Genomic DNA, 57,107 nt, shown 5'->3' with positions numbered 1-57,107 from the left:
ATGTCATCCGTCCGCATCGCCCCCTCGATCCTTTCCGCCGATTTCGCCCGGCTGGGCGAGGAGGTCCGCGCCATCGACGAGGCGGGGGCCGACTGGATCCATGTCGACGTCATGGACAATCATTTCGTCCCCAACCTCACCATCGGCCCGATGGTGGTAAAGGCGCTGCGCCCCCACTCCGCCAAGCCGTTCGACGTCCACCTGATGGTGACGCCGGTCGACCCTCTGATCGAGGCCTTTGCCGAGGCCGGGGCCGACATCCTCTCGGTCCATCCCGAATCCGGCCCGCACCTCCACCGCACGCTCCAGCGGATCAAGGCATTGGGCAAGCGCGCCGGCGTCGTGCTGAACCCCGCGACTCCGGTCGAGGTGGTCGATCAGGTCATCGACCTGGTCGATCTGCTGCTGGTCATGAGCGTCAATCCGGGCTTTGGCGGACAGAAGTTCATCGACAGCCAGTTGACCAAGATCGAAGCCCTGCGCCGCCGCATCGACGCGACCGGCCGGGCGATCGACCTGCAGGTCGACGGCGGCGTCGACCGCGTGACCGCGCCGCGCGCGATCGCCGCCGGGGCCGACTGCCTCGTCGCCGGCACCGCGACCTTCACCGGCGGCCCCACCGCCTATGCCGCGAACATCGCCGCCCTGCGCGGCGCATGACCGAACCGCCCCCGATCGACGAACCACGCGACGGGATCGACGTCGGCAAGCGGCTGGTGCGGCAGGGCGGCGGCACCGGGCTGTCGCTGTCCGAACGGGTGCGCGACAAGCTGCAACGCCTCGCGTGGCGCACCCCGCTGCACGGGCTGCGGCTGAAGGGCCGCCATCCGCTCAAGCTGATCGCGGTCGCCGACGATCCGTTCCTCGGCGATCTGGATCGCGGCGCGGCGCTGCTCGCGGGCAAGCTGATGGTGCGCGGCGAGGCGCTGCCGCTCGACCGGCTGGAACTGGCCCGCCCCAAATTCTCCGCCGCCTTCGCCGAACATCTCCACGGCTTCGCATGGCTGCGCGACCTCTCCAGCGTCGCGCCGCGCGTAACGGCGGTGCCGATCGCCGAGACGATCATGCTGCAATGGCTGGCCGATCATGGCGAGCGCATTACCGAGCCGGCATGGAACGCCGCCACCTGCGGCCGGCGGATGCTGTCATGGATCGCGCATGCGCCGTTGATCCTGTCGTCGACCGACCTCCTCTATCGCTCGCAGGTGCTGCACGCCTTTGCCCGCACCGCGCGCCATCTCGACGGCGAAGCGGGCAAGGCCCCGGCGGGGATCGCCGCGATCGTCGCATGGACCGGGGTGGTCGCCGCCGGCCTCGTCATTCCCGGCGGCGATGCCCGGCGCGCGTTCGGCGAAACCGGCCTGATCCGCGCGCTGACGACCAGCGTGTTCGAGACCGGCGGCCTCGTCGGCCGCTCGCCCGCCGATCAGCTCGACGCGGTGATGACGCTCGCGGCGTTGCGCGAAATCTATGCCGCGCGGCGGATGACCATGCCCGAACCGGTCGCCGCGCATCTGACGATCATGGTGTCGGCGCTGCTCGGCGTGTGTCACGGCGACGGTGGCCTGTCGTGCTGGCAGGGCGCGGGGCCGGTGCCGGGCGAGCGTATCGCCGACGTCGTCGCCGCCACCGGAGTCCGCACCCGTCCCTTACGCCATGCCGGCGACTGGGGCTATCAGCGGCTCGCCGCCGGGCGCACCATCGCGATCGTCGACGCCGCCCCGCCCCCGGTCGCCCGCGCCGCGCACGAGGGCTGCGCCTCGACGCTCGCGTTCGAACTGTCCGATGGTGGGCAGCGGATCGTCGTCAACTGCGGCGGGGCGAACATCGCCGCGCTGACCCTGTCGGCCGATCTGCGCCGCGCGCTGCGCTCCACCGCCGCGCATTCGACGCTAGTGCTGTCCGACACCAATTCGACCGCGATCCAGCCCGACGGCTCGCTCGGCAAGGGGGTCGGCGTGGTCGACATGGCCCGGCAGGAAAGCGACGCGATCAGCCGGATCGAGGGGAGCCACGACGGCTATGCCAAGCGCCTCGGCTTCCAGCACCGCCGCGTCCTGACCTTGAGCGCCGACGGCCGCGACGTGCAGGGCGAGGACATGCTGATCCCGACCGGCCGCCGCGCGCGGCGTGGCGACACGCCGTTCGTCGTCCGCTTCCACCTCGCCCCTGGCATCGCGATCGAAGCCGGCCCCGACGACCAGACCGCCTTCCTCCGTCTGCCCAGCGGCCCGGTCTGGCAATTCCGCGCGAAGGGCGCGCTGCTCTCGGTCGAGGAAAGCCTGTGGATCGGCCCCGACGGCCTGCCCGTCGAGACGTTCCAGTTGGTGCTGGCGGGCACCACCCCGCCCGGCGGCCACGACCTGTCGTGGCGGTTCCACAAGACGCGGTAGCGACCGGATCGCGATCGTCCGCCTCCCGCCCCCTTGCCCTCCCCCGCCATTCGCGCGAAAGGGCGCGCCCATGGAAAACGTCCCCGCGAAACGCGCCCTGCTCTCGGTCTCCGACAAGACCGGTATCGTCGATCTCGCCACCGCCCTTGTGGGCCACGGCGTCGAGCTCGTCTCGACCGGCGGCACTGCCGCCGCGCTGCGCGACGCCGGGCTCGCCGTCCGCGACATTGCCGACCTGACCGGTTTCCCCGAAATGATGGACGGCCGCGTCAAGACGCTGCACCCGATCGTCCATGGCGGGCTGCTCGCGGTGCGCGACAATCCCGAGCATGTCGCGTCGATGGACGAACACGCCATCGGCGCGATCGATATTGTCGTCGTGAACCTCTATCCGTTCGAGGCGACGGTGGCCAAGGGCGCCGACCGCGACACGATCATCGAGAATATCGACATCGGCGGCCCGTCGATGGTGCGCTCGGCGGCCAAGAACCATGATGCGGTGGCGATCGTCACCGACCCGGCCGATTACGCCGCGCTGATCGCCGAACTGGCCGAGACGGGCGGTGCGACCACGCTCGCCACCCGCCGCCGCTTCGCCGCCAAGGCCTATGCCGCCACCGCCGCGTATGATTCGGCGATCGCCCAGTGGTTCGCCTTCGCCGATCAAGGACAGGCATTCCCCGACACGCTCCCGCTCGCCTTCACCCGCGGTGCCGAGCTGCGCTACGGCGAGAACCCGCACCAGTCGGCCTCGCTCTATATCCCGCGCGGACCCAGCGCACGGGGCATCGCGCAGAGCCAGCAGGTGCAGGGCAAGGCGCTGAGCTACAACAACTACAACGACGCCGATGCCGCGCTGGAACTGGTCAGCGAATTCCGCGACGGTCCGCCGACCGTCGTCATCGTCAAACACGCCAACCCCTGCGGCGTCGCCAGCGGGACCACGCTGATCGAAGCGTACAAGGCCGCGCTGGCGTGCGACAGCGTGTCGGCGTTCGGCGGGATCATCGCGGTCAACCGGCCGCTGGACGGCGAAACGGCGCGCGCGATCAGCGGCATCTTCACCGAAGTCGTCGCCGCGCCCGATGCCGATGACGAAGCCAAGGCAGTGTTCGCCGCAAAAAAGAACCTGCGCCTGCTCCTGACCGGCGACCTGCCCGATCCGGCGCGCGGCGGCCTGACCGTCAAGAGCATCGCCGGCGGCCTTCTCGTCCAGTCGCGCGACGCCGGCAATCTGGCGCAGGTCGAATTGAAGGTCGTGACCAGGCGCCAGCCGACGGACCAGGAACTCGCCGACTGCCGCTTCGCATGGACCGTCGCCAAGCACGTCAAGTCGAACGCGATCGTCTATGCCAAGGACGGCAGCACGGCGGGCATCGGTGCGGGGCAGATGAACCGCCTCGAATCCGCCCGCATCGCCGCGTGGAAGGCGAAGGACGCCGCCGACAAAGCCGGCTGGGATGCCCCGCGCACCCTCGGCTCGGCGGTTGCGTCGGATGCCTTCTTCCCCTTCGCCGACGGCCTGCTCGCCGCGGTCGAGGCCGGGGCTACGGCGGTGATCCAGCCCGGCGGCTCGATCCGTGACGACGAGGTGATCGCGGCGGCCGACGAGGCCGGTCTGGCGATGGTCTTCACCGGCATGCGCCACTTCCGCCACTGAGGGTTCGGCGACGTCGCCCCGGCGAAGGCTGGGCGGCGTCGCCAATCCCCCCTCACCACAACCATCATCCCAGCGAAGGCTGGGATCTCTCGCGGTCAAGGCGCGACAAGCACCGCGAGAGGCCCCAGCCTTCGCTGGGATGACGTCCCTTGGGTAAGGTCTTGAGTAAGCGCTGACTTGCAAACGCTCCCCCCGACAGAGGAGGGAGGCAGCGAGAAAGAGCCACCCCCGTCACACCCCGCCGCAATTGCCTCCCCCGCCCGCCCCGGCTACCGGCATTCCATGCCGATGTTCCGCGATACGCCCTACGCCGCCTTCCTGTTCGACATGGACGGCACGCTCCTCAATTCCAGCGCGGCGGTCGAGCGCGTGTGGAGGCGCTGGTGCGAGCGCCACGGCATCGACGCCGACGCGCTGATCGCGGTCTGCCACGGCGTCCGCGGCGAGGACACGGTGCGCCGCTTCGCCACGCCGGGCATGGATGTCGACGCCGAGGCGGCATGGCTCAACGCCGCCGAGCTGGCGGATGTCGACGGCGTCGTCGCGATCGATGGCATCCGGGAACTGATCGCCACCCTCGCCCCGACCGACTGGGCGATCGTCACCTCCGCGCCGCGCAACCTCGCCGAAGTGCGTCTCCGCGCGATCGGTCTGCCCGTGCCACCGGTGTTCGTCACCGCCGAGGATGTGAGCGACGGCAAGCCCGACCCACAGGGCTTCCGCCTCGCCGCGCAGCGACTGGGCGTCGCGCCCGAAGACTGTCTGGTGTTCGAGGACTCGCCGGCCGGCGTCGCGGCGGGCAAGGCGGCGGGCGCCGCCGTCGCCATCGTCGGCCCGCGCGTCCCTGCCGACGAAGGCACCTACGCCATCACCGACTATCGCTGATCGGATCGAACGGCGGCACCCGGACGGCGACCGCCATGGACCGAAATACCGCTTGCGTTCGGCAGCAATCAATATCATGTTGGCTTCGTCATGGGCCGCCACACGCCCTTTTCGGAGGGGTGCAACAGGGCGGCCCTTCACTTTTTGTGCATGACCCTACGTCCCTATACCAAACCGCATATTTCGTCGGCAGCGCGCGTCGCGCATCTGCGCGCCCGGGGGCTGATCGTACCTCGTCCGGCGATCGCCGCGCGCAAGATCGACCTGATCGGGTACGAACGACTGCGCATCTACTTCATCAGTCGGCGTGACCAGACTGCGCCGGGACGCCCGTTCCGGCCGGGTACGCGGTATCATGACATCCTGCGCCTGTATCAGTGCGACATGGCATTACGCGACGCCTGTTTCGTCGCGGTCGGGCAATTCGAGTTGCTGTTTCGCAACGCCTTGTCCGAAACGCTGAGCGCTTCGTTCGGAGGACATCCCTATGATGATCCGGCCGCCTATCGCGACACGGCGACCAGGATCGAGGCGGTTCAGGCGTTCATGAGCGCCTATGCCGGATCGAAGGACCAGCGCGCGCTTCACTACCGGCAATCCTACGACCGGCCGACCTTACCGCCGATCTGGACGCTCAAGGAATTGCTGACCTTCGGCAAGACGGTATGGATCTACAAGCGGTTGAGCAACACCGTTCGCGGTGGCATCGCCGCGCAATTCGGGGTCGTGTCGGAGCCGGTATTCGCGAACTGGCTCGATTGCCTTGTCGATCTGCGCAACATCTGCGCCCATCATGATCGGCTGTTCAATCGCAGCTTCCAGAAACAGCCAAGCGTGTTGCGACGGGCGACCATACCATCAGCCCCCATCAAGAAGCTGAAAGCCCTGCTGCAATGTCTCGACCATCTGCTCGATCAGCGGGGCGCACCTTCGGCCATCACCGACAAGGTCGCAGCCATCATCCGCCGCTTCCCCGAGATGGACCCCACCGAAGCGGGGTACTGATCTTGCGGTCGACATTCAGGCATTCCGATGCAGCGCCTGATCGAAAGCGCGGCCTTCCTTCGTCACCCTGGACGTGTTCCGGGGTCCACCCCGCCGCGCACGCTGTCGATAGTGCATCGAGCGGTATCGATCGCCGCACCATGAACCCCGGAACACGCCGGCGGTGACGATGCGCGCGTGACGTCGTTTCCGGCTTGGCCCCTACCCGTGGACCGCCACGATCGACGACACCACCGTCTGGATCAACTGCTGGCGTTCGGGCACCGGCCGCGCGGTGTCGCCGATCATCACCGCGATCGCATAGGCCTTGCCGTCCGGGGCGGTGATGATGCCGATGTCGTTGAACCCGGCGGTGCGCCCGGCCAGATCCTGTCCGGTCCCGGTCTTGTGCGCGACGCTCCACCCGGGCGGCAGCGCGGCACGGATGCGCGCGCGACCGGTGCGGGTATGCGCCATCGTGTCGAGCAGCCACGCGGTCGATTGCTGCGACAGCAACATCCTGTGATGCAGCCGTGCCAGCGCATCGGCAATCGCCCCTGCCCCCGCGCCATCGGGCGGATCGGCGACATAGGCCTGATACGCCGCGCGCCGCACGTTGGGGTCGAGCCGCGAGCGCGCCAGCGCGAACGCATTGCCCTGCGAATATTCTTGGCGCCACGGCAGGCCGGCGGTCCTGGCCTGCAACAACCGCTCACCCGGACCGAAGCGGATATTGCCCAGCCCCCGGCTGGCGATGAAGTCGCGCACCGCCACCGGCCCGCCGACGAGGTTAAGCAGCTTGTCGTTGGCGGTATTGTCGCTCATCGTCAGCGCCCGGCGCAGCAGGTCGCCGACCGTCGTGTTGAACACGCCGTCCTTCATCAGATAGGCTATCGGCTGGTGGAACAGCGTCAAGTCGCTGCGCGTGATCGCGACCGGGGTGGTCAGCGCCAGCCGGCCCTCGTCGATCGCGCTCATGGTGGTCATCGCCACCCACAGCTTGCTGACCGATTGCTGCGGCATCCGCCGGTCCATCGCATGACCGACGACCCAGCCGTCATCGATGCTGCGCACCGCGATGCCGACATGGCCCTGAAACCCGCCGCCCAGCGCATTGATCGCCTGCACCAGTGCCGCTGGCGCGGGCCGGGTCTGCGCGGGCAGCGGCACTGCCACCGAATAGCGTTCGGCGCTGGCATGCGCCTGTGGCGGCATCGTCCGTGTCGCCACGCCGATCGCGCCGACGCTCACCAGTCCCACCGCCAGCATCGCTCCACGCGACCGGACCAACTTCTTCATACCTACGCCCATCACACCCCGCTACCCGCACCATGGTTGGTATCGGGTGAACGGCAAAGCGCGCGACCGAGTGGTTGCGACGAAATACCCGGTACGAACGACGAACCGCGAAACCGCTTTCAGGGCACCAGAATCGTGTCCACCGCCGCTGCCGCCGTCTCGGGGTAATCCAGCGTATAGTGCAGCCCCCGGCTTTCCTTGCGGTGCAGCGCCGATCGCACGATCAGGTCGGCCGACTGCAACAGGTTGCGCAGTTCGATCAGGTCGGGCGTCACCCGGAAATGCCCGTAATAATCGGCCACTTCCTCGTTCAGCATCGCGATGCGGTGGCGCGCGCGTTCCAGCCGCTTGGTGGTGCGCACGATGCCGACGTAATTCCACATGAAGCGGCGGATTTCGGTCCAGTTCTGCTTGATGACGACTTCCTCGTCCGAATCGGCCACGCGGCTTTCGTCCCACGGCCGGATCGCGGGCGGCGGCGGCAGGTCGCCCCAGCGCGCGGCGATGTCCGCCGCCGCCGCCTCGCCGAACACGAAACATTCGAGCAGCGAGTTGGACGCGAGGCGATTGGCCCCGTGCAGTCCCGATTGCGACACCTCGCCCACCGCATACAACCCGGGCAGGTCGGCGCGCCCCGCGCGGTCGATCACCACCCCACCGCAGGTATAATGCTGCGCCGGCACCACCGGGATGCCCTGCCGCGTCATGTCGATGCCCAGCCCCAGCAGCTTCTCATGGATGTTGGGAAAGTGCCCGCGCACGAACTCCGGGTCCATGTGGCTGATGTCGAGATGGACATAATCGAGGCCGAAGCGCTTGATCTCGGCATCGATCGCCCGCGCGACGATGTCGCGCGGCGCCAGTTCGGCACGGGGATCATAATAGGGCATGAAATTCTTGCCCGTCGTGGGATTGAGGAGCTTGCCGCCCTCGCCGCGCACTGCCTCGGTAATCAGGAAGTTCTTGACCTCCAGATTGTAGAGGCAGGTCGGGTGGAACTGCATGAATTCCATGTTCGACACGCGGCACCCCGCACGCCACGCCATTGCGATGCCGTCGCCGGTCGCGCCCCTCGGCGCGGTGCTGAACAGATAGGTCCGCCCCGCCCCCCCGGTGGCGAGGATCGTCGCCCGCGCGGTGTACAGCTCGACCCGGTCGGTCGCGCGGTTGAAGGCATAGGCCCCCCACACATTGCCCGCCCCCGAATAGCGCTGCTCGTGCCGGCTGGTCGCGAGGTCCACCGCGACCATGTCGGGCAGCAGCGTGATGTTGGGATGCGCCTTCGCCGCGCGGATCAGCGCTTCCTGCACCGCCCATCCGGTGGCGTCGTCGACATGGACGATGCGGCGGTGCGAATGGCCGCCCTCGCGCGTCAGGTGCAGTGCGTCGCCGTTCATGTTGAACGGCACGCCCAGCTTCGCCAGCCGCTCGATCGCCGCCGGCGCGCCCTCGACGACGAACTCCACCGCCGAGCGGTCGTTGAGGCCGGCGCCCGCGACCATCGTGTCCTCGACATGGTTCTCGAACGTGTCGCCGGGTTCGAGCACGGCGGCGATCCCGCCCTGCGCCCACGCGGTCGACCCTTCGTTCAGCGCGCCCTTGGCCAGCACCGTCACCCGGAACCGCTCGGCAAGGTTCAGCGCGGCGGTAAGCCCCGCCGCACCCGATCCGATGATGAGGACGTCGGACTGGCACGCATCGTTGGGCAAGGGGCTCTCCGCGGTTCGTTTCACCCCCGCCTACGCGGGTTTGCCGGCGGGTTACAAGGCGGTAGGGGGAGCCAGGCGTTCACGCGAAGGCGCGGAGACACGAAGGGGGTCCGGCGTCCCACAAGCGCCGCCGTTACCACAACCCGTTCACGACAACCACGCCAGCCACCACGAGCGAGCGCCCCTCTGCGCCTCCGCGCCTCCGCGCGAACCTCTTATCCACGCCAGCGATGACCCCTGGACACCCGCCACACCCATTTCGTCATCCCGGCGAAGGCCGGGATCCACCGCGCCGCGCACCCGCCGGCGTCGGCGCTCGCGGAACCATGGATCCCGGCCTTCGCCGGGATGACGGAGGTGATCGGATTGGGCGATGGTCCCGAAAACCCGGCAAGGCTGAAAGAAGGTTGTTCGCGCGGAGGCGCGGAGGCGCAGAGCGGTCCCGCCTGCCGATCACGTCCGCCACCATCACCGCCGGGGAAGAAACGAGGGCGCATCCGGCCACGCACCCCCTCCGCGTCTCCGCGCCTCCGCGTGAACCGGCCTTCTCAACCCCTCAAACGTTGGTCAGATTGAGGAACACATCCTCCAGATCGGCCTCGCGCGTCACTACGTCGACGATGCCGTATCCCTGCCCCGCGACCGCCGCCAGCACCTCGCCCGCGTTTGCCACGTCCTTGCGATACGTCACCGCCAGCACCCGCTCGCCCTTGCGCTCGACCTTCTCGAAACAGCCCGCATCGGGCAGCGCAGCCACGTCGCGGTCCAGCGTCAGTTCGACGACCTTCTCCTGCGCCAGCCCGATCAGCGCCCGCGTCGGCTCGTTCGCTACCACCCGGCCGTGGTTGATGATCGCGATCCGGTCGCACAACTGCTCGGCTTCCTCAAGGTAATGGGTGGTCAGCACCACCGTCACCCCAGCCACGTTCAACTCGCGGACGTAATCCCACAATTGCTGGCGAAGCTGGATGTCGACCCCGGCGGTCGGCTCGTCGAGCACCAGCACCGGCGGCGAATGGACCATCGCCTTGGCGACCATCAACCGCCGCTTCATGCCGCCCGACAGCGTGCGCGCATAGGCATTGGCCTTGTCCTCCAGATGCACCGCGCGCAACAGGTCCATCGTCCGCCGCTGCGTCTTGGGCACGCCGTACAGCCCGGCCTGGATCTCCAGTGTCTCGGACGGCGTGAAGAACGGATCGAACAGGATTTCCTGGTTCACGATCCCGATTGACGCCTTGGCGTTGCGCGGGTGCTTGTCGATGTCGAAGCCCCAGATCGACGCCGTGCCCGATGTCTTGTTCACGAGGCCCGCCAGCGTGTTGATGAGCGTCGACTTGCCCGCGCCGTTCGGCCCCAGCAGCCCGAAAATCTGCCCGCGCGGCACATCGAACGACACCCCGTCGAGCGCGCGCTTGGGTTCCGCCCCGCCCTTGCCCCCCGCATAGGTCTTGCACAGGTCGCGGATCGAAATGGCGGCGTCGGTGTGGGGGCTGGTCATGGCTGTGGCGATTACGCGCATGGGCGTGCGCCGCCAAGTGCCGATCCAACTTGTCGCGCGGCGGCCACGTTGCTATTCGCGCTATCCATGTTGCCACCGCCCGAAACCTTCCGCGTCACCTCCCCTCGCGTCGCCTGCGACGGTGGCGGCGAGATCGCGCCCGCACTCGGCCATCCGCGCGTCTGGCTCCAGATCGACGAGACCGGCTATGTCGACTGCGGCTATTGCGACCGCCGCTTCATCCTGGCGGGCAGCCCGGCCGACGGCGCGGACCAGTCGGCGTTGAAGGATCATGGGGACGGCGCGGGCCGCTAAGCCGGGCCGCCAAGACCGAACGCAGTTCGGGCGCGACCAGCGCCCGGCCGGCCGGCGCAGGGCAAGCTCGCCCTTGCCCTGCGACCGACGACGCGGCTTCGCCGCGGCGCGTCCGAACCCCCTGTCCTACACGCCTGCAACCTGACAGGCTCACGCACGTTCCTTGAATCGTGCAGCCCCCGACCGGCGACGATCAAGCCCTTGCTGCGCAAAGTCCAAGCCTGCGCATCCAGCCCGATCCGCCTGAACGAAAAGGTCACCCCAGCGAAGGCTGGGGTCTCAAGCGGCTCCTGCCCGTGCCATCACCAAGAGATCCCAGCCTCCGCTGGGATGACGCTTATGGCCGGATCGACTGCGAATACCGACAGACGGGCGGGAAATCGTTCGTGCCGGTAGGCCCGGTGTAAACTTGTACCCCCGAAAGTAGAAACTTCGGCCCCCCAAAGTGTAAACTTCCACCCCCATTCCCCCACGCCCGCCCCACCCTATATTGGTCAAATGACCCCAACCGATCCCCGCTCGTACCTCTATTCCGGCGACCTCGACCCCGCCGCCGCGCTGCGCGCCACGCAGGCGACGCTCGCAAATGCCGAGGACGGCGAACTCTACCTCCAGTACCGCCGCTCCGAAGCATTCGGCTTCGACGACGGCCGCCTCAAGACCGCGTCCTACGACACCAATGCCGGCTTCGGTCTGCGTGCCGTGTCGGGCGAGACGACCGCCTTCGCCCATGCCAACGAACTGTCCGAAGCCGCCATCCGCCGTGCCGGCGAAACGATGGCGCTGATCGATCCGGCGAAGGGTGCCAAGGCCCCGCCGCCGCGCGGGAACAACCGTCATCTCTACACCGCCGCCGATCCGCTCGACCTCGTGCCCTTCGCCGAGAAGGTCGCGCTGTGCCAGGCGATCGACGCGACCGCCCGCGCCCGCGACCCGCGCGTCTGCCAGGTTTCGGCCAGCCTGCTCGGATCGTGGAGCGTCGTCGAGATCGTGCGCCCCGACGGCTTCATCGCCACCGACGTCCGCCCGCTGGTCCGCCTCAACGTGTCGATCGTGGTCGAACAGAACGGCCGCCGCGAAACCGGCAGCTTCGGCATCGGCGGCCGCTATCTCTACGATTCGCTGATGGACCCGGCGACTTGGGCTCGCGCGATCGACGTGGCGCTCGCCCAGGCGCTGGTGAACCTCGACGCGGTCGCCGCCCCTGCGGGCGAGATGACCGTGCTGCTCAGCCCGGGCTGGCCCGGCATCCTGCTCCACGAGGCGATCGGCCATGGCCTCGAAGGCGACTTCAACCGCAAGGGCACCAGCGCCTTTTCGGGCCGGATCGGCGAGCGCGTCGCCGCCCCCGGCGTCACCGTGATCGACGACGGATCGATCGCCGACCGGCGCGGCTCGCTCTCGATCGACGACGAGGGCACGCCGACGCAGGAGAACGTGCTGATCAAGGACGGCATCCTCAAAGGCTATATCCACGACCGGCTGAACGCGCGGCTGATGGGCGTCGCCCCTACCGGCAACGGCCGGCGTCAGGACTTCGCCCATGCGCCGATGCCGCGCATGACCAACACCTTCATGACCGCCGGCAACGACGATCCGGCCGAACTGCTCTCGCGCGTCAAGAACGGCATCTTCGCCAAGTCGTTCGGCGGCGGGCAGGTCGACATCGTCTCGGGCAAGTTCGTGTTCTCCTGCACCGAGGCGTACCGGGTCGAGAACGGCCGGATCGGCGCCCCGATCAAGGGCGCGACGCTGATCGGTGACGGCCCCAGCGTGCTGACCAAGGTGCTGGGCGTCGGCAACGACTTCGCGCTCGACGAAGGCATCGGCATGTGCGGCAAGGCCGGGCAATCGGTCCCCGCCGGCGTCGGACAGCCGACATTGCTGGTCGGCGGGCTGACCGTCGGCGGCACTGCCTGATGGCGCTGGTCGAGCTCGGCCGCTTCCCGCGCGTCGAGGCGCAGATCATCGTCGGCCGGCTAACAAGCGAAGGATTGCCCGCGATCGCCTTCGACAGCGAAACCAGTTTCGCCGAGGGGAGTTGGTTGCTGGTCCCGGTGCGCGTCATGGTCGACGAGGATGACCTCGCTGCTGCCCGCGCGTTGCTTGCCGATCCTGCCTGAAAAATAGGCAACTCTGCCGCGTTGCACAATTTTACCGCTTGGTAACGATTGAGGCAGCGGCAGAACCGCCCGAAACGCGCCGTTCTCGCGATTGGCACGCCTCTTGCGATGGTGTCGCCCAAGGGAAACAAGCGACGAGGGGGCGACATGAAACTAGTCATCGCCATCATCAAGCCGTTCAAGCTGGATGAGGTACGCGAAGCGCTGACCGAGATCGGGGTCGCGGGCATGACCGTGACCGAGGTCAAGGGATTCGGCCGGCAGAAGGGCCAGACCGAAATCTATCGCGGCGCGGAATACAGCACCAACATGGTGCCCAAGATCAAGATCGAGGTCGTCTGCGATAGCGACATCGCAGGCCGCGTCGTGGAGGCGGTGCAGGTCGCCGCCAACACCGGCGCGATCGGCGACGGCAAGATCTTCGTGCTCGATGTCGGCCAGGCGGTGCGCATCCGCACCGGCGAAACCGATCTGACCGCTTTGTGATGGGGGGCATCATGAAACATCCAATGAAATTGCTGGCCGGTGCCGGCCTCGGCCTGTTCGCCGCGCTGCCCGCATGGGCGCAGGACGCCGCGCTTCAGGCACCCGCCGCCGCGCCGGCGGCAACCGTCGACAAGGGCGATACCGCCTGGATGATGGTGTCGACCATCCTCGTGCTGATGATGATCCTGCCCGGCCTCGCGCTGTTCTACGGCGGGCTTACCCGCACCAAGAACATGCTGTCGGTCATGACGCAGATCGGCGCGGTCAGCGCGCTCGCGATGCTGCTCTGGGTAATGTACGGCTATTCGCTCGCCTTCGGTCCCGACGTGTCGAGCGCGACGCTGGCCAATTTCATCGCCAGCCCGGCCAAGGCGTTCCTCGCCGGGGTCACGCCCGCGTCGCAGGCGGCGACCTTCACCGCCGGGGTCGAAATCCCCGAATATGTCTTCATCTGTTTCCAGATGACCTTTGCCGCGATCACCATCTCGCTGGTGCTCGGCTCGGTCGTGGAGCGGATCAAGTTCGCGGCGGTCATGGTCTTTGCGATCGTGTGGCTGACGATCACCTATCTGCCGATCGCGCACATGGTATGGGCGGCAAGCGGCTATTTCTTCAAGGCAGGCGCGCTCGACTTCGCCGGCGGCACTGTAGTCCACATCAACGCCGGCGTCTCGTCGCTGGTGCTGGCGGTACTGCTCGGCAAGCGCTTGGGCTTCCCGACCGAGCGCATGGCACCGCACTCGCTGACGCTCACCATGGTCGGCACCGGGCTGCTGTGGGTGGGCTGGTTCGGCTTCAATGCCGGCTCGGCGCTCGAAGCCAACGGCACCGCCGGCCTCGCCATGATCAACACCTTCGTCGCCACTGCATCGGCCGGCCTGTTCTGGATGCTCGCCGAGAAGTTCTCGGGGCATAAGGGTTCGGCACTGGGCTTCTGCTCGGGGATCATCGCCGGCCTCGTCGCGGTCACCCCGGCAGCGGGTAACTCGGGTCCGTTCGGCGCGATCGTGCTCGGTGCCGTCGCCTCGGTCGTCTGCTTCTTCGCCGTCACCGTTGTGAAGCCCAAGCTTGGCTATGACGACTCGCTCGACGCCTTCGGCATCCACGGGATCGGCGGCATCATCGGCGCGATCGGCACGGCGGTGGTCTATGCCCCGTCGCTCGGCGGCCCGGGTGCGGCGGACTATGCAATGGGCGAAAAGCTCGGCGTGCAGGTCTTCGCGGTGCTCGTCACCATCGTCTGGGCCGCCGTCGGCACCACCATCGCGTGGTTCGTGGCCAAGGCGCTCACCGGTGGCCGCGTCTCGAAGGAAGTCGAACTGGAAGGTCTCGACCTCGGCGAACACGGCGAACGCGCCTACAACATCTGATCTTTCTTTCAGGTGGCGGGGCGACCTTCCCCCACCCGACCAACAGTTTCCTCCTGCGGAAAAACACTGGGCCGGTGCGGCGACGCACCGGCCCTCTTTTTTATTGGCGGCCGCTGGCCTAGGCCGACGCAACCCTACGCCGTGAAGCGAAAGACCCCGACGATGCGCCACCCCGAACACCAGTATCTCGATCTGCTGGGGCAGGTGCTGGACCATGGCGACGAACGGATCGACCGCACCGGGGTCGGCACCCGCTCGATCTTCGGCGCGATGCTCCGCTTCGATCTGAGCCGGGGGCAGGTGCCGATCCTGACGACCAAGCGCGTCTACTGGAAAACGGCGGTCCGCGAGATGCTGTGGTTCCTGACCGGCAACACCAACATTCAGCCGCTGCTGCGCGACAACGTCCGCATCTGGACCGACTGGCCGCTCGCCGCCTATCGCCGCGACACCGGCGAGACGATCACGCAGGAAGCGTTCGAACAACGCATCGTCGAGGACGACGCCTTCGCCGCGCGCTGGGGCGATCTGGGGCCGGTGTACGGCAAGCAATGGCGCCGCTGGCTGGGCAGCGACGGCCGCGAGCACGACCAGATCGCCGATCTGGTCCACACGCTGCGCACCAATCCGTCGAGCCGGCGGATGCTGTTCCACGGCTGGAATGTCGGCGAACTGGGCCAGATGGCGCTACCGCCGTGCCACATGGTGTACCAGTATCACGTCACTTCGGACGGCCGCCTCAACTGCCTGCTGTTCCAGCGCTCGGTCGACCTGCTGCTAGGTGCCCCGTTCAACTTCGTCGGCGCGACCGCGCTGCAACTGATGCTCGCCGATCAGGCGGACCTGCGACCGGGGGAGCTGGTGTGGGTGGCGGGCGACGCGCACCTGTACCGCAACCATCTGGAGCAAGCGCACGAGCAGCGTGGGCGGGAGCCGAGGCCGTTGCCGACGATGCGGCTGGTGCGGAAGGCGGCGGCGATCGATGGCTATGCGATCGAGGATTTCGTTGTCGAGGGATATGCTCCCCATGCCGTGATCCGGGGCGAGGTGGCGGTTTGAGCAACTTTCTCATCCGGTTAGACTCTGTGGTGCGGTGATCGCGACGAGTACCACGCCCAGACCACCGCACTTGTTCTGCCGTCCCTTTGGGGACCGCCGCCGGTCGAGCGAGGTCTGATAATCGACCGCATCGGTGCCGTCGTTGCCGATCTCCAGTTGCTGCTGGCCGTCGAAGCGATAGGTAACGGCGCGCGGATCGCCCTTGCCCGTGTTCCCGTCCTGCTCGCGCCGCTCCAGCACCTGTCCGGCGAGATCGTTGCGATAGGATACGGTACGCGAACGCGCATCGGTGATCGCCACCGACGTCAGCGTACCGGAGACGTCGTAGCCATAGCTGCTGGTGCGGTCAGTCTTGTCCTTCTGCTTCGTGACCGTCGAGGTCGTCACCGCACCGCCGTACCACCCGACATAGCTCTGCGTCGTCGCCTCATACTCGAACTTGCCCTCCTCGGTGATCTCGCTCGACGAGGCGTTCGCGGTGTTCGAGGCGATGGTGTAGGTTTTCACCAACTGCGTCAGGACCGTGCCCAGCGCATATTCGCTGCCGCGCGTGTAGCTGTTGAAGCTGTTCGTCCGGCGGATGACATTGCTGACGTCGCGCGTGACGCTGCTTTCCCAGGCGAAACGGCCGAACGCATCGTAATGCGTCTGCCGGTCGTGGATTACCTGCGAGCCGTCGCCGGACCATTCGATCTGACGCCGCATGCGACCCAGTGCGTCATAGGTATAGCGTGCGGTCAGACGTCCCGGAGCGGTGGGATCGATGCCGGTCGCCGTGCCGTCGCCATTGTCGGAATAGCCGGATTCGGCGATCCGAACTTCGGACAAGGTTCCCTGCGCAGTATAGGTATAGTCTTCCCGACGCTTCCCCTCGAACGAAGTCTCGATGCTCGACTGACGATCATCATAATCCCATGGATTGTTGACCGTCGCCGGCAACCAGATCGCATAGGTTGCCGTCACCCGTTGCCCGGCGTCGTTGTACAGCGTGTCGACGCTTTTCCCCTGGATCGTCGTGCCGTCGGGATTGCGTTTGCTGCTGTGAACTACCCGGTTACGATGATCGTAGCGGAACCACTCGTTCGTTTCGAAGCTCGCATATTCATTTCCCTGATCGTTGAGCCCCTTCGACGCCGTTTTCGTGCTGCGGATGTTGCCGACCGCGTCGTAGCGATGCGTTATCGATGCCGCCGGAGCATCACGGCCGCTGCCGGCCTCGATCCAGCTCGTCCGGCGTCCCAGCGCATCATAGGCCGAGGTCGCGTTCTGCGTCTGGATCTTCGTTCCCGCTTCCCACCGCCACGATTTCTCACTGGTCTTGCGACCGTTCAGGTCGTAGCCGGCCGTCGTCTCCATCGAGTCCGACCGGTCGCCGTAGATGTTAACCTCTTGGCGAAGCACGCGGCTGACGACGCCGGTGTTGAGCGTTTCGTAGATGGTTTCGCGCAGCACCGCCCCGCTGGAACTCGCCTTGCGGAGTTCACTCGTGAGCCGGCCACCATAGTCATAGCCATACAAGTTCGCCCCCCCGCCCATGTCGACCGTCTCGAGCGTGCGATCGAAGCGGTCGGTCCGGGTGATGGTCGTCTTGCCGTTGGCGTAGGTCGCCGTCTCCGCCCATCCGCCTTGCTGCGCGAAATGGCTGAGGCCGATCGAGTCCGCCCATGCCCGCGTCGTGGAAACGGTATCGGCCCCCGCCCCGCCAATCGCGCGGGTCCAGATCGTGCGCCCCTGCATATCATACTGGGTAAGGGCGGCCTTGTCCTCGCCATAGCCGACGTTCCAGTGCTTGATGCGCTGGCCAAGCTGGTCGTAGCGGTAATATTCGCGTATGTTGCCCGGACGATAGACGGCGGTGAGCCGGCCCATGGCGTCATAGTCCATGGCGGTTTCGTTGTTCAGTTCGTCGATGCTTTTGCGCAGGTCGCCGAACCCGTCGTAACGCTGGACGAGCACGCCCCGGCCGGGGCCGTTCGCCCATGTCCGCGTCGCGATCGCCTCGCTGCCGGCATAGCCGGTCCCCGCCAGCAATTCGCGGCTCTGCCATCGGCCCAGCGCATCCTCGCTGCCGATCAGCCGGCCCGAGCGGTCGTGGAAGTTGCGTTCCTGCGGGCGCACCAGCGCCATCGTTCCGTCTTCGCCGTACGCTTCGACCTGCGCCCGCCGCACGGTCGCGACGCGACCCATCGTATTGTAGCCGTAGTCGGTCCGGTTGCCGAGGAAGTCGGTTTCGAACGCGACCTCGCCAAACGCGGTATAGCCGAGCGAACGTGACCGCCCGCTCGTTGCCCCCCCGGTCTGGGCGAAGGGCTCGCTGCTTCCGAGCAACAGGCCACGCGCGTCGTGGAACTGGAACGTCAGGTGCAGCCCGCCGACGTTCTGCGCGCCGATCGTGCTGCTGCCGCCCCGCGCGACCTCCATCGCCTGGTCCTGCGTCTTGTCGAGCAGGTCCTCGCGCGTCAGATTGGCGATCGTCAGCGTCTGACGTCCGGCAGCGTCATAGACATAGTAACGCCAGACGCCGTCGCCGGTGTTGCTCGCCGCCAGTCGCCCGGCGCCATCGTAGCGGAAGCTTTCCTGAAACTTGGTGCTTGCCGCCGTACCGACGCCGCGTGCCGCAACCTCGCCAAAGCCGTTGTAGCGCGAGCGGACGGTATCGCCGCGCGCCCATTGCGTTCCGTCCCAGCTCCCCTTGGCCTCGCTGGTCACGCGGCCGAGGATGTCGCGGGTGTAGAAAATGCCCTCGGCCTTGTCGCTGCTGCCCGCAGCGTCGATCGTCGTCCGGGTATAGGCTTGCCGCAGCAGGTCGCCCGCGACGTTGTAGTAATAGCTGGTGGTGGCCCCCGCCGCATCGGTCATCGATGACAGCAGCGATCCGGGACCATAGGCATAGGTCGTGACGCGGGCGCTGATGCCCGCGCTGCCGTGCTGCTCGGTCCGCACGAGATTGCCGACCGCGTCGTAGAAATAGCTTACCGCCGGATTGACCGTCTGCCCCGTGGCGTCGGCATAGGCCGCGCGCGATTCATACCGCAGCCGCCCCGACATATCATGGGCGTAGCGGGTTTCCTCGCCGGTCGCCTCGGTCTTGGCATAGACCTGTCCCAGCGCGGTATAGTCGTAGCGGATGCTCTGGTCGCGCGCGCTCACCTCGACGATGCCACCATTGCCATTGGTCGCATAGGCGACGACGCCGTGGCGCGTTTCCTTCGTACGCCGGCCGTTGCGGTCATAGATGAAGCTGGTGACCCGGTCGTCGCCCGACTGGGCGGCGGGGGTGATGACGCCCGGCGCGACCTGCGTGGCGGCAGTGGCATAGCGCCGCTCCTGCACCACGTTCGATTCCGCATCATATTGCCATTCGGTGACGAACCGCTCGCCATCGGCCTGGCGGAGCTTGCGGTTCGCCCGGTCATAAGTCGAATGGAGCGTGATCCCCGCGCCGTCGGTCGACGACAGGACGTTGCCGTTCGCGTCGTACACATAGGTCGTGCGGAGATTGCCGATGGCCGTCTGATACGCCCCCGGACCACCCGCGCCCCAACGGACCCCGACCATTTCCTGCCATTGCAGCCGGTTCAGCGGGTCGTATTCGAACCGCGTCTCGCGCACGTCCGATCCCGATACCGGTGTCGGCGGCACCCCGCGCGCATCGGCGGGCAGCGCGATCGGCTTTTCATACACCTTGGCCGACATGACGTTGCCCATCTTGTCGTAGGTCCAGGTCGACAGCGTGCCGACCGGGTTCGCCTCGGCGATCTTGCGGTTCAGCGCGTCGTACCACGCCAGCGTACGCCCGCCGCGCGCGTCGATCCGTTCGATCGCATTGCCGCGTCGGTCATAGATCGTGCGCTCGACCGGTGCCGTCGCCGGCTGGAAATGATAGGTGGTCGGATCGACCGTGCTGAACGTATCGCCGCGCGTCTCGATCAGGCGATCGGCCTTGTCGTAGACGAGGGTGGTGAAGCGCTGCTCGGGAAGTCCCGCCGCCTCGATCCGCCGGGTCAGATTGCCGCGGGCGTCATATTGCAGCCAGCTTACCGTGCCACCGGTCGACTGGAGCGGCATGGTGGAGGCAGCGGCGGCACCGCGCCGCGCTTCGTACGCCATGCCGTATTCGCGATAGTGCTTCAGCGGGTCGATCTGTGCGGCGGCGACGTCGGAATAGGTGCTGAGATAATAGGCCGGATCGAAGAAGGCGTTGGGGCGGCGTCCTTCCTTCCAGCCGTGGTTCGTCCAGTGCGCGCGAAGACCATTGTCGTCCACGCCCGCCAGATCGGGATAGGTCGTGCGATAGAACGCTACATCCAGTTCGGCGATCGACACATCGGCGGCATGGCGCGTCCCGTCCGGGGCGCTCGATCCATGCGCCGTCGTTTCCCCGACCATCAGTCCGCGACGGTCATAGGAACGCCGGACGATACCGCCGACCTTGTTCTGCACTTGCACGACATTGCCGAAACCGTCGTACCAGCGATGTTCGGAAAAACCCTCGGCATCGGTGGTGACGATCACCTGCCCGCGCTTGTCGTAGCGGAAGCGGGTCGTCGCATCGCGCGCGTCGCTGGCGACGGTCGGCCGATCGGCCGGCGAGGCGGCGTTGGTCGCCCGGCTGGCGCGGCGCGTGACCTGCGCGATTTCGCCAAAGGCGGTGTAGCTGGTTTCGGTGACGTAATTCTCGGCGTCGCGTACCGCGACGACCCGGTCGAGCTTGTCGTAATAGCGCAGCGTCGCATTGCCCCGCGCATCGGTCGCGCGGACGACATTGTCGAAGGCGTCATATTCGAAGACGCTTCGCCCGTTCAGCGCATCGACCGTCGCGGTGCGCCGCCCGGCGCGGTCATATTCGTGGCGGGTCGTCCGGCCGAGCGGGTCGGTTTCGGCGGTCAGATTGCCCAGACCGTCATATTCGAACTGCGTCGTCGCCGCATCGCTACTGCCGGCGGCATCGATCCGTTGCCGCACGCGACCGGCACCGTCGTAATCATACCATGTCGTGACCTGACCGGCCGACGCGAAGGGCGTGATCTCATATTGCAGCACGCCGGTCGCGCCATAGAAGCGGCGGGTGCGGTTGCCTTCGCCATCGGCCTGCTCGACCAGCCGGCCGAGCGCGTCATAGACGAAGTGGTTCGCCGTGGCCGGATTGCCGAGCGTCGCGGCAAGGGTGGCGACGGTTGCGGCGTCATCGATCGATACCTGCGTATCCCAGCGCATCGTGCGCAGCACGCGGCCATCGGCGTCATAATCATTGCCGGTGACATAGCCTTCGCCATCGACGGTGAAGCGCACCTGCCCCGCCGCATTGCGCAACGTGCGGACGGTCCGGTCGCCGCCATTGGCATTGCCGCGCGCCCACTGGTCCATCTCGGCCTTGGACGGTAACGATCCGGTCGGGCGACGCTGTGCATACACCGTCGATCGCACCTGCTGTCCGGCCGCGTCATAGCCGATGCCGGCAACGGTGCCGTCGGCATCGATGGTATAGGCGAGCCGTCCGGCACGATCGTACACGGCATGGCTCGTCCGATTGCCCGGCAAGGTGCCTAGACCCTGCTGCGCGATCGCATCGCGCACCGTCACGAAATCATAGGCGTTCAGCGCACCGACCGACCGTTCGTACACGATGGTCTGGACCGGACCGCTGGGCGAAGTAACGCTCTGGCCGCTGTCGTAGCGATATTCGGTGAGCCGGCCCGCGCCATCCGTCCTGAAGCGGAGCAGTCCCTGATTGTCGTAGATGTAGCGTTCGTCGTGATCGAGGCCATCGGGGCCGACGCTCGCCGCCAGTTCGGCATAGCTTCCCGACTGGCGCAGGTTGGCCGCCGTCACCTTCGACGGACGCAATTCGCGCGTCTTGCGCCCGGCGGCATCATATTCGTACCGGGTCAGATACCCCTCGCCGTCGAGCGCGCCGATCAGCCGCCCCGCCCGGTTATAGAAGTTGCGCGAAACCGAATCGGTGGCACTGACCGGCGGCCGGACCAAACCGGTCGGAGGATTGTTGCGAAACGGCCAGACCGTATCCACGCTCAGCCGGTTGCGATACGCGCGGGTCCACGCGATCTGCTGGTTGGCGGCATAACCATATTCGACGACCGTGCCGGCCCCGTCGACCCGTCCGGTCAACCGACCGGTGGAGTCATAGACATTCCAGACGATGACATCCTGGCTATGATGATCCGGCCGCAGCGTGCCGACGTCGATCGCGGCACCGCTCGCCAGCGTATTCAGGTGATTGGCACCGACCGTGAAGGCATGCTGGATCGTCGCGGTCAGTTGCCCGGCGATATTGTAGCGGTATTCGGTCATCTGCCCGCCGTGGCCGATGTCGGCGACCTTGCGGCCGGCGGCATCGTACAGCCAGTAGCTGGCGTTGCCCGACGCATCGACGCGCATGCGCGGGCGGCCGAGCGTGTCGTACACGAACGTCTCGGCGCCGCTCGTCATGAAGCTGCCCGACCGGTTGCTGGCGATCAGTTCGCCGGCACGGTTGTAGGTCGACACGGTGGTCAGCCCGGTCGCCACCGCCATGATCGTGCGCGAATTGCGATCGTCGAACACGATCCGCGTCGTCGCCCCGCTCGCGTCGGTCGAGGCGATCAACCGCCCCAGACCGTCGTACACGAAGCTTTCCTGCGCCGGCAGGACGGTCGGATCGCCCGCCCCGCTGCCGACCAGGATCGGCGCACCGCTGGGCGAACCCCAGCCTGACAGGCTGTCGCCGGTGAAGGTGTCGACCTGCGCGGGCTGGCCCACGCGGACGCTGTCGATCGTATAGGCTTCGTTCGACACCGCCTCGTCGAGCGTCGCGCCGAAGCCGACCCGCAACGAACCGCCGGTCCCCTCGACCTCGATCTGGACGTGGTAGCTCAGTTCCTCCCAGTCGGGCGCGGTGGTGACGAAACGCTCCTCGCCCAGCGGCGTGATGCGATAGGTGCCGCGCAGGCCGCCGACATCAAAGCTGCCGTTCGCCATGTTGGCACCCGGCCCCCAATAGGCGCGGGGCACGAAATCGAACATCCGCGTGCCGTTGAGGAATACCGACAGCTTCTCACCGTCCCAACTATCGGTCTTGGTGAAGTCGAAATCGACATTCGCCTTGGGCTGTCCGGCGTTCAGGCCATAGGTCTTGGACAGCGCTTCCGCCCCGCCGCTGCCGCCGATCAGTCCCAGCGACGCGCTCATTCCCGAGCTTTGCCCGCGCTGCACCGGCAGGATCGGCGCGGGCGATCCGTTCAGCGTCCAACCGGCGGGCGACCCGTTCTCGAAATCGTCGAACGCTCCGTCCTGCGTGACGACGATATTGTCGATACCGAAGGATTCATCCGCCCGCTCCTGATCGAGCGTCGCGCCGAGGCCCAGCGTGATCGCCGCCCCGGCTCCGCGCAGGTCAAGATGCAGACGATAGACCCGATCGCTGAAGTTCCCCGCACCGGCGACATGCAGATCCTGCCCGGGCGAAGTGATCGACCAGGTGCCAGTCACGCCGCCGACCGATAACTGCCCCGACAATGCATCGACGCCGGTTCCCAAAGCCGTTTCCGGCACGAACGAGAAGGCGGCCGTGCCGTTCAGATACACCGTCATCTGCTCGCCGTCCCAACTGTCGAGCTTGATGAGATCGGCATCTATCGCGGTCCGTGCGCTTGCCGGGTTGAGCGTGTAGCGCTTGCTCAGCGTCTGCCCGCCGGTGCGGATGCCCGCTTCCTGCAAAAAGCGTCCCAGCCGTCCTTCCTGCGCCTCCTGAAGCCAGCCGCGCCCGTTCACCCGGCCGATCAACTGGCCGGCGCGATCGTACTGGAAAGTGGTGTAGCTGTAGCCGTCCGCGCCGCTACCGTAGCCGTTCGATCCGGTCGTGCCGTACCGGACTTCCGAGTTCAGATTGCCCTGCGCATCATAGGTATAGGCGACGACCATCGCGCCGCTCCGATCCTGCGCGTTCATCCAGTTCTGCATGTCGGTCAGGCTCGGCGTACCGGTCGGCCCGAACCATCCGTTGTCGACCCACTTGTTGGTCATGGTCGCGGTCCATCCGACCTGACCGAAGCCGTTGTAGACATGCTCGGTGACGCCGCCCTCGCCGTCGATGACGTAGGCCAGCCGCTTGGCCGAATCATAGACGTAGCGGTTGACCGAAGGACCGCTGTCGGCGGCATAGGCGCCGAACGCCGGTGCCTGGGTCGTCCCGACCGGAACGCGGACGACGGTCGGCTCGACGAGCAGCATATGCCCGTCGCCGGCACCGGCCGACCAGCCATAGAGTTCGATACGCCCCTTCACGGCGTTGGCCGGTACGTCGATGAACGCCGAAACCTTGGTATCGTAATACTGCGGTCCGTTGACCGAGGCGATGTCGGTCCCACCGATCACGGCGCCGCTGCTGTCCGACCACCATACCTTCAGCGTCTGGCTGCTGATCGGCGTCCATGCCTCCAGGCCGGTGCCGACGAACAGCCGCTCGCCCCCTTGGACCGCAAAGTTGCTCGATCCGATCGAGATGACCTGTCCCGCCGCGGTGGCCTTGTAATGCCCGCGGATGAAGTTCTTGTTCTGCCAGTTGCCGGTCTGGATCGGACCGTTGGCGATCTTGTGCGGATCATAAGGATAATACCATCCCTCCGACGAGAAGGAGACGGCGGCATTGGGCACCCGATTGGCGTCGCGCGCTTCGGTCAGCACCTGATTGTCGGCGTTGAACGTCCGCACGACCACGCCGCCATCGGGTTCCAGCGTGGCGACCGCATTACCGCGCGTGTCATAGACGTGGCGCGTGGTGCGCCCCGCCGGATCGGTGACGCTCGCGACGTCGCCGCTCGCGGTATAGCTGAACCGCGTGATCTGCTGCGCCTCGCCGGCGCTGGCCGGCGGCGCGATCAGCGTGCGGAGCGATCCGTCAGCGTTATATTCGAACTTGGTCGCCTGTCCGGCGGGATCGGTAACGGTCGTCGCGCCGCTGTCATAGGCGATCGTCGTGACGCGGTTGGTCGTGCCCGTTACCGCCTGGGTAATGCGGTTGACCCGGCTCGCCGCGTCGTAATCGAACGCGGTCCACAATCCGTCCGACTGGGTGATCGCCGCCAGATTGCGGGTGTTGCCGTGATAGGCATAGGTCGTGACATAGGTATTGCCGTCGCCGGTCAGCTTATCGTCGGGGCTGAGATCGACCTCGACCGTCTGCAACCGGTTGAGCGAATCATATCCATAACGGGTGCGTACGGCGGAGGCAGTCAGGCCGGTCGCCACGTCGCGGTAGCCGGTCGTGATCTTGACGATGTTGTTGCCCGACCACTCGTAATCGATCGTCCCGCCATCCTCGGTCCTAGTCCGCGTCAGCTTGAGGCCAGAATAGGAGAAGGTGATCCTGTTGCCGCTGGGATCGGCGATCTCGCTGATCTGGTTGTCGGGACCGGCATAGGTTTCGACGATCCGGGTATCGCCATCGGTCCAGCGCCACTGCTGATCGAAGCGGATCTGGTCGAATGCCCCGCTCCCCTCGGTCGAGACATAGGCGCTCTCGGCGGTGCTCCATGTGAAGGTCGTGACCGACCCGTCGGCACCGGTGCGCTTCACCGTGCTGCCGGCGGTGTTCACGCTACCGGTCAGCGTATGGATCCGGCGCTGGTTGCTCATCCGCCAGTTGTCGCTGTTGTCGTCGACCCAGTCGCCATGGCTGTTGTAGGTGCGTAGGATCGCCGCGTCGGGACCGCGCCCGACGAGGAATTCGTCGCGCTGGCTGACCACCAGATTGCCGTTGGCGGCGTTGAGCATCACCTGCTCGCCATTCCGCCCCGTGCCGGCATTGCCGGCGGTGCCGCCCGCCCCCAGCACATTGCCCGAACCGCGCTCGAAACCCGTGCCCGCCCCGGTAAAGATCGCAACCATCGCCCTTGTCCCCGCCCAAGTCGACACCGCTCCCATGCCGGTGTCGCCATTCCCCAGTCGCGGGCAAAGCGGAGAAGTTTAGCGGCCGTTCGATCGAAAATGGTGGCAGTTGGCAATGCCCCGCCTCCCGCCTGCGCCTATGGCCGCCGACGGGAATGACGGGGACTGGGATGGAAGCCGACCGGGCGCTCAATCTGCTGGACGACATGCTGTGGCAGGGACTGATCGTCACCGCGCCCATCCTGCTCGCCACCCTCGCGATCGGGCTCGTCATCAGCGTGTTTCAGGTCGCGACGCAGATTCAGGAAGCGACGCTCAGCTACGTGCCCAAGCTGCTGGTCGCGGCGGGGCTCGTCATCGTGCTCGGTCCGTGGATGATGACCCGCGTGACCGATTTCGCGCGCGGCCTCTATCTCGCCATTCCGGCACTGGTCGGATGAACGGCTTCGTGCTTCAGGCGGTGGCGACGCTGCTGGTGTCGCTGCGCATCGCGCCGACGCTCGCCTTTGCCCAGCCGTTCACGCTGATCCGTATTCCCGCGATCGTGCGCGTGCTGCTGGCCGTGGCGCTCGCGACATGGCTGGTCGCGGGCAACCCGCAGGCAACGTGGCGCGCGCCCGGCTGGCAAGCCGCGCTTCCGGCAGTGGCGGCGGGCGAACTGCTGCTCGGCATCGCGCTGGCGCTTGCGCTGCAACTGGCGTTTGCAGCACTACTCGTGGCCGGACGGACGATCGATATACAGGCGGGCTATGGCCTTGCCGTGCTGGTCGATCCGTCGCTGCGCAGCCAGTTGCCGCTGATCGGCACCGTCCTCGCCTATGCCGGGGGGGCGGTATTCTTCGCCACCGATGGCCCGGCGCGGCTGCTGGCGATCTGGGCGGCGTCGCTCGAACGCGCGCCGCTCGGCAGCGCGTTCGACATGGCGCGCAGCGACGTGCTGATCGGCTATGTCTCGGCGGTGTTCCTGCTCGCCTTCGGGCTGGCGGGGCTGGTGTTGCTGGTGCTGTTCCTGCTCGACCTCGCCATCGCGCTGATGTCGCGCACCCTGCCACAGATGAACGTCCTGCTGCTCGGCTTTCAGGTCAAGACGCTGGCGACCCTCATCATGCTGCCGATCGCGCTGGCCTTGTCGGGATCGCTGTTCGCGACGCTGATCGCCTATGCGCTCGACACGATGGCGGCGATCGCCTGATGGCCGAGGGGTCCGAACAGAATCGCAGCGAGGCGCCCACCCCGTTCAAACTGCAAAAGGCGCGCGAGAAGGGACAGGTCGCGCGCAGCATCGAGCTGGGCTATCTCGCGACGCTGGTCACGCTCGCCGCTTTCGTCCTCATCGCCGGCCCTGCGCTGATCGCGACGCTGGCGCAGGCGATGCGGACCGCCTTGTCGAGCGGGTTCGCGATCGCCGACGAACCCACCGGGGCGGCCGGACTGCTCGGCCAGCTCTATGGCACGATCCTGTCGCCGCTGATGCTGCTCGGCGGCACGCTGGTCGCGATCGTCGTGCTGCTCGAACTGATCCAGTTGCGCGGGTTCCTGTTCACGCTCCATCCGCTCAAACCCGACTGGTCGCGGCTGAACCCGGCAAAGGGTCTGAAACGGCTGTTTTCGCTCCGCCTGTTGAAAGAGACGCTGAAGAGCATCGCCAAGTTCGCCGCCTATGCCACCGTCACCTGGCTGGTGGTGCGTGGCGCGGTCGCAACGCAGGCCGAGGCGGCGGGGGACGGCGAACGGATCGCCGGGTTGCTGCGCGCGGCCGGGCTGCGACTGGTCTTTTTCTTCCTGCTGGTCGGGGTCGGCTTCGCGATCCTCGACCAGTTGCTCGTCCGCCGGGAGTTCACCAAGCAGATGCGGATGAGCCGCCGCGACGTGACGCGCGAATCGCGCGAACGCGAGGGCGAACCCCGCATCAAGCAACGCCGCAAGCAACTGCACCGCGAAATGACCCAAGCGGGCAAGGGCACGCTGGTCGGGGCCGACCTGCTGGTCGTGAACCCCGAGCATTTCGCGGTCGCGCTACGCTATGATCCCGCCGGCATGATCGCACCGCAGGTCAGCGCCAAGGGCCGCAACGCCTATGCGCTGCGGCTGCGCGAGGAAGCGGGGTGGCGGGGGTTGCGCATCTTTCCCGATCCGCCGCTCGCCCGCGCGCTGTTCCGCGACTGCGCGATCGGCGCGACCATCCCGCCCGACCGGTTCGAAGCCGTCGCCGCCCTCTATATCGCGCTACAACGGACCTGACCCCCATGCCCACCGCCACTCCGGCGTTGCCCACGCTGCCCAAGGGCAACAAGGACCTGACCCTCGTCGTCGCGACGATCGGCATCCTCGTCATCCTGTTCGCGCCGATCCCGCCCGCGCTGCTCGATCTGGCGATCATCGCCAATTTCGGGCTGGGGCTGACGATCATGCTGCTGACCTTCTACGTCGCCAAGCCGGTGGAATTCTCCACCTTCCCCTCGCTGCTGCTGGTCGCGACGCTGTATCGCCTGTCGCTCAACGTCGCGGCGACGCGGCTGATCCTGACCGGCGGCGACGCGGGGGAGGTGATCGGATCGATCGGCGCATTCGCGGTGCGTGGCAATTTCGTCATTGGGCTGGTCGTCTTCTCGATCCTCGTCGTCGTCCAGTACGTCGTCGTCACCAGCGGCGCGCAGCGCGTGTCCGAAGTCGCCGCGCGCTTCACGCTCGATTCGATGCCGGGGCAACAGATGAGCATCGACGCCGACCTCAACATGGGCCTGATCGACCGCGACGAGGCGGTGGCGCGGCGCAAGGGGCTGGAGAAGGAAGCCTCTTTCTATGGCGCGATGGACGGCGCCAGCAAGTTCGTGAAGGGCGACGCGATCGCCGGGATCATCATCCTGCTCATCAACATCATTGCCGGCTGGATCGTCGGCGTGACGCAGATGGACATGCCATGGTCCGAAGCGCTCCAGCATTTCACGCTGCTGACCATCGGCGACGGCATCGCCACGCAGTTGCCCGCCCTCATCATCTCGATCGCGACCGGCATCATCGTCACCCGCTCCGCGTCGGACCGCGAACTGTCGACCGAAGTGTTCCGCCAGTTGGGATCGGTGCCGCGCATCCCGGTAATCGTCGCGATCGTCCTGCTGGCGCTGCTCCTGCTGCCCGGCATGCCCAAATGGCCGATCGTGGTCATCGCCCTCCTCGCCGGCAGCGCATGGTGGCGCATCCGCCGCGCCCGCCGGCAAGCGGTCGGCACACCGCTCGACGAGGAGGTCGCCGCCGACACCGGCAACATGCCACCGATCGAAATCCGGCTGGGCAGCCGCCTGTCCGCCACTTGGACCGGCGACGCCGCGCTGCTGATGGACCGGATCGCCGGATTGCGTCGGGTGCAGGAGGACCAGTTCGGCATCGCCTTCCCCGCCGTCCGGCTGGAGGATGGCGAGGGGCTGGGCGACGATCAGTATGAAATCCGCCTGTTCGGCGCGCGCCACGGCGCCGCCGACATCCATCCCGATCGCGTGCTGGCGGTTCCCGCCAACGGCCAGCGTCCCGCGCTCGACGGGATCGAGACGGTCGACCCCGCCTTCGGTCTGCCCGCATGGTGGATCGCCCCCGCCGCCGCCGATGCCGCCCGCGCCAGCGGCTGCACGATCATAGATCCGCTGACGGTGCTCACCACCCATTTCGGCGAGATCGTCCGGGGGGAAGTCGCGACGCTGCTGACCCGCGCCACCGTCGTCGCACTGCTCGACGGCGTGCGCAAACGGCAGCCCGGACTGGTCGAGGAACTGGTGCCGCAGATCCTCTCCGTCTCCGACATCCAGCGGGTGTTGCAGAATTTGCTGTCCGAAGGGGTGTCGATCGCCAATCTCGACCTGATCGTCGAGCATCTGGTCGATCTGGCGCGAACGCAGAAAGACCCGATCGAGCTGACCGAAGCGGTGCGCCAGCGCCTCGCCTATGCGATCTGCCACAAGCTGCGCGGCCGCCACGCCGATCTGGCGGTGCTGAGCCTCGATCCCCGGCTGGAAAACCAATTGTCCGCCAACCTCGGCTCGGCCGGCGGCGGCACGGCGATGGCGTTCGATCCGCGCCTCGCCGAGCAACTGCTGCGCAAGCTGGTGCCGCTGACCGAAGCGATGTTCCGCGAAGGCCGCGCGCCGGTGCTGCTGTGCGGCGCGGAACTGCGCCGCCATCTGCGCACGCTCACCCGGCGGAGCCTGCCCAATCTGTCGATCCTGTCGGTGGGGGAGATCCCGATGCGGATCACGCTCAAATCCTTCGACATCGTCCGCCTCGAACCGCAGGGTTGATCCCATGACCACGCCCGCCGAAGCCCATGCGCGGCTCGCCGCCTATCTCGCGACCGATCCCGACAATATCGCGCTGCTCGCCGACACCGCGCAGGCCGCCCTCGCCGCCGGCGAATGGGACATGGCCGAAACGCTCGCCGACCGGCACGACGCGCTGGCTGGCCCCGGCCCGACGATGACCCATTTGCGCGGGTTGCTGGCGATGACGCGGCAAGACTGGGACGCGGCGTGCGACACGTTCGCCCGGTTGCTCGACCTCGGCGTCGACGCACCGGCGATCCGCTTCAATTTGGCATGGTCGCACGCGATGGCCGGGCGTCCCGACGCCGCGCTGTCGTTGCTCGACGACGCGGTGGTCGCGGAGATCCCGCAGGCGGCGCAATTGCACGTCGGCCTGCTCCACCAGCACGGCGACCTCGACGCCGCCGAGGCCGCCGCCCGCGCCGCGATCGATCGTTTTCCCGATCATATCGGGCTGAACGCCGATGTTTCGACGCTGGCGATCGACCTTGAGGACATGGCGCTGGCTCGCGCGACGGCGCAGCGTGCCGGATCGCATCCCGCCGCGCTGGTCACGCAGGGCGTGCTCGCGCTCGATGCGGCGGACGCCGATACCGCCGCGCACCGGTTCGATGCCGCGCTGGCGAGCGATCCGGACAACGGCCGCGCGTGGATCGGCCGGGGCCTCGTCGCACTCCACCGCCAGGATTTCGCCGCCGCCGCCGCCGATCTGGATCGCGGCGCGACGATCTTCGGCGAGCATCTCGGGTCATGGATCGCGGCCGGCTGGGCATGGCTGCTGGCCGGCGACCGGGCGGCGGCACGCGAACGCTTCGCGCGGGCGCTGACGATCGACGACAATTTTGCCGAGGCGCATGGCTCGATGGCGGTGCTCGACCTGCTGGCGGGCGATACCGCCGCCGCCCGGTCGGGCATCGCAGTGGCGGTCCGGCTCGACCGGCAATCCTTTTCCGCCGCGCTCGCCGCGGCGATGCTGGCGGCGAGCGACGGCGACGCTGCGCAGGCCGAGCGGATCGTGGCGCTCGCGCTGGCGACGCCGATCGATGCCGGGGGCCGGACGATCGCCGACGCGCTCGGGCGGATCAGCCGCCAGCAATAGCTACCGGCCGCGCAGCGCCGTCGCCGCGCGGTCGATCAGGTCCGGGCCGCCGGGCATCTCACCGATGATCCGCATCACGTCGCCGAGAATCGCCTGAAACCCCGCATCATTGGCCACCGCCTCGCCCAGTTCCTCGATCAGCAGCCCCTGCACCACCGCCCGGCGGCGCTCGTCGGGGTCGAGCGCGTCGAAGCCGGCCATCGCCCGCAGCCGGGCGACCGGCGCACGCTCGCGCCGGGCAAGCGGCCCGCTCCTCGACGCATCTCTGGTCGCGCCGCCCCGCGCCAGTCGTTCGCGCAGCAGCAGCAGGACCTGATCGGTCCCCGTGACCCGCGTCATCAGTGCATCGTGCCATGCCCGCCCGACTGGCCGAGCAGGAACGACGTCGCCGATGCCGCCTCGCCGGGCGCCGGCGTTTCGATGGTCGGCAGAAGGGCGGCGCATTGGTCGACGATCAACTGCATGTCACGGTTGAGCGGCGGATTCTCGTCGTTGACGGCAATCCCCGCCAGCAACGCCTCGCGCGCATCGGCGAAGCGATCGTGGATCAGGTGGGTCAGCCCGGCGACGAACCGCGTCAGATAGTGCGTTTCCGGCAAAGACCCAAGCGGCTGCCATGTTGCCATCGCCCGCGCCGCCTCCCCCGACGTCAGTTCGAACAGCCCCAGTTGAAACCGGGCCAGCGCGAAGTCGGGGGCGAGCGCCACCGCCTGCGCCAGCGCCGCATGCGCCTCGATCGGGCGGTTGGCGGCGGCGAGGAACGACCCGCGCAGGAAATGCAGCCGCGCATCGCCCGGATACTCGCCGATCAGCCGGTCGGCGATCGTAAGCGCGTCACCACCGCCGTCCTGCGCGGCCGCGATCAGCCGCCCCATATCCTCGTCGCTACACTCGGTCATTGTTTCTCCTTGAAGCGGTTTTCGATCATGTTGGATCATTGGCACGGCGACGATTTCGGTTCGTGGCAAGTCGCGAGGGGGGCGCGATGCCAAAGCATCGTAACCGACGGGCAACGCCGCCACGGATCAAAAGCGGCCCGCCGCGTCAGCGGTCGCCCGCCAGGGCGATGACGATGGTGCAACATGGTCGAAAGCCGCTCTAGGTGTCGTGCAGCCGTCGCCGCAACCGGGCGAGGGCTGCGGCGTGCAGTTGCGATACCCGCCCTTTCGACAGGCCTAGCAATTGGGCGAGATGGGTGAAACTCACCCCCGCGCCATAATGCTGGCGGATGATCGTCGCCTCGCGTTCGGGCAGATCGTTGATCGCCAGCCCCAGCAGCGCGCTGCGTTCGCGCCATGCCAGCGACTGATACGCATCGGGCCGGGGGTCTACCCCCTCCCCCACCACCACGAGCGTCGTCTGTTCGAGCATCAGCCCGATCGCGAGGCCGGCCGCCAGCGCGCCGAGCGCGGCGACCGGATCGGCCGCGTCACTGTCCTCAACGAGCGATCCGCCGCGCTCCACCTCCTGCCGCCGCCGTTCGCGGTAGCAGGCGTCGGTTTCGTTCATCCGCGCTGCGCCGTCGGCGATCGATCCGACGATCCGCCGCCGGGCATAGGCCCCGAACGGCACGTCGCGCCACGGATCATAGCGGTCGATCGCCTGAAGCAGCCCGGCATAGGCGAAATGCTCCAGATCGCCGAGTTCGGTGCCGTGGCGCGGCCGGCGATGGAGCTGCCGCCGGGCGATGCCGCGCGCCAGCGCGCGGTATCGCTCGAACAGCGCCTCACGACAGCGCCATTCGCGGTTCTGCCGCAGCCGGCGCCACAGCGACGCCTCGACCCGCGGCGGCACCAGCAGCATGTCGAGACCCGAACGTGCCTTCATCGGAAACTGCCGAGCACCCCCTGCAACACCAGCCCCCAACCGTCGATCAGCACGAACATCAATATCTTGATCGGCAGCGAGATGGTGGCGGGCGGCACCATCATCATGCCCAGCGCCAGCAGGATGCTGGCGACGACCAGATCGATCAGCAGGAACGGCAACAGGATGACGAAGCCGATGGTGAACGACACGCGCAGTTCGTTGAGGATGAACGCGGGGGCGAGCTTCAGCGTCTCGACATCCTCGGCGCGCGCGGGCAGCGGCGTCTTGCTGATCGCGTAGATCGCCTCCAGATCGGCGTCGCGGGTCTGCGCCAGCATGAACCGGCGCAGCGGCGCGGTGCCGGCGGTCATCGCCTGCTCCACGCCGATCCGTTCGGCGATCAGCGGTTGCAGTGCGTCGGCGTTGATCCGCTCGAACGTCGGCGCCATCGTGAACGCGGTCAGGAACAGCGCCAGCGCGACGAGCACTGGGTTGGGCGGCGTTTCGGGCATGCCGAACGCATGGCGCACCATCGACAGCACGATGACGGTACGCACGAAACTGGTCATGCTGATGATCGCTGCCGGCACCACCGCCAGCAGCGTCAGGATGAGGGCGGTGCGCACGACATCGCTGCCGATCGCACCGTCGAGCAGCGGAGCAATGGTCATGCCGCGCCCTCGCCGACCGGCCGGGCGCGGACGATCTGTTGCCCGGTGGCCGACGACAGGATCAGATATTCGTCGCCGTCGCAGCGCAGCAGGCACAGGTCGGCATGCGGGCTGATCCGGCGACTTTCGATCACCGCGATCCGCCGTTCGCGCACCGTCCGTCGCAGCATGCCCAGCCGCGACAGGTCGATCCGTCCCCCGCCACGCTTGAGCAGGATCGCCGCCAGCGCGGCCGCCATCAGGCACAGCACCAGTGCCGCGACGATGCGGGTCAGCGAAATGTCGAGCGCGCCGCCACCCGCCAGTCGCGGTGCGCTCGCCGCCCCGGCGGCGAGCAGCATCAGGCCGGCCATGCCACAATATCCTCGATCCGCACGCCGAACCGGTCGTCGACCGCGACCAGCTCGCCGCGCGCGACGGCGACGCCGTTCAGCCGCAGTTCGACCTGCCGGTTAAGCGGCGCGTCGAGCGCGACGACGCCGCCCGCCTTCAACGCGGTCAATTCGCCGACAGTCATGCCGGCCTGGCCCAGCACCGCGTCCAGTTCGACCGCGACGGTTTCGATCAGCTTGGGGCTGATCTTGGAAGTGGAGGTTTTGTTATCGGTCAACGCGCATCTCGTTCAGCCTAGAGGTTCGACGATTTTCAGGAACGGCGCGGGATCGGCGGCGACGACCATCACCCGCCCGCGCGCGGCGGCGCGGCCGTTGAGGGTGATCGGCAGCGGATCGGCGACCCCGGTGTCCAGCACCACGACATCGCCCGGCGCGAGGGCGGCGAGATCGGCGACGGTCATCGCCACCCGCCCCGCCGCCGCGCCCACCCGCACCCGCAACGCCGCGAGTGCCGGCACCGGCGAGGCGAACGGCGACGGTGCGGCTGCGGGCAGCCCCTGCCGGATCAGCGTCGCGAAATGCCCGGCGCTCCAGCCGATGGCGAGTCCCTCGCCGATCGCCGCGCTCCATGCCGGAAGCGTCGTCACCGGCCGCCATTCGCCGCGCTCCGCGATCAGCGTGCGCAGCTCGGCAAGGCACGGCTCGGCGACCTCCGCCAGCAACTGCCGCTCGGCCTCGCTGCGATCCTCGGCGGGCACGTCGAGCATCCGCGCGCCGACGCCGATCATCACATCGACGACGGTGCCGATCATCACCCCGCCGCTGCCACGCCACTGCAACCCCGCCGGGCTGCCGCGCACCGGCGCCTGCAACGCCGGCGGCCGCACCGCGAACCAGCGGTCCGCCCAGCGCTCGACCCGCGCCGCAAGGCCGGCGTGGAGCGACGCCGGCGGCACGGCACCGGCCGGCAGCCAGGGGGTGGCGTCGCTCACCCCTGCCCCCGGATGCCGAAGAGCTGCTGGATCATGTCGTTCGACACGCTGACGATCTGCGACGACGCCTGGAACCCGCGCTGGATCAGGATCAGGTCGCCGAACTGCTGCGACAGATCGACGTTCGACGCCTCCAGCCGGCGCGAACGCACCTGCCCGACGCGCGGATCGCTGCTGGCGAGAAAGGCGTGCTCTCCCGGACTCGTCTGCGCGAACACCCCGCCCTGCCGCTGTTCGAGCGTGCCGGGATCGCGGAAATCGGCCAGCGCCACCGCGCCCAGATCGACCTTCTGGCCGTTGGAATAACTGAGTTCCAGATGGCCCGAGGCATTGGTGGCGACCCCGGTGACGGTGCCGGCGGCATAACCGTCCACCTTGCTCGCGCGCAGCGTCGACACCTCGCCGCCCGAAAACGACGTCACCCCGGCCGAGAAATCAAACTCGACGTCGAGCCCCGCCGCCGCGTCGCCGAAGCGGAGCTTCGCGCTCGCCGGATCGACGATGCCGTTGGTGAAGGTCAGCGCCTTGGTGCCGATCGTCGCGCCCTTGGCATCGGTGACGGTCACGTTCCATGCATTGCCGGTGGCCGCCGCGTCCTTGGCGAAGCGCGCCGTCCACACATGCTGCGTCCCGCTGGCATCGGTCACTTTCAGGTCGCCGACGGTAAAGTTGGCCGCGCCCGACGACAGATTGTCGGCGAAGGCGACACTGGTCGTCGCCTTGGGCGGGCTGGTGCGCTGGCGATCGATCGACAGGCTGACCGGGCGATTGTCCGCGCCCAGCGTCGCCAGCCGATAGTCGGTGCCCGCCAGCACGACATGGCCATCGCCGTTCACCTCGAAGCTGCCGGTGCGCGCGAACAGCGTCCGGTCGCCGTCGAGCAGGACGAGGAACCCGTTGCCGTCGACCGACAGGTCGAGATCGCGGTCGCTGGCGCGCAATTCGCCCTGTTTGAAGCTCAGCGTGCCCTCGCCGACCTCCACCCCGTCGCCATCGCCCTTCGCCCCGGTCAGCGCCAGCCCGCCGCCGCCGCCCGCACCGGTCAGGTTCTGGAACGTCACGCTCGCCCCCTTGAACCCGGTGGTGTTCAGATTGGCGACGTTGTTGCTGACCTGTTGCAGCCCGCGCGAATAGGCGTTGAGGCCGCTCAAACCGATATAGATCGCACCGAACATCATTTCTTCTCCCTGATCTGCGATAGGCTGGTGATGGCGATGCCGCTGACGGTTCGCTGGTCGTCGGTTTCGATGGTGACGCTGGGCGTGCCGTTCGACAGCGCGACCGCGCGCACCGTGCCGCTCAGGGTCGCGGTCCCGGCCGGCACGTCGACATATTTGCCGAGCAGGCTCGCCGCCTGCGTCGTCGCCTGCGCCGCGACCAATGCCTGGAGCCGGTCGTTGGTCGTCTGTCCCTGCTGGACCTGCGAGAATTGCGCGAGCTGCGAGACGAACTGGAAATTGTCCATCGGCTTCAACGGATCCTGATAGGTCAACTGGGTCAGGATGATCTTGAGCAGCGCGTCGAAGCCGAGCCCGAACGCACTGCTGGCGGCCGTCGCGCCATTGGTCGTGGCCGGCGCGGGATCGCTGCCGGTCGCCGGGGTAGTGGGGACGATCTGCATCAGCGTTCCTCGGGTAGCTGAAGGGGCGCGAGCACCACGATCCGGCCCGACGCATAGCCATGGCGCGACAGCAGCGCGGCAATCTCGTCCGACAGGCGGCCGGCGGCCGGATCGTGGCGATCGATCCGCGCGACGACGTCGATCCCGTGCGCTACCGCCCGCACCGCCACTGCGACGAACGCGGTCGGGGGCGGTACTATAGGGCGACGCGGTGGCGTGAGAACCGCGACCCGCGCTGGCGTGTTCTTCGCGAACGTCCGGGCGAGGACGACCGGCAGGATCGATCCGCCCGATGCGGCTTGCCCGTTGCGTGTCGGGACCGGCGGGGGCGAGGCCATCGTCCCGGCGAACGACGACCTCGCGGCTACGGTCGTCCGTTCGGCCAGCGGCGGCATGACGTCACCCTCGGACGTCTCGCCGACCAAGGGCACCGCCGCTTGCGGCAGGGCGACCGACGAAGCCTGCACGGGCGGTTCGGTTGCTTCCGCAACGATGACCCCCGTCCCGAAAAATCCGTCCTGATTGAAAACGCGCGCCCGGGCATCTGTTACATGATTCGATGCAGCCCCGATCGGCACGGTATCGACCACAGCGAACCGGGTATCGGCAGGCTGCACTCCCGCCACGGTCACGTCGTGCAGCGACGAAACGATCGTGCCGACCGCGACCGGCGCAAGGTCACGCGGCACCACCGGATGGCGTTCCAGCGACGACGGGAAGGACGGTATTTCGGCTGACAGCGCCGGCGGCCCCGCCATCGTCGGCGGCTCCGCGTCATCCGTCTGCGCCGAGGCGACGGCCAGCGCGACCGGCACCGACGACGACGGTTCGGCAACCGCTGGCGGCACGAGCAGCATCGCGAAGGTCGGCGCTCCCGCCATGCCATCCTGCGGCGGCGCGACGAGCGATCGGGCCGGACCGGCCGGTGGCTGGACCCACAGCGGCGGGATCATCGCGCGCTCCATTGGAAACACAGCCGGTCGGCCGCCGCCGTCAGCAGCGCCTCGTCGGCCCGTCGCGCTGCATCGGCCCTCGCGGCGGCGACCACGTCGTCGAGCATCCGCCAGCGACCATCCTCGCAGCGCCATGCCGCTTCGGTTTGGGCGCGGGCGGTGGCGGCATCGCGTGCCAGCCGGTCCGCCCGCACCACCTGTTCGGCCCGCTCGCGCAGCTCGCGCCCGAGCAGCACGCCCAGCAACGGATCGAACCGTGCGCGCATCTGCCCGTTCCAATCGCGCTCGGCGGCGTGCAGCATTTCGCCGGCCTGCATCCGCGCCGCCTCGGCCGCATTCAGCGCGCGGAGCGCATCGGCGTGCCGCACCTCGGCCTGCCGCCGGCGCGCGCCGATCGCGCTGCGGCATTGTGCCAGCATCGCCTGCCGCCGGTCAGCCATGCGCCGCTCCCCGCATCATCGCGAGCAGCGCGCGCTGCGTCTCGGCGATCGGGACGGCGCGGTCGTTCGGCTGGCGCAGGAACGCCAGCAGCGCCTCGCGCCCGGCAATGACCGTGTCGGTCGCGGCATCGCTGCCGCGTTGATAGATGCCGCTCTGGATCATCACCCGCGCCTCGTCGAACAGGCTCAACTGCGCGACGGCAGCGAGTGCGGCATGTGCCTGATCGGGTGCCATCAACCCGCCCGCCAGCCGGCTGACGCTGCGCGGCAGGTCGATCGCCGGAAAATGCCCCTGTTCGGCCAGCGTGCGCGACAGCACGATATGGCCGTCGAGCAGCGACTTCATCGTCTCGACGATCGGATCGTCGACCTCGTCGGTTTCGCTGAGCACCGTCATCACCGCAGTGATCGCGCCTTGCCCGCGCACCGCGCCGCAGCGCTCGACCATCCGTGGCAGCGCGGCGAAAACATTGGGGGTATAGGCGCGCGCCGTCGGCGGCTCGCCCGCCGCCAGCCCGATCTCGCGCAGCGCCATCGCCAGCCGCGTGACCGAATCGATCACCAGCAGCACATGCTCGCCCTGCCCGCGCCAATGATCGGCAAGGCACAGCGCGACCGATACCGACCGCGCGCGCAGCACCGCGCTTTCGTCCGACGTCGCCGCGACGATCGTGAAGCGATCCCGGTCGCGCCGCGCCGCGATATTGGCCCAGAACTGTTCGACCTCGCGCCCGCGCTCGCCGACGAGGCAGAGGATACAGCGCGTCGCATCGCTCTGCGCGACCAATTGTTCGACCAGGCTGGTCTTGCCCACTCCGCTCGCCGCGAAGATGCCGATGCGCTGGCCGATGCCGAGCGTCAGCAGCCCGTCGATCGCGCGGATGCCGGTTTCCAGCACGCGGTGCGGCGCGACGCGATCGAGCGTCGGCGGCAGCGTGCCGCGCGGGTTCTGGAACCGCGTCGCGGCAATCGGCCCGCCACCGTCGATCGGCCGCCCCAGCGCATCGATCGCCCGCCCGGCATAACCGTCGCCGACGCCGACCGATTCCGCCGCGCGCCACCGTTCGACCCGCGCGCCGACGCCGATGTCGCCGGCTTCGGCGACGGGAACGAGGATCAGCCCGTCCTCCCCCGCCGACGCGACCTCGGCGAGCAGCATGGCCTCGCCGATCGCGCACAGATCGCCGACCGTCGCGGCAGGGCCGCTCGCCTCGATCCGGCCGGGGGCGACCCGGCGGACCTCGCCATAGGGCACGACCGCCGCATGGGCGGCGATGGCGTCGAGGAAGCGGTGCGACGTCATGCGTCCGCCATCGCATCGATCAGCCGTAGCAGCCGCGTGGCCTGTGCCGGCACGTCGAGATCGACCGCCCCCAGCCGCAACGATGCACGGCATGCGCCCGACGGCAGGGCGGGATCGATCGATAGCACGACCGGCACCGCGCCATCGCCCAGCGCTGCTTCGATCGCCATGGTATCGGCGAAATCGCGACCGCTCACCCGCAGCGACAGCAACGCGCCGTCGCGCAGCACCGCGGCGTGCCGCGCGACGGTGGCAACCACCATTGCCGCCATCGCATCGGGTTCGGCGAACAGCTTCGCCAGCGCGGCGTGAACCAGTGCCGCCGCCAGCCGGTCGATATTCGCCAGCCGCGCGTCGATCCGTGCGCCCGCCTCTCCTACACCTTTGGCCAACAGCGCGATCCGGTCCGCCACACGGTCGTCTGCGTCAGCGAGGCCGGCCGCATGGCCTTCGGCGTGACCGGCCTTCCTCGCCTCGACGACGGCGGTGCGGGTCGCGGTGGCGGCGTCCGCCAGTTGCCGGCGCAACCGCTCGCTCTCGGTCCGCAGTCGAGTGATTTCAGCCTGTGCCGCCGCCAGCGCTTCCGCGTGGCGATCGATCGGCGGCGGCACCGGGACGGCGGGCACCGTCGCACTCAGCCGACGGACGGTGCCGCCCTGTCCGGCGGCATCTTTCAGGACCATGGTCATGACCGGCGCGCTCCGGTTCGTCCGACCATCCGGTCGAACAGCGTCGGGCCACGCGCCACCACCGCGACGGTATCGGGACGCCGCGCTGCCCGTGCCAGCGCCTCACGCGCGGCGGGAGTCATGGCGTCATCGTCCGTACAGGCGGCGATCCGCGCGGCGATCGCCGGACCATAGGGTGACGGGGCCGCGTCATCGATCCGCGCCGCGATCCGGCGGCGTTCGGCCGGCGGCAGCGTGTCGAGGATCGCCCGCCGATCGTCGGCGGCGAGCGTGCGCAACCGCTCGACCAGCGCGGCAAGCGTCAATTCAGCGGAGGCCATCATCGCCCCCTTCCCGCGCCAACTGCCGGCGCAACGCATCGGCAAAGGCATCGCGTTCATGCTCGGGCATCGCCTTCGCGGTGCGGCGACGCCACGTCATCCCGGCCACGACGAGCAGCGCGACGAGTGCGAGCCACCACGCACTGGGCCAGCCGGTCGCCGGTTCGATCGGATCGGCCGTCGGCAGCGGCGTGGTCGCGATGCGCGGTGTCGCGGCGATCGGGAGTGCGGCGGCGGCGGGCGGATCGATCGATCCCGTCTCGAACAGCAGCACGTCGCCCTGCTTTTCGCTCAGGCCGACCGCCGGGGTGACGAACTCCTGCAAGCGGCGCTGGGTGTCGGCGTCGACGGCTTGCGTCGTGACCAGCGTCATTCGCAGCCGGAAATCGCGGCTGCCGCCCTGTTCCCCCGGTATCCAGCGCGCCGGATCGATCAGCGTGTCGCCCTGCGGCAGCGCGAGGACGCGCAGCAGGTAGCGCAGGTCCGGCCGCGCGCTGTCGATCGCCGCCTGCGCCCGTGCGCGGTAATATTGCTCGACCGCACCTTTCGCGCCCGTATCGGCGACCGGTGCGGTGCTGCCCGCCTGGCTGATGACGCGGCCATCGCCGTCGAGCACGACCACCCGCTCCGCCGGCAGATCGGCGACCGCCGCCGACACCAGCCGTTGGATACCCGCAACCCGCGCCGGATCGGGAGTCAGCCCGGCGCGCATCGCGACGGTGACGGCGGCGCTCGGCGCGGTCCGGTCGTCGCGGAACAACGCCCGCTCGGGCAACGCCAGATGCACCCGCGCCGTCTCGACGCCGTCCATCGCCATGATGGTCCGGACCAGTTCTCCCTGAAGCGCGCGCTGGTAATTGATTTTCTGCGCGAAATTGGTGAGTCCCATGTCCGACTTGTTGAACAGCTCAAACCCGATCTGCCCCACCATCGCCGCATCCGACCGCACGAGCGCCAGGCGGGTTGCGTCGGCTTCGTCGTCGGGGACGAGGATGGTGGTTCCGCCATCGCGCAGGTCATAGGGCGTGCCGCGCTTGTCGAGTTCGGCGACGATCGCCGCCGCCTCGCCCGGCCGGACGCCATCGGCCAACACGACATAGCCGCCGCGCAGGAACAGGAAATAGCCGAGGCCGAGCAGCAGCACGACCGCCGCGAACACCGCACCGATGACGACCCACTGCCGCCGCGAGGAGGGAAGCACCGGGTCGCTCACAACTGCATGTTCATCAGTTCGCGATAGCCCTCGACCAGCCGGGCGCGGACCTGCATCGCGAGTTCGACCGACAGCCGCGCCTGTTCGAGCGCGATCGTGACCTGATGCAGCGGCACGTCGTCGCCGACCGCGAAACGGCGGACGAGCGCGTCGGCACTGGCGAGCTTCGCATCGACGCCGCGCAGGCCGGCCATGACCATCGCGCCGAAGTCCGGCGCGGCGACGGTAGCGGGCGGCGGCGCGGACAGCACGGGTCCCAGTTGCAGCGCGAGCGGTGCCGCATCGACGCCGGACAGCGCGGGGATGGCGGCGACGCTCATGCCTGTTTCCCCAGATCAAGTGCGCGGGTCATCATCTGATGCGCGATGCCGAGCGCGGTCAGGTTCGCCTCATAGGCGCGGGCGGTGCGGATCATCAGCGCCATTTCCCCCGCCTGATCGATGTCGGGATAGGTTACGAAGCCCTCGGCATCGGCATGGGGATGGCCGGGTTCGTGGACGCGGCGCAGACTGCCGGCCATCGGGGCCAGTCCCTGCGCGACGACACCCTGCGCGCCGCGCATCGCGCCGGCGAACCCACCGGCCGGGCCGGACAGAAGGCGTTGCGCGCGATAGGGCTGACCATCGGCGGCACTGGTGTTCATATGGGCGAGGTTGGCGGCGATGACCTGCAACCGCTGCCATTCGACGTCGAGCCCGCTCCGGCTGATCGCGGCGGCGTTCATGGCTCAGCGTCCCCCGGCGATGGCGCTGCGCAGGATCGCGCCCTGCCGGCCGAGCATGTCGAGCAGCGCAGAGTAGCGCAGCGCGGTGTCCGATGCGGTGGCGAGCTCGAGGTCGACCCGCATCTCGGTGCCATAGGTCGGCGTCGCGGCGAGCAGCGTCTCGGCCCGGACCGCGGCGATGGCGGCAGGTCCCTGCGCCACCGCGCGGCGCAGCGCGTCCTCGAACGCGACCCGCACCGGGCGATAGCCGGGCGACGCGGCATTGGCGATGTTGGCGGCGGTCGCCTCAGCACGGGCGGTCAGGCCGTCGAGCGCCTTGACGATCAGTTGCGAGGTATCGGCGTTCATCACGAAAGCTCCGGTCAACGAATGACGAGGTCGGCGTGCAGCGCACCCGCCGCCTTGATCGCCTGAAGGATGCCGATCATCCGCTGAGTATCGACGCGGGCGTTGGACAGCGCCTGCACGAGATCGGCGATGGTGGTGCTCGGGAAGCGGAAGGTGCGGTCGCCCGCCCCTTGCGCGACGTTCAGCCGGGTATTGGTGACGATCAGGCTGCGCACGCCGCCGGGATCGCTGGCGAAGCCGGTGTAGAAATCGGGCTGCGACGCGACATTTTCGGCCACCACCGAAATCTTGATGTCGCCCTGCGCGATGACCACCGACGACAGCGTCACGTCGCCGCCCGCCACGACGGTGCCGGTGCGTTCGTTGATGACGACGCGCGGCGGAGCGTCGGGCCGCACCGTCACCCGTTCGATGTCGGCGAGGAACGCGGTCAGGTTCGCCGCCGGTCCGGCATAGCGGACCCGCACCTCGTCGGCATTGCGCGCCCATGCGGCCCCCGGCCCCAGCCGCCCCGAGATCCCCGCCGCGATCCGCTCGGCGGTAGAGAAGCTGGGTTCGGCGAGCAGGAACGACAATTCGCCGCCGGGCTTCAGGATCGAGCTGTCGACCGACGCCTCGATCGTCGCCCCGCCCTGAAGGATCGCCGAGGTCGGATAGTTGCGCTGCTCGCGGTTCAACTGGCTGTCGAAACGGTGGCCGCCGACCAGTAATTGTCCCTGCGCCAGCGCATAGGTGCGCCCGTCCGGCCCCAGCATCGGCGTCATGATGAGCGTGCCCCCGGCAAGGCTGCGCGCGTCGCCGATCGAGGCGATCGTCGCATCGATCCGGTCGCCGACGTTGGCCGAGGGCGGTAGCGTCGCCGTGACCATCACCACCGCGACGTTGCGGCTGCTGATCTCGGCGGATTCGACGTTGGTGCCGAGCCGGCCGAGCGCGTTGCGCAACGCCTGCCGCGTCACCACGCTCTGCCGGGTATCGCCCGATCCCGACAGGCCGATGACGAGGCCGTAGCCGACCAGCGCATTCTCGCGCCAGCCGTCGAACCGGCCGAGCGCCTTGATCGGCACCTCCTGCGCGGCGGCGGGCAGCGGGCCGGCGAGCGCCAGCAGCATGGCAAACACGCGCCGCATCAGCCGAGCCCCAGCAGGCTGAACAGCCGGTTGAGCAATCCCGGCCCCGCCCCGCGTGACACGAAGCCACGTCCGCCGTAATCGATCTCGGCATCGGCGATCCGGCTGGAGAGGATGGCGTTGTCGGGGGTGATGTCGATCGGGCGGATGCGGCCGCGCAGGCGGACTTCGGTCCGCTCGCCGTTCACCTGCATCCGCTGCGTCCCCGTCACGATCAGATCGCCGTTGGGCAGCACGTCGCTGACCGTGACGCTGAGGCGCGTGACCAGCCGTTCGCTGCGCCGGGCATCGCCGCGACCGGTGAAGCCGCCGCCGATCGTCGCCCGGCCGCCTTCGCGGAGCGATCCGGCGTCGATCGAGGCATTGAGATCGGTCGCCTTGCGCGTCGTGGTCTGTTGCGTGTTGCTCGCCTCCGCCGATTGAAAGACGATGACGGTCAGCGCGTCGCCGACCTCGCCCGCGCGCTGATCGGTCGCGAGCGCGTTCCACCGGCCCCGGCGATACAGATCGTCGGCGGGCAGCAGCAGCGTGGCGGCGAGGATGGCGGCGATCATCGCGCGTCCTCCGCGATCGTCAGCGGCGCGGCGAATACGCGGCCCGCGCCGTCGCGGACGAACACCCGATTGCCCGAACGACCCGGCTGCATCGTTACGACCGGGCGTTCGATCGCGACCGGCCCATGGACCGACCGCAGGGTCAGCGCGGTTCCCGCAGCGATCCGCGTCACCGGCGCGGGCAGAAAGCGACCGAGCGGCGTGCTGGCGGGTTGCGCGGTCGCAAGGAAGGCGGTGCCATCGCGCGCGGTGCGCATGGTAGCGGTGGGTTGTCCGGTCAGGCAGGGCACGGCGGCGACTTCGCGGCGTGTCACCGCCTCATCTGCGGCAATCGCGCGGAGCGTAGCCCAGCATTGCATGGCCGTATCGGGGTTCGGTCGCAGCGTGATCGTCGTCGTGCCATCGGACGTGATGGCGAGCGCCGGCAACCGCCGCCGCACCAGCGCCGCGACCGACGCCGCCGGCAGCACCGCGTGCCGCCGCGCGACGGGCAGGCGAAGCACCGGCAGCGCCGCACCGGCACCGGCGAAGCGCCGGCCGTCGGCGTGGCGCACCAGATCGCCGACCGTCAGCTCGCGCCGATCGACGCTCACCGTCGCGGCGATGACGAAGCTCATTCCCAGGCCCAGCATCATGTCGCTTGCTCCCCCAAGGCCCTAGCGGCGCAGGCCATTGGCGATGCCCATCATCTGATCGGCCGCCTGAAGGATCTGGGCATTCGCGGCATAGGCGCGCTGCACCAGCATCATCCGCACCATCTCCTCGGTCAGTTGCACGTTCGACCGTTCGATCGCGCCCTGCACCAGCCGTCCGGTCCCGTCCTCGCCGGGGGCGAAGGCGTCGAGCGTGCTATCGTCGGCCACGCGGTACAGCCCGCCGTCGAGCCGCTCGAGCGATGCCGGATCGTTCACCCGCACCAACTGGATCTGGCCGAGCACGACCGGTTCGGCGGCTTCGGCCAGCACCGCGCGGACGGTGCCGTCGGCGGCGATGGTCAGGTCGGACGCTTCGTCGGGCACGGTGATCGCCGATTTGAGCGCGAGCCCGGCGGGGCCGGACAATTGCCCGCTCTCGCCGATGGTCAGGCGACCGCCACGCCACAAGAGGGTGCGGCCGTCGGCGCCCATCAGTTCGATCAGGCCGGCACCTTCGATCGCCACGTCCATCGTGGTGCCGGTGCGCTGCACCTCGCCCTGGTCGTTCAGCATGAACTGCACGTCGAGCGCGACCCCGGCCAGCGTCGGCGTGGTGGAGGCGAGATCGGCGATCGGCACGCCGCCGTCCGCCGCGCTGGCGACCACATCGGCGAAGCGCACGTCGGAGCGTTTGAAGCCGGCGGTGTTGATGTTGGCGATGTTGTTGGCCAGCGCGTCGAGCGCCAGTTGCTGGGTGCGCAGGCCGACCGCGCCGACGTGATAGGCGCCGCTCATCGACCGCCCCCGGCGAAGGTCGTGACGACCCGGCCCATCAGTTCGTCGTAGAGCTGGATCAGCTTCGCGCCGTTCTCCGCCTCGCGGACCGCCGCCATGCTGCCGGTCATCTCGTCGCCGAGCGAGACGTTGGACGCTTCGATCGCGCCTTGCCGCACGATCGCGTCGGATGCCTCCTGCATCTCGCCCGCGACGAAGGTTTCGCCAACGATGCGCAGCGCGGCAGGATCGACCGGCCGTTCGATCGCGAGCCGGGCGAGCGCGCGGCCGTTCGCCATCATCGTGCCGTCGCGCTCCAGCCGCATCGTCGCGGCATCGAGGATCACGTCGCCGCCGCCCGCCTGTTGTAGTGCATAGCCCTGCGGCGTCATCAGCCGTCCGTCGGCATCGCGCCGGAACTGGCCCTGCCGGGTGAAAAGCGTGGTCTCGCCCGCGCGCAGCCGGAAATAGCCGTCGCCGCTGATCGCCAGATCGAACGGGTTGCCCGTTTCGGTGATCCTGCCCTGATCCTGTTGAAGATGGGTGGCGATCGCCGGTGCGTCGACGCTGGCGCCATCGCGCAGCGCCTGCGCGAAGCCGACCCGCCGCTTATAGCCCGGCGTCGCCAGATTGGCGACATTATGGGCGACGACATCCAACCGCCGCTCGGCCATCCGCATGATGGCGCTGGCGGACTCTACCAGTCCCGACATTGCACGTTCCCCGCCCCACCACCGTATCGAAGCGATATGGATCGTGGCCGGGGCCCCGATGCCACCGGCCGGGGGCGGGCGTCGCGTGCCGTTAGGTCCGCTATCGAGCGAACACCGGCCGATCCGGCCGGCGTTGCCATCGCCGACCGGGCCGGTGCGGCCGGACGGCGGCGCAACGACCGGCGGATCGGCGGGGGTGCGGGCCGGCGGCACGGCGGTTCCGCGATTGCTTCGTTATGGAGCCAATCGCATCGAACTTTCCGCCCGTTCCGGCGATGCGGCGTCGTATTTGACGGGACGGTGCTGTAGCGACGCCGATAACGGACGCCGCCGGGGACGCGCGGCGAGCAGAAGGGCCGAGCCACCGATGATCGATGCCATCCTTGCCCGCGCGACCAACGGCGTGATCGGGCGTGACGGGCAGTTGCCGTGGCATCTGCCGGCCGACCTGAAGCGGTTCAAGGCGCTGACCATGGGGCGGGCGATGGTGATGGGGCGCAAGACGTTCGAGAGCTTTCCCGCCCCCCTGCCCGGACGGCGGCATATCGTGCTGACCCGCGACCGCGACTGGGCGGCGGCGGGGGCCGAGGTCGCGCAGGACCCGGATGCGGCGCTGGCGCTGGCCGGGCCGGACGCGGCGGTGATCGGCGGGGCGGAGATCTTCGCGTTGCTGCTCGACCGGATCGAGCGGATCGAACTGACCGAGGTCCATGCCGCGCCGCCGGGGGATGCGGTAGTGCCCCCGTTCGCCGGCTGGCGCGAAACGTGGCGCGAGGACCACAGTGCGACAGGCGATCGGCCGGCGTACAGCTTCGTGACGCTGATCCGCTCGACTCTGCCCGACACGCGGGTCTAAGGGCCGCGCCGGTGCCGTCATGGCGCCGGGGGAACGGGCGGCGATGCGCAAGGCGATCTGGTGGGGCGTGGCGTTGCTGGCGATCGCGGCGGCGGCGTTCTTCGCGCTGGTGCCCGGCATCGTCGAGCGATCGATGAACAAGGTAGAGCCGCCCCCGGCGCTCGCCGCGCGCTTCGCCGCCGGCCAGCCCGCGACCCAGACGACCGGGCCGATCGTCGACCTCCACGCCGATACGCTGCTGTGGTCGCGCGACCTGATGACGCGGGCGCAGCGCGGTCAGGTCGACGTACCCCGGCTGGCGGCAGGCAATGTCGCCCTCCAGGTCTTTTCGTCGGTGACGAAGACGCCGCGCGGGCAGAATTACGACGCCAACGATGGCGACAGCGACAATATCACCCCGCTGGTGGTCGCGCAGTTGCAGCCGGTGCGGACATGGGGGTCGCTGCTCGAACGATCGGTGTGGCATGCGACCAAGCTGCGCCGGACCGCGCGCACCTCGAACGGGGCACTGCGGCTGGTGACGAACCCGGCCGAACTGGATGCGCTGCTGGCGGCGCGGGCGGCGGCGCAAGGGGTGCGACCGGTCGGCGCGCTGCTGTCGATCGAGGGGCTGAACGGACTGGACGGGAGCCTCGCCAATCTCGACCGGCTGTATCGCAGCGGGTTCCGCATGGCGGGCCTGACCCATTTCTACGACAACGAGGTCGCCGGATCGATGCACGGCCGCGCCAAGGGTGGCCTCACGCCGTTCGGGCGGACGGTGATGGCGCGGATGGAGGCGATCGGCATGATCGTCGATGTCGCGCATCTGAGCCATCAGGGACTGGCCGAAGTACTGGCCCGCGCGCGCCGGCCGGTGGTCTCCAGCCATGGCGGAGTGCAGGCGACCTGCCCGGTCAACCGCAACCTGACCGACGACGAGGTGCGGGGTATCGCCCGTACCGGCGGCGTTGTCGGCATCGGCTATTGGGCGGGCGCGGTGTGTTCGACCGACCCGCAGGCGATCGTCCGCGCGATCCTGCACGTCCGCAAGGTCGCGGGGATCGATCATGTCGCGTTGGGATCGGACTTCGACGGGGCGGTGACGACCGCGTTCGATGCCGCGCATCTGGCGGTGGTGCCCGAGGCGCTGCGGGCGGCAGGGCTGAACCAGCGCGAGCTGGACAAGGTAATGGGCGGCAATGCGCTCAGGGTGCTGCGCGCCGGTATACAGCCCCTTTCGCGGCGGGCGGGCGCCGGGTAAGGGGCAGCGATGGAGCGGCTGGACGGCAGCGCCCCGGTGCCGGCGCCTCTGCGTGGCGGGATCGTCGCGCTCGGCAATTTCGATGGATTTCATGCCGGGCATCAGGCGGTGGTTGCCCGCGCGGTGGCGCGGGCGCGCGACGCCGGCCGGCCGGCGATCGTCGCGACGTTCGATCCCCATCCGCGCCGCTTATTCCGGCCCGATACACCGCCGTTCCGGTTGACCAGCCTCGACCAGCGCGAGCGGTTGTTCGCCGCCGCCGGGGCGGATGCGATGCTGGTGTTCGGCTTCGACGCCGCGCTTGCCGGGCTGTCGGCCGAACGGTTCGCGCTCGACCGGCTGGTCGCGCTGATCGGGGCGGGCGGGGTCGTGACCGGCACCGACTTCACCTTCGGCCGGGGGCGCGACGGCGATGTCGCAACGCTGAAGGCGCTGGGCGAAGCGCATGGCTTCGTCGCCGAGACGGTCGCGCCGGTCGGCGACGGGCAGGCGGTCGTATCGTCGTCGCGCATCCGCGACCTGTTGCGCAGCGGCGAGCCGCGCGCGGCGGCGGCGCTGCTGACCCGGCCGTTCGCGGTCGAAGGCGTGGTGGAGCATGGCGCGAAGCTCGGGCGGACGCTCGGCTATCCGACCGCCAATCTGACGCTGGGCAGCTATCTGCGGCCCGCCTACGGCATCTATGCCGCGACCGGGCGGCTGGCCGATGGCCGGGTTGTGAATGGGGCGGCGAGCCTGGGGGTCCGCCCGACGATCGAGGGGGCGCCGATCGAATTGCTGGAGACGTATTTCCTCGATTTCTCGGGCGACCTGTACGGACAGCGGATCGAGGTGGCGCTGATCGAGTATCTGCGGCCCGAAGTGAAGTTCGATTCGCTGGAGGCGTTGACGGTGCAGATGGCGGAGGATTGCCGGAGGGCGAGGCAGGTGCTCGGCGCGCCGGGCAAGGCGTAGCGAAGCTACGCCGAGCCGCCCAAGGCGCGCTCGGCCGGCGGCGCGAGAAGCGCCGTCCGACGGCACGGGCTTTGCCCGTGGCGGGTGTTCGGGACCGGTGGAACCGTTGCCGGGCAGGAGCCGCAACGTCGGCATGTATGGATTCCGGCCTTCGCCGGAATGACGAGAGTGGGTGGTGCGCGCCGGGCAAGGCGTAGCGAAGCTACGTCCGAGCCGCCCAAGGCGCGCCCGGCCGGCGGCGCGAGAAGCGCCGTCCGACGACGCGGGCTTTGCCCGTGGCGGGGCCGACTTCCGCCCAAAGTTTACAAAGTTTACACTAACGACGCATTTGTTGCGAATGAATCGCAGGCTGTGATGACGGGGCGGGAGCCGCTGCCGACAGTGCGTGCGGGACCGTGGACCCCGGAACGGGTCCGGGGTGACGATGTGTCTGGCGCGATCGGGGTGGACGGGAACGGGCGGCATTGCCGGAGCCTGCAACGGATGATGGGGTGTAGGACAGCTTGGTGTTCAGGTGTGTCCATGTGCCGCTTGCGGAAGCCTGCCCACCCCCGACCCCTCCCTTCCAGGGAGGGGAGTGAGGCACGCTCCCCTCCCCTCCAACCTTACCGCAGCACGAAGCGGACCGAGACGCTGGCGGTGAGTTCCTGTTCGCCCGCGACGATCGGAGTCGCCTCGTCGCGCTGGACCGACATGCGCGCCATCATCGGCATCGGCGGCTGCGGGAACGAGGCGCCGCCCTCGGCGATCGTCAGGATGCGGTCGACGCGCAGGCCGGCGGCGCGGGCGTACAGCTCGGCGCGGCCGCGGGCGCGGCGGATCGCGTCGGTGCGGGCTTCGTCGAGGGCGGCGTCGGCCGCCTCGACCGAGAGGGTCGGCCCGTCGATCTGGTTCGCGCCCTGCGCGACCAGCGCGTCGAGGATCGTACCGCTCTTCGCCACGTCGCGGAAGCGGATCGCGACGCTGTTGCTCGCCTGATAGCCGGTGATCGCCGGCGGCTGGTTCTCAGCATAACGATATTGCGGCTGGAGCTGGATTTGCGCGGTCTGGAGATCGCGGTCGGCGACGCCGGCACGGCGCAGCGCGGCGACGACGCGGGTCATTCGCTGGGCATTGTCCGCCAGCGCGGCGGCGGCGGTCGGCGCCTGCGAGACGACGCCGGCGCGGATCGTCGCGATGTCGGGCTTGCGCGTCGCCTTGCCCTCGGCGGTCACGTCGAGCAGCGTCGCATCGGCGGGCCATGCCGCCATCGGTGCCGGCGGCGTCGCTTGCTGCGCGGTCGCAGGGGTGGCGGCGATCGCGGCGAGGATCAGGGCGGAACGGAGCATCGGCAGTTTCCTTCGCGTGAAATTCGGCAAGGCCGGTCGTTACGGTCGCGTCGAGTAACGCCGGCTGAACGCAATCGATGCGATCCTTGTGATCCTTATCGAAAAACGCGATGGTGCGATTGAAACTGGTGCTTTATTACGATAATACAGCGCCGATACGCAGGGGGGGCCTGCGAGCGGGATGGCCTGAATGAACTACGAATCGACGACGATCGCGGGGGAACGGCACGCATTGACCGGGCCGGGGGCACCGCGTTCGCGCCGGCGGGCGGTGATCGTGGGGGTCATCGTCGTGGTGCTGGTCATGATCGGCGCATGGTGGGCCTTTGGCAAGGGCAAGAGCGACGGCGCGGCGACCAAGGCCGCCGCCACCGCCCCGGCGAGCGCCTTGCCCAAGGTGACGGTGGTGGTGCCCGGCCGCGAGACGGTGACGCGCACCGTCACCGGCACCGGATCGCTGGCCGCGCGGCGCGAGATGCCGGTCGGCGTGGTCGGCGAAGGCGGCCTTGTCACGCGGGTGCTGGTGGAGCCGGGTAGCTGGGTGGCGGCGGGTCAGGTGCTGGCCAGCGTCGACCGGTCGGTACAGGCGCAGACCGCCGAATCGCTGGCCGCGCAGGTGCGCGTGGCGCGCGCCGACGCGCGGATCGCGCAGACCGAACTCGACCGGTCGAACCAGTTGGTCGGGCGCGGTTTCGTGTCCAAGGCCGATCTCGACCGCAAGACCGCGACGCGCGATTCGGCCAATGCCCGGGTGCGGGTGGCCGAGGCGCAACTGGCCGAGACGCAGGCGCGCAACCGCCGGCTCGACATTCGCGCGCCCGCCGCCGGCCTGGTCCTCACCCGCGCGGTCGAGCCGGGGCAGGTGGTCGGCAGTGGCAGCGGCGTGCTGTTCCGCATCGCGATGGGCGGGCAGATGGAGATGCGCGCGCAGTTGAGCGAGGCCGATCTGGCGAGCGTGCGTGCCGGCGTGCCGGCCGAGGTGGTTCCCGTAGGCGGGACCCGCGTGTTCAAGGGCGAGGTGTGGCAGGTGTCGCCGATCATCGATCCGCAGACCCGGCAGGGCATCGCCCGCATCGCGCTGAAATATGATCCGGCGCTGCGCCCCGGCGGTTTCGCCAGCGCGCGGGTGGGTGCCGGGGCGTCGACCGCGCCGCTGCTCCCGGAATCAGCGGTGCTGAGCGACGACAAGGGCAGCTATGTCTATGTCATCGACGCACAGAACAAGGCTGTGCGCCGCGACGTGCGCGTGGCCGAAGTGTCCGACGAGGGTGCGCTGATCGGATCGGGGCTGATCGGCGACGAGCGGGTGGTGGCGAGCGCGGGTGCGTTCCTGAACCCGGGGCAGCAGGTGGTGCCGGTGCGCGCCGCCGCACGCAAGGAATAGCGCTGATGGGCTTTCGCAACATCTCGGCATGGTCGATCCGCAACCCGGTGGCGCCGCTGGTGCTGTTCCTGGCGCTCACGCTGGCGGGGATCGTCAGCTTCATGCGGATGGACGTGAACCAGGACCCGGACATCGAATTCCCGGTCGCGATCGTCGTCATCAGCCAGCCGGGGGCCGCGCCCACCGAACTGGAAACGCAGGTCACGCAGCGCGTCGAGGCGGCGGTGCGGTCGTTGCAGGGCATCGACCAGATCGAATCGACGGTGAGCGAAGGCCAGTCGCAGACCGTCATCCAGCTCGACATCGGCACGCCGATCGACCGCGCGGTCAACGACGTGCGCGAGGCGGTGAACCAGATCCGCAGCGCGCTGCCCGACGGTATCCTCGAACCGCAGGTGTTCCGCGCCAACACCACCGACAAGGACCTCGCGTCGTGGACGGCGATCGCCGACGACATGACGCCCGAACAGCTTAGCTGGTACGTCGATAACACCGTCAGCAAGGAATTGCTGTCGATCGAGGGCATGGCGACCGTCGAGCGGGTCGGCGGCGTCGACCGCGAGATTCGCGTGACGCTCGATCCGGCGCGGTTGCAGGCGCAGGGGCTGACCGCGAGCCAGGTCAATCAGGCGCTGCGGCAGGTCAATCTGAACGCGGCGGGCGGCAAGGCGGAGATCGCCGGATCGCAACAGTCGGTGCGCGTGCTGGGCAACGCCGCCACCGCCTATGCGCTCAGCCAGACGCAGGTGCCGGTGGGCGGCGGGCGATCGGTGCGGCTGGCGGACATCGCCGACGTGCGCGACGCCTATGCCGAGCCGACCAGCCTTGCCGAATATAACGGCCGCCCGGTGCTGGCGTTCGACATCAAGCGCGCCAAGGGCGCGTCGGACGTGACCGTGTTCCACGAGGCGGAAAAGAAGATCGCCGACCTTCAGAAGCGCAACCCGCAGGTCCGCTTCGCGCTGCTGTCCAATTCGGTCAAGTTCACCGAAATCCAGTATCATTCGGCGATGTCGGCGATGGTCGAGGGCGCGATCCTTGCGATCGTCGTCGTGTTCCTGTTCCTGCGCGACTGGCGCGCGACGCTGATCTCGGCGCTGGCCATTCCGCTGTCGGCGATCCCCGCCTTCTGGTTCATGGACATGATGGAGTTCACGCTCAACCAGATGACGCTGCTGGCGCTCAGTCTGGTGGCGGGCGTGCTGGTGGACGATGCGATCGTCGAGATCGAGAACATCGTCCGGCACATGCGGATGGGCAAGACCGCGTATCAGGCATCGATCGACGCGGCGGACGAGATCGGCATCGCCGTGCTGGCGACGACGATGGCGATCGTCGCGGTGTTCCTGCCGGTGGGGATGATGCCGGGGATCGCGGGCCAGTTCTTCAAGAATTTCGGCTTCACCGTCGTCGTGTCGGTGCTGATGAGCCTTGCCGTCGCGCGGCTCATCACGCCGATGATCGCCGCCTATTTCCTGAAGGCCCATGGGTCGGCCGTCCACGGCGAGGGCTGGCTGATGGACCGGTACATGGACGTGCTGCGCTGGACGCTCCGCCACCGCTGGGCGCCGATCGTCGGCGGCGTCGCCGCGCTGGCGCTGACCGTGGTCATGTTCATGGTGCTGCCGCAGACGTTCCAGCCGCCGCAGGACCGCGACCGGGTGACGGCGAGCATCGAGATGGTGCCGGGCACCACGCTGGAACAGACCGCCGTGGTGGTGAAGCGGGTCGAGAATCTGCTGAACGGACAGCCGCTGGTCAAATCGGTCTATTCGTCGTCCTATGCCGGCAACGGCCGCGTCACCGCCGAACTGCTCGACAAGCCGACCTTCGGCATGCGGGTACGCCATGCGCTGGGCATGATGGACGATGCCGCCTTTGATGCGATGCGATCGGTCAAGAGCGTCGAGTTCGAGCGTGGCCTGGCGCCGCAACTGGCGGCGATCCCCGATGCGCGGGTGTCGTTCCGGTCGCAATTTGGCTGGGGCGGGTCGAGCCGCGACCTGTCGATCACGCTGGGCGGCGACGATCCGGTCAAGCTGAACCAGACCGCGAACCAGTTGGTCAAGGACATGGAAAAGCTGCCGATGGTGGTGGCCCCGCGCGTGTCGGGCGATCTGCAACGGCCGGAGATCATCATCCGCCCGCGCAGCGACCTTGCCGCCAGCCTGGGCGTGACCACCGCCGCGCTGTCGGGGGCGATCCGCATCGCCACGCTGGGCGACATCGACCAGAACAGCGCGCGCTTCTCGCTGTCCGACCGGCAGATCCCGATCCGGGTCGCGCTGTCGCGCGACGCGCGCTCGCGGTTGTCGACGATCCAGAACCTGCCGGTGCCGACCGCGAGCGGCGCATCGGTGCCGCTGTCGGTCGTCGCCGACATCGGGTTCGGCGCGGGGCCGACCAAGATCGACCGGATTAACCAGCAGCGCCGGCTGGTCGTCGGCGCCGACTTGGCACCGGGCGTCGTGTCCGGCGTGGCGATGGCCGCGATCAAGAACACGCCGACGATGAAGAACCTGCCGCTGGGCGTGTCCGAACTGAGCGTCGGTCAGGCGAAGTGGCAGGCGGAGATGATCCAGAACTTCATCGTCGCGGTGATCTCGGGCATTTTCCTCGTCTTCGGCGTGCTGGTGCTGCTCTACAAGCGGGTGATGCCGCCGTTCGTGAACATGGGGTCGCTGTTCCTTGCCCCCTTGGGCGGATTGCTGGCGCTGTGGGTGACGGGCAATCCGATCTCGATGCCGGTCTACATCGGGCTGCTGATGCTCTTGGGCATCGTCGCCAAGAATTCGATCCTGCTGATCGACTTCGCGCTGGAGGAGATGGAGAAGGGTGTCGACAAGGAAGTCGCGATCCTCGACGCCGGGCACAAGCGCGCGCAGCCGATCGTGATGACCACGGTGGCGATGATCGCGGGCATGGTGCCGACCGCGCTGGCGCTGTCGGGCGATGCGTCGTCGCGCGCGCCGATGGGCATCACCGTGATCGGCGGGCTGACGCTCTCGACCCTTCTGACGCTGCTGATCGTGCCGGGGGCGTTCAGCCTCGCGGTCGGGCTGGAGCGGTGGATCGGGCCGAAGATGGCGCGGCGGCTGCTGACCTATCGGCCCGGTGATGGCGACCCCTACGGGCCGCTGATCGATCACCAGCCGGGCGGGCGGTTGCCCAAGGATGACGGGCCGAAGGGGCTGCCGGCGGCGGAGTGACGGGGTAGCCGCGCTCGCGACCCGCTCCCCTCCCTGACAGGGAGGGGTTGGGAGTGGGTCGGTCCGCGAGGGAAGGTGCGCGTGCCACAACCGGCCTACCCACCCCCGGCCCCTCCCTTGTCAGAGAGGGGAGCAATAGCGTCTGTTGCGAAAGCGACCGTTGCCGATTGAACCAAACCGCCGCTCGACCTTTGTTACGGGGATGCCACGATCTGCGGGCGTCGTCCGCGGGGGCGATGCGGTTCCTCCTCAACTGCGCCGGATGCGGCGCGTCGCGACCGGGCTCCTGGTGGCGATGGCCGTGCTATTCCTGTTGTCGCGGCGGCTGCACGAGGTCCATTCCGGCTGGGGCTATGTCCAGGCGTTCGCGGAAGCCGCGATGGTCGGTGGCCTTGCCGACTGGTTCGCGGTCACGGCGCTGTTCCGCCATCCGCTGGGCGTGCCGATCCCGCATACCGCGATCGTGCCGCGCAACAAGGACCGGATCGGCGATACGCTCGCGGCGTTCCTGCGCGACAATTTCCTGACCGCGCATATCGTCGCGCGGCGGATGCGGCGGTTCGATCTGGCGCTGGCCGCCGGGCGCTGGCTGGCCGATCCGATGGCGCGATCGGGGCGGTTGCGCCACGGTGCTTCACGCCTCGCGGTCAACATGCTCGAGGCGCTCGACCCCGAACAGTTCGGGACGACGGTGCGCGGCGCGCTGGCCAACCGGATGCGGGCGTGGCCGGTCGCGCCGATGCTGGGGCGCACGCTCACCACGCTGGTCGAGGGTGATCGCCACCTGCCGCTGATCGACGCGGTCGTGCGGTGGACCGCAAAGACGCTCGACGCCAATGAGGACATGGTGCGCGACATGATCCGCAAGCGTGCGGGATCGGTATTGCGCTGGACGGGACTCGACGAGACGCTGGCCAATTCGGTGCTCAACGGCCTGCGCAAGATGCTCGACGAAGTGGCGGCTGATCCGGCCCACCCCTTACGCGCCAAGGCGAACGAGGGGCTGGCGCTGCTGGCGCACGATTTGCAGCATAGTCCCGAGCTTCAGGCGAAGGTCGAGCGGTTCAAGAACGAACTGCTCGACAATCCGGCGGTGGCGGCATGGTGGATGGGGGTGTGGGAGCGGATCCGCGCGGCGATGCTGGCGCATGCCCGCGACCCCGACCGGGCGCTGAACGGTCCGATCGGCGAGGCGCTGCGCCAACTGGGCGCGACGTTGCAGTCGGATGCGGTACTGCGGGCGAAGGTCAACCGCTTCGCCCGGCGCGCGGTGGTGGGCGGTATCGCCGATTATGGCGACGGGATCGTCCGGCTGGTGTCGGACACGGTGCGTGGCTGGGATGCGGCGACAATCACGCTGCGGCTGGAAAATGCGGTCGGGCGCGATCTGCAATATATCCGCATCAACGGGACGTTGGTCGGCGGGCTGGTCGGGCTGGTCATCCATGTCGTGGATGTGTGGTTGTGAGGGGGGTGCGGGCCGTCGTTCGCGCGACCTGCTCCCCTTCCTCGAAGGGAGGGGTTAGGTTGGCTCGTGAGGGAAGGTTCGCGCGTCACAACCGGCCTACCCACCCCCGGCCCCTCCCTTGTCAGGGAGAGAAGAATGCCGGGCCTGCCGTTTGGCGGAGCATTCGACGGCCATCGCCTGCGGAAGCGTGGACCCCGGAACGGGTCCGGGGTGACGCTGTGGGTGGGGTTCGGGTTTCGAGCCTCTCCCCCTCCCCCGGCCACTCCCCTTTCGGGGAGGGGAGAAGCTACGTGCGCCAGTCGAGGATCGGCCAGCCGCGCTTTTTCGCCAGTGCCTTGAGCGGCGCGTGGGCGTTGACGGGGAACG

51 protein-coding genes (1 of these 51 cut by a window edge) are annotated in these 57,107 nt (G+C 68.5%); 22 read left to right on the top strand and 29 right to left on the bottom strand.

Annotated features, from left to right (window positions below; genetic code table 11):
- The 5 genes from rpe to ASG37_RS08175 all read left to right on the top strand — a co-directional run bounded on the left by rpe (position 1) and on the right by ASG37_RS08175 (position 5,943).
- The gene (gene rpe, locus ASG37_RS08195) at positions 1–660 is read left to right on the top strand and encodes a ribulose-phosphate 3-epimerase (protein WP_055758068.1); all 660 of its coding nucleotides are present in this window, start codon (positions 1–3) and stop codon (positions 658–660) included.
- The gene (locus ASG37_RS08190; protein ID WP_055758064.1) at positions 657–2,393 is read left to right on the top strand and encodes a heparinase II/III domain-containing protein; all 1,737 of its coding nucleotides are present in this window, start codon (positions 657–659) and stop codon (positions 2,391–2,393) included. The genes rpe and ASG37_RS08190 overlap by 4 nt, the downstream gene beginning before the upstream one ends.
- 70 nt (positions 2,394–2,463) lie before the next feature.
- Entirely contained in the window at positions 2,464–4,053 is a 1,590-nt protein-coding gene (gene purH, locus ASG37_RS08185) for a bifunctional phosphoribosylaminoimidazolecarboxamide formyltransferase/IMP cyclohydrolase (RefSeq protein ID WP_055758061.1), read from the top strand.
- Between the two features lie 282 nt (positions 4,054–4,335).
- Positions 4,336–4,938, top strand: a complete 603-nt coding sequence (locus tag ASG37_RS08180) for an HAD-IA family hydrolase (RefSeq protein ID WP_200909718.1) — start codon at positions 4,336–4,338, stop codon at positions 4,936–4,938.
- Between the two features lie 150 nt (positions 4,939–5,088).
- The gene (locus tag ASG37_RS08175) at positions 5,089–5,943 is read left to right on the top strand and encodes an Abi family protein (RefSeq protein WP_055758056.1); all 855 of its coding nucleotides are present in this window, start codon (positions 5,089–5,091) and stop codon (positions 5,941–5,943) included.
- A 201-nt stretch (positions 5,944–6,144) separates the two neighbouring features.
- On the opposite strand, the gene ASG37_RS08170 is transcribed toward ASG37_RS08175, so the two are convergent.
- From ASG37_RS08170 to ASG37_RS08160, 3 genes are all read right to left on the bottom strand, one after another.
- Positions 6,145–7,221, bottom strand: a complete 1,077-nt coding sequence (locus ASG37_RS08170) for a serine hydrolase (RefSeq protein ID WP_235525149.1) — start codon at positions 7,219–7,221, stop codon at positions 6,145–6,147.
- Between the two features lie 119 nt (positions 7,222–7,340).
- Positions 7,341–8,930, bottom strand: a complete 1,590-nt coding sequence (gene nadB, locus ASG37_RS08165) for an L-aspartate oxidase (RefSeq protein WP_055758052.1) — start codon at positions 8,928–8,930, stop codon at positions 7,341–7,343.
- Positions 8,931–9,486: 556 nt separating this feature from the next.
- Complete coding sequence (locus ASG37_RS08160) at positions 9,487–10,431, bottom strand: ABC transporter ATP-binding protein (protein ID WP_055758049.1); 945 nt, start codon at positions 10,429–10,431, stop codon at positions 9,487–9,489.
- Between the two features lie 87 nt (positions 10,432–10,518).
- On the opposite strand from ASG37_RS08160, the gene ASG37_RS08155 reads away from it, so the two are divergent.
- The 6 genes from ASG37_RS08155 (at position 10,519) to thyA (ending at position 15,784) form a co-directional block, all read left to right on the top strand.
- On the top strand, positions 10,519–10,746 hold the full coding sequence (locus ASG37_RS08155; protein WP_055758046.1) for a zinc-finger domain-containing protein: 228 nt from the start codon (positions 10,519–10,521) through the stop codon (positions 10,744–10,746).
- A gap of 498 nt (positions 10,747–11,244) precedes the next feature.
- Entirely contained in the window at positions 11,245–12,666 is a 1,422-nt protein-coding gene (tldD, locus tag ASG37_RS08150) for a metalloprotease TldD (protein ID WP_055758043.1), read from the top strand.
- Complete coding sequence (locus tag ASG37_RS08145; RefSeq protein WP_055758042.1) at positions 12,666–12,869, top strand: putative signal transducing protein; 204 nt, start codon at positions 12,666–12,668, stop codon at positions 12,867–12,869. The genes tldD and ASG37_RS08145 overlap by 1 nt, the downstream gene beginning before the upstream one ends.
- Before the next feature lie 147 nt (positions 12,870–13,016).
- Positions 13,017–13,355: a P-II family nitrogen regulator gene (locus tag ASG37_RS08140; RefSeq protein ID WP_055758758.1), complete on the top strand. Its 339-nt coding sequence runs from the start codon at positions 13,017–13,019 to the stop codon at positions 13,353–13,355.
- Positions 13,356–13,366: 11 nt separating this feature from the next.
- On the top strand, positions 13,367–14,725 hold the full coding sequence (locus ASG37_RS08135) for an ammonium transporter (RefSeq protein WP_055758756.1): 1,359 nt from the start codon (positions 13,367–13,369) through the stop codon (positions 14,723–14,725).
- 162 nt (positions 14,726–14,887) lie between these two features.
- A complete protein-coding gene (thyA, locus tag ASG37_RS08130) occupies positions 14,888–15,784 on the top strand; it encodes a thymidylate synthase (protein WP_055758039.1) in 897 nt (298 codons plus the stop codon).
- 9 nt (positions 15,785–15,793) lie between these two features.
- On the opposite strand, the gene ASG37_RS08125 is transcribed toward thyA, so the two are convergent.
- On the bottom strand, positions 15,794–25,669 hold the full coding sequence (locus ASG37_RS08125) for an RHS repeat protein (RefSeq protein ID WP_055758036.1): 9,876 nt from the start codon (positions 25,667–25,669) through the stop codon (positions 15,794–15,796).
- A gap of 170 nt (positions 25,670–25,839) precedes the next feature.
- On the opposite strand from ASG37_RS08125, the gene fliQ reads away from it, so the two are divergent.
- From fliQ to ASG37_RS08100, 5 genes are read left to right on the top strand one after another with little or no spacing between them, the layout of a single operon-like run.
- Positions 25,840–26,109 carry a flagellar biosynthesis protein FliQ gene (gene fliQ, locus ASG37_RS08120; RefSeq protein WP_055758032.1) on the top strand — a complete coding sequence of 90 codons (270 nt, stop codon included), beginning with the start codon at positions 25,840–25,842 and terminating at the stop codon, positions 26,107–26,109.
- Positions 26,106–26,861 (top strand): flagellar biosynthetic protein FliR, encoded by a 756-nt coding sequence (locus ASG37_RS08115; protein ID WP_055758029.1) that lies wholly within the window; start codon positions 26,106–26,108, stop codon positions 26,859–26,861. The genes fliQ and ASG37_RS08115 overlap by 4 nt, the downstream gene beginning before the upstream one ends.
- Positions 26,861–27,910 carry a flagellar biosynthesis protein FlhB gene (locus ASG37_RS08110; RefSeq protein ID WP_055758026.1) on the top strand — a complete coding sequence of 350 codons (1,050 nt, stop codon included), beginning with the start codon at positions 26,861–26,863 and terminating at the stop codon, positions 27,908–27,910. The genes ASG37_RS08115 and ASG37_RS08110 overlap by 1 nt, the downstream gene beginning before the upstream one ends.
- A 5-nt stretch (positions 27,911–27,915) precedes the next feature.
- Positions 27,916–29,958 carry a flagellar biosynthesis protein FlhA gene (locus ASG37_RS08105; protein ID WP_055758023.1) on the top strand — a complete coding sequence of 681 codons (2,043 nt, stop codon included), beginning with the start codon at positions 27,916–27,918 and terminating at the stop codon, positions 29,956–29,958.
- Positions 29,959–29,962: 4 nt separating this feature from the next.
- Positions 29,963–31,078: a tetratricopeptide repeat protein gene (locus ASG37_RS08100; RefSeq protein ID WP_055758021.1), complete on the top strand. Its 1,116-nt coding sequence runs from the start codon at positions 29,963–29,965 to the stop codon at positions 31,076–31,078.
- On the opposite strand, the gene ASG37_RS08095 is transcribed toward ASG37_RS08100, so the two are convergent.
- From ASG37_RS08095 to ASG37_RS07985, 23 genes are all read right to left on the bottom strand, one after another.
- Positions 31,079–31,417, bottom strand: a complete 339-nt coding sequence (locus tag ASG37_RS08095) for a hypothetical protein (protein ID WP_055758018.1) — start codon at positions 31,415–31,417, stop codon at positions 31,079–31,081.
- The gene (locus ASG37_RS08090; protein WP_055758016.1) at positions 31,417–31,977 is read right to left on the bottom strand and encodes a hypothetical protein; all 561 of its coding nucleotides are present in this window, start codon (positions 31,975–31,977) and stop codon (positions 31,417–31,419) included. The genes ASG37_RS08095 and ASG37_RS08090 overlap by 1 nt, the downstream gene beginning before the upstream one ends.
- A gap of 199 nt (positions 31,978–32,176) precedes the next feature.
- Entirely contained in the window at positions 32,177–32,905 is a 729-nt protein-coding gene (locus ASG37_RS08085; protein WP_055758013.1) for a sigma-70 family RNA polymerase sigma factor, read from the bottom strand.
- Complete coding sequence (gene fliP, locus ASG37_RS08080; RefSeq protein ID WP_055758010.1) at positions 32,902–33,558, bottom strand: flagellar type III secretion system pore protein FliP; 657 nt, start codon at positions 33,556–33,558, stop codon at positions 32,902–32,904. Before fliP ends, ASG37_RS08085 begins: the two co-directional genes overlap by 4 nt.
- The gene (locus ASG37_RS08075; RefSeq protein ID WP_055758007.1) at positions 33,555–33,911 is read right to left on the bottom strand and encodes a hypothetical protein; all 357 of its coding nucleotides are present in this window, start codon (positions 33,909–33,911) and stop codon (positions 33,555–33,557) included. The genes fliP and ASG37_RS08075 overlap by 4 nt, the downstream gene beginning before the upstream one ends.
- Positions 33,899–34,168, bottom strand: coding sequence for a FliM/FliN family flagellar motor switch protein (locus ASG37_RS08070; protein WP_055758005.1), 270 nt, complete (start codon positions 34,166–34,168; stop codon positions 33,899–33,901). The genes ASG37_RS08075 and ASG37_RS08070 overlap by 13 nt, the downstream gene beginning before the upstream one ends.
- A gap of 12 nt (positions 34,169–34,180) precedes the next feature.
- The gene (locus ASG37_RS08065) at positions 34,181–34,885 is read right to left on the bottom strand and encodes a FliM/FliN family flagellar motor switch protein (protein ID WP_055758003.1); all 705 of its coding nucleotides are present in this window, start codon (positions 34,883–34,885) and stop codon (positions 34,181–34,183) included.
- Complete coding sequence (locus ASG37_RS08060) at positions 34,882–36,063, bottom strand: flagellar hook-basal body complex protein (protein ID WP_055757999.1); 1,182 nt, start codon at positions 36,061–36,063, stop codon at positions 34,882–34,884. Before ASG37_RS08060 ends, ASG37_RS08065 begins: the two co-directional genes overlap by 4 nt.
- On the bottom strand, positions 36,060–36,506 hold the full coding sequence (locus ASG37_RS08055; protein WP_082448116.1) for a flagellar hook assembly protein FlgD: 447 nt from the start codon (positions 36,504–36,506) through the stop codon (positions 36,060–36,062). Before ASG37_RS08055 ends, ASG37_RS08060 begins: the two co-directional genes overlap by 4 nt.
- Positions 36,506–37,459 carry a hypothetical protein gene (locus tag ASG37_RS08050; RefSeq protein WP_156349077.1) on the bottom strand — a complete coding sequence of 318 codons (954 nt, stop codon included), beginning with the start codon at positions 37,457–37,459 and terminating at the stop codon, positions 36,506–36,508. The genes ASG37_RS08055 and ASG37_RS08050 overlap by 1 nt, the downstream gene beginning before the upstream one ends.
- Entirely contained in the window at positions 37,456–37,899 is a 444-nt protein-coding gene (locus ASG37_RS08045; RefSeq protein WP_055757994.1) for a hypothetical protein, read from the bottom strand. Before ASG37_RS08045 ends, ASG37_RS08050 begins: the two co-directional genes overlap by 4 nt.
- A complete protein-coding gene (locus ASG37_RS08040; protein ID WP_055757991.1) occupies positions 37,892–39,202 on the bottom strand; it encodes a FliI/YscN family ATPase in 1,311 nt (436 codons plus the stop codon). The genes ASG37_RS08045 and ASG37_RS08040 overlap by 8 nt, the downstream gene beginning before the upstream one ends.
- Positions 39,199–39,891, bottom strand: coding sequence for a hypothetical protein (locus ASG37_RS08035; protein WP_156349076.1), 693 nt, complete (start codon positions 39,889–39,891; stop codon positions 39,199–39,201). The genes ASG37_RS08040 and ASG37_RS08035 overlap by 4 nt, the downstream gene beginning before the upstream one ends.
- Positions 39,888–40,214 carry a hypothetical protein gene (locus ASG37_RS08030; RefSeq protein ID WP_055757986.1) on the bottom strand — a complete coding sequence of 109 codons (327 nt, stop codon included), beginning with the start codon at positions 40,212–40,214 and terminating at the stop codon, positions 39,888–39,890. The genes ASG37_RS08035 and ASG37_RS08030 overlap by 4 nt, the downstream gene beginning before the upstream one ends.
- Positions 40,198–41,424, bottom strand: a complete 1,227-nt coding sequence (gene fliF, locus ASG37_RS08025) for a flagellar basal-body MS-ring/collar protein FliF (RefSeq protein ID WP_055757982.1) — start codon at positions 41,422–41,424, stop codon at positions 40,198–40,200. The genes ASG37_RS08030 and fliF overlap by 17 nt, the downstream gene beginning before the upstream one ends.
- Positions 41,421–41,744: a flagellar hook-basal body complex protein FliE gene (locus ASG37_RS08020; RefSeq protein ID WP_082448114.1), complete on the bottom strand. Its 324-nt coding sequence runs from the start codon at positions 41,742–41,744 to the stop codon at positions 41,421–41,423. Before ASG37_RS08020 ends, fliF begins: the two co-directional genes overlap by 4 nt.
- Positions 41,741–42,148, bottom strand: coding sequence for a flagellar basal body rod protein FlgC (locus ASG37_RS08015; protein WP_055757979.1), 408 nt, complete (start codon positions 42,146–42,148; stop codon positions 41,741–41,743). Before ASG37_RS08015 ends, ASG37_RS08020 begins: the two co-directional genes overlap by 4 nt.
- A gap of 3 nt (positions 42,149–42,151) precedes the next feature.
- Positions 42,152–42,496, bottom strand: a complete 345-nt coding sequence (locus tag ASG37_RS08010) for a flagellar basal body rod protein FlgB (RefSeq protein ID WP_055757976.1) — start codon at positions 42,494–42,496, stop codon at positions 42,152–42,154.
- A gap of 14 nt (positions 42,497–42,510) precedes the next feature.
- Complete coding sequence (flgI, locus tag ASG37_RS08005; protein WP_055757973.1) at positions 42,511–43,626, bottom strand: flagellar basal body P-ring protein FlgI; 1,116 nt, start codon at positions 43,624–43,626, stop codon at positions 42,511–42,513.
- Positions 43,626–44,180 carry a flagellar basal body L-ring protein FlgH gene (locus ASG37_RS08000; RefSeq protein ID WP_055757970.1) on the bottom strand — a complete coding sequence of 185 codons (555 nt, stop codon included), beginning with the start codon at positions 44,178–44,180 and terminating at the stop codon, positions 43,626–43,628. The genes flgI and ASG37_RS08000 overlap by 1 nt, the downstream gene beginning before the upstream one ends.
- Positions 44,177–44,815 carry a hypothetical protein gene (locus ASG37_RS07995; RefSeq protein WP_055757967.1) on the bottom strand — a complete coding sequence of 213 codons (639 nt, stop codon included), beginning with the start codon at positions 44,813–44,815 and terminating at the stop codon, positions 44,177–44,179. The genes ASG37_RS08000 and ASG37_RS07995 overlap by 4 nt, the downstream gene beginning before the upstream one ends.
- A 21-nt stretch (positions 44,816–44,836) precedes the next feature.
- Positions 44,837–45,610: a flagellar hook-basal body protein gene (locus ASG37_RS07990; protein ID WP_055757964.1), complete on the bottom strand. Its 774-nt coding sequence runs from the start codon at positions 45,608–45,610 to the stop codon at positions 44,837–44,839.
- On the bottom strand, positions 45,607–46,302 hold the full coding sequence (locus ASG37_RS07985; RefSeq protein ID WP_156349075.1) for a flagellar hook-basal body protein: 696 nt from the start codon (positions 46,300–46,302) through the stop codon (positions 45,607–45,609). The genes ASG37_RS07990 and ASG37_RS07985 overlap by 4 nt, the downstream gene beginning before the upstream one ends.
- 367 nt (positions 46,303–46,669) lie before the next feature.
- On the opposite strand from ASG37_RS07985, the gene ASG37_RS07980 reads away from it, so the two are divergent.
- The 3 genes from ASG37_RS07980 to ASG37_RS07970 are packed head-to-tail and all read left to right on the top strand — an operon-like array spanning position 46,670 to position 49,352.
- Positions 46,670–47,158: a dihydrofolate reductase gene (locus tag ASG37_RS07980; protein ID WP_055757959.1), complete on the top strand. Its 489-nt coding sequence runs from the start codon at positions 46,670–46,672 to the stop codon at positions 47,156–47,158.
- A 43-nt stretch (positions 47,159–47,201) separates the two neighbouring features.
- Positions 47,202–48,401, top strand: a complete 1,200-nt coding sequence (locus tag ASG37_RS07975) for a dipeptidase (RefSeq protein ID WP_055758745.1) — start codon at positions 47,202–47,204, stop codon at positions 48,399–48,401.
- Positions 48,402–48,410: 9 nt separating this feature from the next.
- Positions 48,411–49,352, top strand: coding sequence for a bifunctional riboflavin kinase/FAD synthetase (locus ASG37_RS07970; protein WP_055757957.1), 942 nt, complete (start codon positions 48,411–48,413; stop codon positions 49,350–49,352).
- A gap of 605 nt (positions 49,353–49,957) precedes the next feature.
- Here ASG37_RS07970 and ASG37_RS07965 read toward each other — a convergent pair.
- Positions 49,958–50,680: an SIMPL domain-containing protein gene (locus ASG37_RS07965; protein WP_055757954.1), complete on the bottom strand. Its 723-nt coding sequence runs from the start codon at positions 50,678–50,680 to the stop codon at positions 49,958–49,960.
- A gap of 190 nt (positions 50,681–50,870) precedes the next feature.
- Between ASG37_RS07965 and ASG37_RS07960 the strand changes: the two genes are divergently transcribed.
- The 3 genes from ASG37_RS07960 to ASG37_RS07950 all read left to right on the top strand — a co-directional run bounded on the left by ASG37_RS07960 (position 50,871) and on the right by ASG37_RS07950 (position 56,741).
- The gene (locus tag ASG37_RS07960; RefSeq protein ID WP_055757951.1) at positions 50,871–52,064 is read left to right on the top strand and encodes an efflux RND transporter periplasmic adaptor subunit; all 1,194 of its coding nucleotides are present in this window, start codon (positions 50,871–50,873) and stop codon (positions 52,062–52,064) included.
- 5 nt (positions 52,065–52,069) lie between these two features.
- Entirely contained in the window at positions 52,070–55,273 is a 3,204-nt protein-coding gene (locus tag ASG37_RS07955; protein ID WP_055757948.1) for an efflux RND transporter permease subunit, read from the top strand.
- Between the two features lie 202 nt (positions 55,274–55,475).
- Positions 55,476–56,741, top strand: a complete 1,266-nt coding sequence (locus ASG37_RS07950; protein WP_055757945.1) for a DUF445 domain-containing protein — start codon at positions 55,476–55,478, stop codon at positions 56,739–56,741.
- 286 nt (positions 56,742–57,027) lie between these two features.
- Here ASG37_RS07950 and ASG37_RS07945 read toward each other — a convergent pair whose 3' ends face one another.
- Positions 57,028–57,107, bottom strand: partial view of an HAD family hydrolase gene (locus tag ASG37_RS07945; RefSeq protein WP_055757942.1) — the end only. The gene runs 601 nt beyond the window's last position; the window shows 80 of its 681 coding nt (coding positions 602–681); its start codon lies off the right edge, out of view; its stop codon occupies positions 57,028–57,030.

This window comes from Sphingomonas sp. Leaf407 (assembly GCF_001425385.1).
Taxonomy (GTDB): Bacteria; Pseudomonadota; Alphaproteobacteria; order Sphingomonadales; family Sphingomonadaceae; genus Sphingomonas.
The sequence above is the reverse complement of the archived record's forward strand: the minus strand, read 5'-3'. Positions and strand labels throughout refer to the sequence as shown.

Excerpts from the sequence above, each read along its gene's own strand:
- ASG37_RS08105 (WP_055758023.1), top strand. The coding sequence starts at position 27,916 with ATGCCCACCGCCACTCCGGCGTTGCCCACGCTGCCCAAGGGCAACAAG.
- ASG37_RS08115 (WP_055758029.1), top strand. The coding sequence starts at position 26,106 with ATGAACGGCTTCGTGCTTCAGGCGGTGGCGACGCTGCTGGTGTCGCTG.
- ASG37_RS08190 (WP_055758064.1), top strand. The coding sequence starts at position 657 with ATGACCGAACCGCCCCCGATCGACGAACCACGCGACGGGATCGACGTC.
- ASG37_RS08160 (WP_055758049.1), bottom strand. The coding sequence starts at position 10,431 with ATGACCAGCCCCCACACCGACGCCGCCATTTCGATCCGCGACCTGTGC.
- ASG37_RS08090 (WP_055758016.1), bottom strand. The coding sequence starts at position 31,977 with ATGACCGAGTGTAGCGACGAGGATATGGGGCGGCTGATCGCGGCCGCG.
- ASG37_RS08100 (WP_055758021.1), top strand. The coding sequence starts at position 29,963 with ATGACCACGCCCGCCGAAGCCCATGCGCGGCTCGCCGCCTATCTCGCG.
- ASG37_RS08045 (WP_055757994.1), bottom strand. The coding sequence starts at position 37,899 with ATGGCTGACCGGCGGCAGGCGATGCTGGCACAATGCCGCAGCGCGATC.
- fliQ (WP_055758032.1), top strand. The coding sequence starts at position 25,840 with ATGGAAGCCGACCGGGCGCTCAATCTGCTGGACGACATGCTGTGGCAG.
- ASG37_RS07955 (WP_055757948.1), top strand. The coding sequence starts at position 52,070 with ATGGGCTTTCGCAACATCTCGGCATGGTCGATCCGCAACCCGGTGGCG.
- ASG37_RS08155 (WP_055758046.1), top strand. The coding sequence starts at position 10,519 with ATGTTGCCACCGCCCGAAACCTTCCGCGTCACCTCCCCTCGCGTCGCC.
- ASG37_RS08180 (WP_200909718.1), top strand. The coding sequence starts at position 4,336 with ATGCCGATGTTCCGCGATACGCCCTACGCCGCCTTCCTGTTCGACATG.
- ASG37_RS08145 (WP_055758042.1), top strand. The coding sequence starts at position 12,666 with ATGGCGCTGGTCGAGCTCGGCCGCTTCCCGCGCGTCGAGGCGCAGATC.
- ASG37_RS08170 (WP_235525149.1), bottom strand. The coding sequence starts at position 7,221 with ATGAAGAAGTTGGTCCGGTCGCGTGGAGCGATGCTGGCGGTGGGACTG.
- ASG37_RS08085 (WP_055758013.1), bottom strand. The coding sequence starts at position 32,905 with ATGAAGGCACGTTCGGGTCTCGACATGCTGCTGGTGCCGCCGCGGGTC.
- ASG37_RS08110 (WP_055758026.1), top strand. The coding sequence starts at position 26,861 with ATGGCCGAGGGGTCCGAACAGAATCGCAGCGAGGCGCCCACCCCGTTC.
- ASG37_RS08060 (WP_055757999.1), bottom strand. The coding sequence starts at position 36,063 with ATGATGTTCGGTGCGATCTATATCGGTTTGAGCGGCCTCAACGCCTAT.
- flgI (WP_055757973.1), bottom strand. The coding sequence starts at position 43,626 with ATGCGGCGCGTGTTTGCCATGCTGCTGGCGCTCGCCGGCCCGCTGCCC.
- tldD (WP_055758043.1), top strand. The coding sequence starts at position 11,245 with ATGACCCCAACCGATCCCCGCTCGTACCTCTATTCCGGCGACCTCGAC.
- ASG37_RS07980 (WP_055757959.1), top strand. The coding sequence starts at position 46,670 with ATGATCGATGCCATCCTTGCCCGCGCGACCAACGGCGTGATCGGGCGT.
- ASG37_RS08050 (WP_156349077.1), bottom strand. The coding sequence starts at position 37,459 with ATGATCCCGCCGCTGTGGGTCCAGCCACCGGCCGGTCCGGCCCGATCG.
- thyA (WP_055758039.1), top strand. The coding sequence starts at position 14,888 with ATGCGCCACCCCGAACACCAGTATCTCGATCTGCTGGGGCAGGTGCTG.
- ASG37_RS08135 (WP_055758756.1), top strand. The coding sequence starts at position 13,367 with ATGAAACATCCAATGAAATTGCTGGCCGGTGCCGGCCTCGGCCTGTTC.
- ASG37_RS08075 (WP_055758007.1), bottom strand. The coding sequence starts at position 33,911 with ATGGCCGGCCTGATGCTGCTCGCCGCCGGGGCGGCGAGCGCACCGCGA.
- ASG37_RS08020 (WP_082448114.1), bottom strand. The coding sequence starts at position 41,744 with ATGAGCGTCGCCGCCATCCCCGCGCTGTCCGGCGTCGATGCGGCACCG.
- ASG37_RS08095 (WP_055758018.1), bottom strand. The coding sequence starts at position 31,417 with ATGACGCGGGTCACGGGGACCGATCAGGTCCTGCTGCTGCTGCGCGAA.
- ASG37_RS08035 (WP_156349076.1), bottom strand. The coding sequence starts at position 39,891 with ATGACCATGGTCCTGAAAGATGCCGCCGGACAGGGCGGCACCGTCCGT.
- ASG37_RS07990 (WP_055757964.1), bottom strand. The coding sequence starts at position 45,610 with ATGAGCGGCGCCTATCACGTCGGCGCGGTCGGCCTGCGCACCCAGCAA.
- ASG37_RS08140 (WP_055758758.1), top strand. The coding sequence starts at position 13,017 with ATGAAACTAGTCATCGCCATCATCAAGCCGTTCAAGCTGGATGAGGTA.
- ASG37_RS07965 (WP_055757954.1), bottom strand. The coding sequence starts at position 50,680 with ATGCTCCGTTCCGCCCTGATCCTCGCCGCGATCGCCGCCACCCCTGCG.
- ASG37_RS08000 (WP_055757970.1), bottom strand. The coding sequence starts at position 44,180 with ATGATCGCCGCCATCCTCGCCGCCACGCTGCTGCTGCCCGCCGACGAT.
- ASG37_RS08015 (WP_055757979.1), bottom strand. The coding sequence starts at position 42,148 with ATGAACGCCGCCGCGATCAGCCGGAGCGGGCTCGACGTCGAATGGCAG.
- fliP (WP_055758010.1), bottom strand. The coding sequence starts at position 33,558 with ATGACCATTGCTCCGCTGCTCGACGGTGCGATCGGCAGCGATGTCGTG.
- ASG37_RS07950 (WP_055757945.1), top strand. The coding sequence starts at position 55,476 with ATGCCACGATCTGCGGGCGTCGTCCGCGGGGGCGATGCGGTTCCTCCT.
- ASG37_RS08030 (WP_055757986.1), bottom strand. The coding sequence starts at position 40,214 with ATGATGGCCTCCGCTGAATTGACGCTTGCCGCGCTGGTCGAGCGGTTG.
- ASG37_RS07975 (WP_055758745.1), top strand. The coding sequence starts at position 47,202 with ATGCGCAAGGCGATCTGGTGGGGCGTGGCGTTGCTGGCGATCGCGGCG.
- rpe (WP_055758068.1), top strand. The coding sequence starts at position 1 with ATGTCATCCGTCCGCATCGCCCCCTCGATCCTTTCCGCCGATTTCGCC.
- ASG37_RS08055 (WP_082448116.1), bottom strand. The coding sequence starts at position 36,506 with ATGCAGATCGTCCCCACTACCCCGGCGACCGGCAGCGATCCCGCGCCG.
- ASG37_RS08125 (WP_055758036.1), bottom strand. The coding sequence starts at position 25,669 with ATGGTTGCGATCTTTACCGGGGCGGGCACGGGTTTCGAGCGCGGTTCG.
- ASG37_RS08010 (WP_055757976.1), bottom strand. The coding sequence starts at position 42,496 with ATGAACGCCGATACCTCGCAACTGATCGTCAAGGCGCTCGACGGCCTG.
- ASG37_RS07995 (WP_055757967.1), bottom strand. The coding sequence starts at position 44,815 with ATGATGCTGGGCCTGGGAATGAGCTTCGTCATCGCCGCGACGGTGAGC.
- ASG37_RS08175 (WP_055758056.1), top strand. The coding sequence starts at position 5,089 with ATGACCCTACGTCCCTATACCAAACCGCATATTTCGTCGGCAGCGCGC.
- purH (WP_055758061.1), top strand. The coding sequence starts at position 2,464 with ATGGAAAACGTCCCCGCGAAACGCGCCCTGCTCTCGGTCTCCGACAAG.
- ASG37_RS07985 (WP_156349075.1), bottom strand. The coding sequence starts at position 46,302 with ATGTCGGGACTGGTAGAGTCCGCCAGCGCCATCATGCGGATGGCCGAG.
- ASG37_RS07960 (WP_055757951.1), top strand. The coding sequence starts at position 50,871 with ATGAACTACGAATCGACGACGATCGCGGGGGAACGGCACGCATTGACC.
- ASG37_RS07970 (WP_055757957.1), top strand. The coding sequence starts at position 48,411 with ATGGAGCGGCTGGACGGCAGCGCCCCGGTGCCGGCGCCTCTGCGTGGC.
- ASG37_RS08040 (WP_055757991.1), bottom strand. The coding sequence starts at position 39,202 with ATGACGTCGCACCGCTTCCTCGACGCCATCGCCGCCCATGCGGCGGTC.